Source organism: Candidatus Amarolinea dominans (assembly GCA_016719785.1).
Classification (GTDB): Bacteria; Chloroflexota; Anaerolineae; order SSC4; family Amarolineaceae; genus Amarolinea; species Amarolinea dominans.
In genome coordinates this window covers 115343-173013 of the sequence record JADJYJ010000008.1, presented here as the reverse complement: position 1 = coordinate 173013, position 57671 = coordinate 115343, and the positions used below count along the sequence as shown (strand labels likewise).

Genomic DNA, 57671 nt, shown 5'->3' with positions numbered 1-57671 from the left:
CCGGCGCCTTGCTCGGCGCCTTGCGCAGCACCACCTCCCGCACGACTCGCTCCACATCCTTGTCTTCCAGGGTCACCCGAACCGTAAACCGGTCTTGCAGCTTGGAAAGTTGGGGTGTTGCTTCCAGCGCGGCCTGACCTGTGCCCACGAAGAGGATGCGGCTGCCGAAGCGGGTCGAACACGCCTCTACGATCTCCTGCACCGCCAGCGCACGCTCGGGCTGCTCACCGATGGATTGCTGCAGCTCGTCCAATACCAGCAAAGTCAGGGGCAGCTTGCCGGGCGTCTTCGATTGCAGGCGCAGCACATCCGCCATGGCTTGCAGCATCTCGTCGTCATCAATCTCAGTCTTGCCGGGAAACTCCTCTTGCAGCTTGTCAGACACGCCCAACGGTTCGGCGGCCAGGCCGGGATAGGCGTCATGGATGCTCTCGGCCAACTCCAACGAGACATGCATGTTCGTCAGTTCGAACCCCAGGTCAGCGCCGCGCTGACTGACGCCGGTCGCGACCGCTTCGTAGATTCCTTTCAGCTTGAGCCACATGACCAGGCGCGCCGGCGCGTATTCGACCGGCAGGCCCGCGCTCCGAAAGAGGATTTTCAACATGTCGAGGTGGATATTGGGGCTTGCGCCCAGTTTGCCCGCAGCCGCCCAAAGCCCGCCGTGGCGCACTCCCGCCGTAGTGAGCTCCACCAACAGGTCGTTCACTTCGGTGGGCAGTGTGAGCAGCCCGCGCGCCTGCGCGCCATCTGGCAAGGTCACGTTGTTCCAGAGATACTGCAGTACGCGCACGAAGTGCGACTTGCCGCTGCCATAGAAGCCGCTCACCCAAACGGCCGGCTGCTTGGGTTTTGCCAGGTGTCCGAGGTAAGTGGACAGCACGCGCGTCAGGCCGCGTTGATACTCACCCTCGCACACGAACGAGGTCAACTCATAGCGCAGGACGTCCCACTCTTCAGGCCGCTGCGGGTCGCCAACCACGGTGACGCCATCATTGGGAATGATGAAGGTTGTCGGATCCTTGCTGAAGACTTCTCGATTGAGCATGGCCTCATCCTTGAGTTTCTGCGGTAATCGGCACGGCCAGATAATCCTGGCCATCCCTGGCATCCAATAAACGATAGACCTTGTTCTCGTAACGTCCGGGGAAGAAGATCAATAGGCGGCCGATCACTGTCCCGGTCACCTGACCGAGCACATCGGACGCACGCACGACGCCGAACAACGATCCCAGCCCGCTCACCGCCACGACCGTGCGGTTGTCCACGTCGGATGCGGCCAACGCGGCTTTGATTTGCTCCGCGGCAGCCGTGGCAAATCCGCTCAGCGCGGCCTCGTTCAGCAGATGCGGGCGTTGGAAGTAGGATTCACGGTAACGGTGTGCGGTCATCCAGCGGGCAAATGCATCCGTGAGATCAACGTGCCGCCAGCCGTGGCCGGCTCTTTCGGTAACAATCTGAAACTCCTGCACGCGCAAGCGCAAGCGGCGTTCCTGGGCCGGTTCATAGACGACGAACCAGACCTTCTCGGCGCCCGACAAGCGCTCGGCCCAGGGCATCCCAACCAGGTGTTCGTATTGCTGCAAGAGGAGCTCGATCTCACTCACCGGCCGCCCCCTCCTCGTCCCTGAGCAGATAGGAGAAACGCACCTCGGTCACGTCGCCGACGCGCCGATACTCCAACCACCCCAGGCGCGCCGCGACAAAGGCCTGCTCATGCAACTCGGCTGTGGCAGCGTCCGTGATGCGCGCCCAGAACGTCTCGAACAAGGCAGCCCCACGCGCGCCGCACAGATACCCCAAAAAGAGGGCATAGGTCACGGCCGCCGGGCCGCGGGCAAGGGCAGCCCGCACCTTGTGAGATCGTCCTTGCAGATGACCCGCCTGGGTCCAGGTTGAGGCCGCATGCCGGCTGATGCTGGCGCGGCTCATGGGGTTCAACCGATCGGAGAATTGTTCTGTAACCGCTTCAGCCAACATCCCTGCGCTAACAGGGTCGCCAGGGCGCGCGTCTATCACGGGTTTGGCCGTTGCTCGCAGCAGTGGGTCACGCGCCAGCGCCGCCAGCAGGGCCAGGGATGGCTGCTCGGCTGGCGCTTCGTCCCAAAGATCGCGCAAAGCGCGGAAGATAACCATCGAGCGACTCAGGCCATACAACTCGCGCAAGCGGCGCAACGACTCACGACGCGTGGTTTCAGTGCGTTTGAGGAGTACGTTTTGCGCCACGACTGCGGCGCTGTACTGCTTATAGGCGGCGGAAGGCGGACATGCGTCCAACAGGGCGCGCAACTCGGACAGCATCATGGTGCGGCTGGCGTGCGGCCCGCCGGGGCCGTTGTCGAAGCCGAAGTGTAGAGCGGAGTCTGGGATGGTGATCATTGTTCAACCCACAAGATTGCATCCTTGCCGACGCCCTCCGGCCAGGAGGCGGGGCCTGCAAGATCAACACCGTTCAGCGCAGGCCCTGCCGGAGGCGTGACGTGTCCATGCGACAATCACGCCTCCAGGGCGCGCTTTATTCCCTACACCCATCCCTACACTCGTTGTTTCAAAGAGCGGCGTTGGGGATGATGGTCACCTTGCGGTTTTCGCCTTCGCCGACGCTTTCGGTATGCACTTCCGGGTGATTGCGCAGGGCGATGTGGATGATGCGGCGCTCGCGGGCGGGCATTGGCTCCAGGGCCAGGGTGCGGCCGGTGGCGGCGACACGTTCCGCGGTGCGCGTAGCCAGTTGCTGCAGGGCGCGCTCGCGGCGGTTCTTGTACTCTTCCACATCCACGACGACGTTGCTCCAATGATGCAGGCGATGATTGAGCATCAGCCGGGTCAGGTATTGCAGGGCGCTGAGGGTTTCGCCGCGGCGGCCAATGAGGATGCCGAGGTCGTTGCCGACGATGTCCAGGATCAAGGTTGACTCGTCGTCGCGGCCAGGCATGTCGGGCGCAGCCGCATGGCCGCGCACCGTGGCATTGATGCCCATCATGTTGAGCAGATTGCCCAGAATTTCCGCGGCTGTGTCCACCAGGACGGCATCGCTGACGGGAATCTTGTCGGCTTTGGGTTTGGCCGCGGGCGCCGGCTCTGCGCTGGCGGTCGCTTGCTCAGGCGCGGCGACCGGCGCGGTTTGCACCAGTTCCAGGGACGCGGCCACGGGCAACTCTGGTTTCGCCGGCCGCGACGGCAGACTGACTGGTTTCGGTTCGGGGGGCAGCTCCAGCCGGGTTGGCCGCGGCGGCAGGCTGACCGGTTTCGGTTCCGGGGGCAGTTCCAGCCGGGTTGGCCGCGGGGGTGGGCTGACTGGTTTCGGTTCCGGGGGCAGCTCCAGCCGGGTTGGCCGCGGGGGTGGGTTGACTGGTTTCGGTTCCGGGGGCGGTTCCAACCGGGTTGGTCGCGGGGGTGCGGCCGCGGGCGCGACCGATGGCCGCGGGGTCAGGCGTACACGCGCATCTTCGGCCCCAAAACCGAGGATGCCACGGCTGCCCTCGGACAACACCTCGATGTCCACCTGTTCGCGCAATAGGTTGAGACGGCGCAGGCCCTCACGAGTGGCCGCGTCAACCGTCTTGGCGCGAATTTCAATGCTTTCTTCTGGGGTAGCCATAGCCAACTTACTTCCTCTTCTTTGTGCGACGTCGTGCTTTGACAGCACCGGTTTCAGGTTCGCGCGACTCGGTGATTTTGGCCTCACTGGGAATGGACGATTGTCCTGGCGTACCCATGGCCGGCGCGATGCTGCTCAGAGTGATGCCGGGAATCTTGAGAGAGCCCCAGCCGGTCACAAAATACTGTTGAATCATGCTGAGGATGTTGCTTACCACGTAATAGAGGGAGAGACCGGCGGGCAGGGAGATGAAGACGAAACCAAAGACCAGCGGCATAAAGGTCATGGTTTGCTGCATGGTCGCCTGCTGCGGGTCCTGGTCCTGCTTGGAGGCGGTGGCCGGCTGCGACATTTTTTGCAGCATGATCTGCGTCAGCACCAGCAAGACGGGCAGGATGAGGTAGCCAACCAGGGTGCCGTACTGACCGGCGGCGAACTTGGCCGTGATCCACCCCATCCCCTCTGACTGAACAGGGTAGGCCAGGTCTGGAATCCAGAAAAAGGCCTGGTTCACCAATTCGCCGATATTGGTCAGGCGGTAGAGCGCCTGGTAGAGACCGAACAGAATGGGCATTTGAACGAGCAAGGGCAGACAGCCGCCGGCAGGGTTGTAGCCTGCCTCTTTGTACATCTCCATCTGGGCCTTGGAGAGGGCCTCACGATCCTTGCCGTGCTTTTTCTGCAGTTCTTGCATGCGGGGCTGCAGGTGCTGCATGGTGCGCATGGAGCGCAGTTGCGCCATGGTCAACGGCAGCGTGACGACCTTGATCAGGATGGTGAACAGGATGATCGCAAAGCCATAGCTGTACGGCATGCCGACGGCTTGCAGCATTTTGTTCATCCAGGAGAGGGCGGCTGCCAGCGGGAAGACGATCAGCGTCTCCCACCAGCCGTTGGGGGGGGCGTTGGGGTCGGTCGCGATTGGCGCGCCGCAACTGGTGAGCACAAGCATCAGCACCAGCAAGGCAACGATGAGACCAACCGAGCGTAATTTGCGCATCTTGATTCCTTTTAGCAACACAACACAGCATTATCCTCAGGGCACAGGGTCATGACCGCCGGGATTCAGGGGATGGCAGCGCGCGATGCGCTTGACGCCTAACCAGCCGCCCTTGAACACGCCGTATCGCTCAATGGCCTCGTAGGTGTAATGGGAGCAGGTCGGGGTGAAGCGACAACTAGGTGGCAACGCCGGTGAAATGAAGCGTTGATACAGCCGAATGAGTTGCAGCATGAAAGCCTTGGCCATGCGTAAACGATCACAACCTACGATAACAACGATGCGCGTCTCAACAGCGCGAGGCAGGCCGTTTCCAGGGTGATGAAATCGGCCTGGGACGCAGGCGGGCGGGCAATCATGACCACATCCCACCCTGGCCCCATGGCCGCCATGTGTAGGCGGATGATTTCACGCAAACGCCGGCGCACGCGGTTACGGCGCACAGCGTTACCAAGTCGCCGGCTGACAGAGAAACCGAACCGGCATTGATTCAATCCGTTTGGTAACACACACAGAACGAGTAGGGGATTGGTCCACGATTTACCTGCACGACGCGCCTCACGAAAACGCTCAGGTTCGCGCAGTCGGTAGCGACGGTTCACCAGCAGTCGGTCACGGGCCGCTTACTTAGGCGGCATCTTGCGCCACGTCAGGGCGACAGACAACAGCTTGCGACCCTTCAGGCGGCGGGCCTTGATCACGTTGCGACCATCCGTGGTCTGCATGCGCTTGCGAAAACCATGCACACGCAGGCGCCGTCTTACTTTGGGTTGCCATGTTCGCTTTGGCATCAGAGACTCCTATGAAAATAGATTTCCGTTCAACAGCCGTTACGTGAGCGTCAGCCTGAACTTGTTTCTGGTTTATGACAGCAGAAACGGGCGAGGTAGAAAGGCACTCCTCTCCCGTATCGTGTCGTGCATTATACCCGTCTTCTGGCGTGACTGTCAAATGATTAAGGGTGAATCGTCAAGAAACGCTTGCCAACGACGCACCCTTCCGCTATAATGCGCCTCATCCTTGAGATTGGAAACACTGATGATGGCAACCGACGATCTGCGCGGCCGCGTCCGCCTGACCAGCCTGTCCAGTTGCGCGGGCTGAGCGTCGAAATTGGCTCCTGAAGCCCTGGCGCAGGTTCTGCGTCAGCTCGAACCGCTCTTTCCCACCATGCAGCATCCCGCTGTCCTGGTTGGACTCAACGCGCCCGATGATGCCGGCGTCTATCAGCTCAGCGCGGAGCGGGCATTGATTGCGACGACCGACTTTTTCACCCCGATTGTGGATGACCCGTACACCTTTGGCGCCATCGCGGCCACCAATGCCATGAGCGATGTCTACGCGATGGGGGGCGAGGTTCTGTTTGCCTTGAATATCGCCGCTTTTCCCGAGAGCCTGCCGGCCGAGGTGATCGCGCAGATCTTGCTGGGCGGCGCGGAGCAGGTGCGCCGCGCCGGTTCGATCATCCTGGGCGGGCATACGATCAAGAATCCCGAACCGCTCTATGGCCTGGCGGTGGTGGGCGAGGTTCACCCGGCGCGCCTCTTTCGCAAGACCGGCGTGCAGGTGGGCGATACCCTGATCTTGACCAAAGCGCTGGGCACTGGCTTGATCAGCACCGCGGCGAAGCGCGATCAGGCGGACGCGGATGACCTGGAGACCGCCATCGTCAGTATGTTGACCCTGGGGCGCAGCGCGATGCTCGCCGGCCAGGCCGCCAGCGTGCGCTGCGCCACCGATATTACCGGATTCGGCCTGCTGGGCCATGCCTGTGAGATGGCTGAGCGCGGCGCCGGCGCTCTGCAGTTGTCATTGGACGCGCTGCCCCTGCTGCCAGGTACCCGCCGTTATGCAGAGGCTGACATGGCGCCGGGCGGCACGCACAGTAACCGGAGCTTCTTCAGCCCGCGCGTGCAGTTGCAGCCCGGCATCAGCACGGCAGACGAGTTGATCTTGTACGACCCGCAAACTTCCGGCGGTCTGCTCCTGGCCGTACCGGCCGCACAGTTATCCACATTCTACACAACCTGCGCTGAACTCGGTCAGTTGGCCTGGGAAATCGGCCGCGTGGTCGAGGGTCACGGCGTGCAGGTGAGGAAATAAGCCATGCTACCATCGCTTGGAGTCTCTGCCTGGTGCTTTCATGATGCGCTCTACGCCGGTCGTTTGACCCTGCACGACATACCGGCGCGCACGGCTGCACTTGGCTTCGACCTGGTTGAACTCAACGATCTCTTCTACCCGCCGCCGCGCCTCAGCCGCGTGCGCTACCTGCCCTGGCGCGTGTGGGGCAAGCTGCGTGGCCGCGACGCCTGGCCGGCCTTTCAACGCTCCTGGGTGGGCAGCGCGTCGACGCGCCAGCATCTGCGCGCGGCCTGTGATCAGGCCGGGGTGCGCTGTGCGGCGTTCACCCTGAATAGCGACTTTACCGGCAACCCGCGGCAGCAGGAGGCCGCGCTGGCCTATGTGGCCGCGGGTCTGGCCGTCACGCGCAGCCTGGGCGCACCGATCATGCGCGTGACCAGCGACTATCGCGAGAAATCTGATGATATGACGACACCGGGCGTGAGCGAGCGGGTGATTGCCGGGCTACGCGGGGCGATCAAGCTGGCGCAGGCGGCGGACGTGCGCCTGGCGCTGGAGAATCATTGGGGCCTGACCACGGAGCCGGCCGCGATGCTGCGCATGGTGCAGGAGGTCCATTCGCCCTGGCTGGGCGTCTGCCTTGATCTGGGGAATTTCCCGCCGGAGCAGCGTCTGGCAGGCATCGAACTGCTGGCGCCCTACGCCATCCACGCACACGCCAAGGCCGGGCAGTTCACGGAGAGCGGCGAGGAGGTACACATTGATTATGCCGCGGAGTTCGCCATCCTGCAGCGGGCCGGCTATCGTGGCCCCCTGGTGATCGAATATGAGGGCGCTGGCGATCCGGCTGTCGGCATCCAGCGCACGCGTGAGCTGATCGAGCGGCACTGGTCGCCGGCGTAGGCACGCGGACGGGGCCGCGTGACTGACAAAGTCACGCGGCCCCGTTTTTTCTTGGGGGATCATGGCGGTCGCACCAGGCGCCGTTGGTTCTCGAATCTTCAGCCCTAACCTGCCAGCTCCTGATCGGCGGCTGGCGGTGTGCGCAGCAGCCAACGATCGGTGTGTGACATGTGATTGAGGGCCGTCTCCATGTGGGGGACACCGGCGGCCTCGCTGGCGGTCAAGAGGCCGAAACAGCGCCCCAGGACTGCCTCACCGGCTAACAGCAACACCATACCGAGCAGTAACAATCCGCCCATGAGGTTGATGTCGGCCCAGAACGTCAGGGTGACGATGTGACGCAGGGTTTGCGCCAGTGTCCACAGCAGCGTCAGCACCGATGCCTCGATCACATAGATGCTCAGCAGATAGCGCGAGGCGCTACGCAGGCCCACCCGGTGAGCGAAGTAGTACCAGCGCACAACCACATAGCTCAGCCCGGCCAAACCGGCAAAGGCCAGCGCAGGCACGTTGTTGAGCGGGCCAAGTCCGGCCGCGAGGATGATGAGAAACAGGACGAACAAGTCACGAATCTCACGGCGGAGATAGAGTGGATGGAAGGAAACATTGAACAACGAGCGGGGTAGGTCGCGCCGGTTGCTTTTGTTCACGCGGTCGCGTTCTGTCTGCCACATCGAAATTGAGTAAATGCTCGGTGCTACCATGACAACTGCCTCCTGCGGTCAACCGGACGATACAAATTCGACAGGGGGGCGCTGGGCCGTGATGCAGCGCCTTTTGACGATTGTTGCCACACCATGAGTGGGGCCGGCGCAGTGGCGTCCTTGCCACTGCCTTCCAGGATAGCGCCAGACGGTGAGTAGCAGAATAGCCCGTTGGCACTACGAGCACAGGCAGACTCGCTAACGGACGATGGCGTCGGTCATGCGGGCCACGCGCACCATCGCCAGGACATCATGCACGCGCACAATGTCCGCGCCGCGCACAATGCTGACGGCGACAGCGGCCGCGGTGCCTTCGACGCGTTGGTCGGGCGGTAGGTTGAGGGTGTAGCCGATGAACGACTTGCGTGACGGCCCCACCAGCACCGGAAAGCCCAGGGCCTTGATGGCGTCGGTGCGGTTGAGCAGGGTGAGATTTTGTTCGCGGGTCTTGCCAAAGCCAATGCCAGGGTCCAGGATGATTTGGTGAGCGCTAATTCCTGCCTGACGGGCCAGGGCTACAGAAAACTGCAATTCCTGCTGAATGTTGCCCAACAGGTCGTTGTACTGCACCCCGACGTAGCGCCCGCCCAGTCGGGCCTGTTGGGCCTCTTGTTGGGCCTCTTTCGGCCGGCTGCGATTGTGCATCAACACCACGGGGACATGCGCCTGCGCAATGACCTCAGCCAGGCCAGGATCGAGCCGCAAACCCCAAACGTCGTTGACCACACGGGCGCCGGCCCGCAGCGCGGCCGCGGCCACCACAGCTTTGCTGGTATCCACAGACACCGGCAGCGGTACGCGTGCCACCAGGCCCTCGATGACCGGGAGGATGCGGCGCAGCTCGGTCTCCGCGTCCACCGGGCTGGAGCCGGGGCGTGTGCTTTCACCGCCCACGTCGAGGCAATCGGCGCCCTCGGCCCAGAAGCGCTCGCCCTGGGCCAGCGCGGCTGCGATCCAGGCCGCGTCGTCGGCATCCGCACGCGCCAGCCCGTCGCCCGAAAAGCTGTCGGGCGTGACATTGATGATGCCCATGACATAGGTGCGTGTACCCCAGGCGAAAGGCGCAGCCTGCGCAGGGCGCCAGGCAAAGGGATTGAGGGGTGCGGCCTGTGTGGCGAGGTCAATGGGGCCGATCGGCACGATGTGGTCACGGTTCACCTGGCCGAGCAGGCGCTGCATCGTGGTCCCGATGACGGGATGTACGACGTGCGGGGCGATCTCGGCCAGCGGACCTAAAACGAAGGCCCGTTCGTGCAGCCGCGGGTGCGGTAACACGAGGGCCTCGCTGGCATACACCAGGTTGTCGTACAGCAAGAGGTCAATGTCAATCAGGCGCGGCCCGTTGCGCACAGCCGGTTGGCGCCCCATGTCCTGTTCGATCTGCTTGGCGAAGGTGAGCAGGGCGCTGGGGGTCAGATTGGTCACGCCGGCCAGCGCCAGGTTGAGGAAGGGCGGCTGCTCGGTGACGCCCCAGGGCGGCGTTTCGTAGACGTTCGAGAGCGCCCCGATCTGCACGGCCTGGCCCAGACGCTGAATCGCCTGCACCAGGTTGGCGCGGCGCTCGCCCAGGTTGCTGCCCAGGGCCAGGAAGATGGTTGACGCCATCGGCCTAGTCCAGTTGGCGGATGATGGCAATCACCTTGCCCTGAATCTCCACCTCTTCCGCGGGGAAGATCAGCGGCGCGTAGGCTGGATTGGCCGGCTGCAGACGCACGTTACGGCCTTCGCGATAGAAATACTTCAGCGTCGTCTCGCTGCGCTCCGGCAGCCAGGCCGCGACCATTTCGCCGCTTTCCGCGACGCGTTGGCTGCGCAGCACGATCAGGTCGCCGTCGCGCACGAGTGCGTCAATCATCGAGTCGCCGCGCACGCGCAGGGCGTAGACATTTTCTGGCTCGCGCACGATGTCGCGGGTCAGCTCGATGGTGTCGGTGACGATGGGCGCCTCCGCCAGGTCAGGCCGCATGATGGGCGCACCCGCGGTGATGGTGCCGTAGAGCGGGACGCGCACGCCCGTGGCGCTGAGCAGCACGCCCACCGACTCGTGGCGCAGGCGAATGCCCCGTGAACTCCTGGCGTCGCGTTCGAGAATACCGAAATCAGCCAGTTTGGACAGGTTATACTTCACCACGGAGGTGGAGCTGATGTCGGCGGCCTCGCCAATCTCCCGAATGGTGGGTGGGTAGCTGTATTCGCTGATGTAACGGTGGATGAAATCAACGATACGCTGCTGACGTTCTGACAGATTGATGGACAGACTCATCGTGCCTCCTTGTGACCCACATGTCACCCGCATGGTATCAATGGATGGGTGCTTCAACAATGGTTAGCAATAGAAAATGTGTTCGTATGTATTGTAGCACGATTGTTCTATCTGTCAAATTACCCAAAGTATCCCAAATAGCGGAGCCGATATCCCAAAGCGGTAAGGGCGCGACCCCTCGCAGGGCTGCGACGAGACGACGATCTCAGAGGCGCACGGCATCCGCGCCAGGCTGCTGCCACGAATTACACGAATTGAGTCGTCGCACCCAACACCAACCTGCTTGAGCAGGTTTCGGTGTATCAGACCGTGAATTCATTCACGGGGCTGCGATGTTCATTGGCCCCTGCGAGGGTTGGCGGCCGAAGAATCGCCCAACCTTGCGCAGGCCCGCCGGGTAAGGAGCCTTCGCCGTCGAGAACGCCATCGGCTTGCCCGACGATTCGTGCAGCAGCCAGCCTGCGCAAGGGGATTCCTCTCTTGCCCAAAGCCGCGCTCTTGTGCTACAATTTGACACGTTCGCCGCATCAGACAGTATGTGATGTGACCGACAAGGAGGATTTTTGCAAAACTCGACGACATTTGCTCGCCATTTGGTGGAGCTGGTTGCGGACAAGCAGGCTGAGGATATTGTGCTGCTGGAGCTGGCGAAGGTGTCAGTGCTGGCCGATTACTTTATTATGGCAACGGCAAACTCCGAACGACAGATCAAAGCGATTACTGACTATGCCCAGGCGGAGAGCGCCAAGGACGACCGCAAAGCCCTGCACGTGGAGGGCGACACCAATTCGGGCTGGGTTCTGCTCGATTATGGGGATGTGGTCTTGCACGTGATGTCACCCACGCAGCGCGCCTACTACCGGCTGGAAGACCTGTGGCGACAGGCGCCGATGCTGCTGAAGATTCAGTAGGCACGCGTCGCCACCAAAAAAAAACAAACAACCACGAGCGCCGCATGGGCGCTCGTGGTTGTTTTGCGTTTTCTGGTTAATCGCTCTGCAAGGCGCGCAGCAGTTGGGTGACGCTGGTGTTGCCGCCGGAACAGATCAGCCCGACCTTGCGCCCGGCCAGACTGTCACGCAGGCGGTAGGCGGCGGCCAGGGGCGCCGCGCCGGCCGCTTCGGCCAGGGTGTGCGCCCGTTCGACCAGCCAACGCATGGCGCGCAAGATCTCATCATCGCCCAGCAAGAGAAATTCATCCAGGTATTGCCACAGGATGCGCTGCGGCAGCTCGAACGCCGCGCCCGTGGCCAGCCCTTCGGCTACGGTGCGATTGGGCGCCTCGATCATGGCGTGCTGCTGCCATGACAGATACGCGGCAGGCGACGCTTCCGATTGCGCGCCGATGACCCGCAGGGACGGGTTGATCGCTTTGGCGGCCAGGCAGACCCCGGCCGCGCCGCTGCCGCCGCCAATCGGCACGATGATCACCTCCAGGCCCGGCTCATCCTCCAGCATCTCCAGCGCCTCAGTGGCGACGCCGGCGATGAGCGCCGGCTCGTTGCCTGAGTGGATGTAACGGTAACCGTGCGCCTGCGCCAGCTCCTCGCAGTGACGCCGCGCATCATCGAAGCGCGCACCGTGGAGGATCACCTCCGCGTCCATCCCCTGCATCGCAGCCACCTTGCCCGGATTGGCGCCCTCTGGCACCACGATGCGCGCGGTCACGCCAAACAGTCGCGCCGCATACGCCACCGATTGGCCGTGGTTGCCCGTGGACGCAGCGATGACCCCGGCCGCGCGTTCGGCCGCGCTCATCTGCGCCAGCAGGTTGATGCCCCCGCGCACCTTGAACGCGCCGATCGGCTGGTAGTTCTCGTGCTTGACGTAAACCGCCGTGCCGATCAGCGCATCGAGCGCCGGGTAGTTGTGCAGCGGTGTGCGCGCCAGGTAAGGCCGCAGGCGCCGCTGCGCTGCCAGGATGTCCAGCAAGGTGGGAATTTGCATGGCAAAGGCCTTAACAAGTGCTGCCAAAGGCTACGACCACCAGCATGATGTCCACGATATCAATGTGATCGTCGCCGTTGCGGTCATAGCGGTTGTTCCAGCCTGGCGAGGCCGAGGTTTCACCCCAGTGTGCCGCAATCGCGCTGATGTCCTCCACGCCCACGGTGCCGTTGGCGTTGAAGTCCGGGCAGGTGCGGTACGGCGCAGCGGGCAGCGGCCAGACATACGCGCCGCGGCTGCGCGTCCACAGGGCCAGGGTGCTCGCCCCGCTGTCAATCGTCATGTCCCAGATCATGGCGTTGGGCAGCCCGGCCTGGAAGCGATACCAGACCGGCGTGACCTGGTTGATGTCATTGGTGTAGTACAGGCCCCAGTCCGTGCCCACGAACACCTGCTGCGGGAAGCGCGGGTTGGCGATGATCGAATCGGCCGGGATGTTGGGCAGATTGGCCGATTTATTGGCCCAGGTGAAGCTGGCGCAGTCGGCCGTGCAGACGACCTGGAAGACGTGCCCCGGCGTCGTGGGCGTGTTCTGATCGAAACCGCCGACGGCCGCATAACCGATCAGCGGGTTGGCCGGGTCGAGCGCCACGTCCAGGATTGGACGGTTGGGCAGCACGGCGTTGCCGGCCGTCAGGTTCACCCAGATGGCCGAATTCGCCACGCCGGCGCCCAGGTTGCGGCCCCATTGCACGTTGCCGTCATTGGTGCCGACGATGGCCTTCGTGGCGTCGCTCCAGGCGTAGTTCAACTGATTGATGAACGAACGATCGGCCAACGTGTTCTTGGTCAGGTCGCCGCTGTTGATGACCCAAGAGCTGGTCGGAATGCCGCCCAGGATTGTCTCCCAGACGCGGTATGAGCCGGCGATCATGTGCGTGCAGCCGGTGCCCGGGCAGCCATTTTTTTGGATCTCGTAGGGGAAGATGAAGCTGCGCCGGCTGTCGGCCGACCAGCCGCCGGTGGCCGATGACTGGCTGCCATACGCGCCCGTGGTGCTGACGGCCAGGGCGCCGTTCTGGCTTTCCTGGTACCAGCGCTGCCCCAGCATCGGTTCGATGCGGGCAAACATGCCGTCGCCGCCCTTGCGCAGTTGCCAGACCGCCGGCCCCGGGTTGCCCGCGGCCCAAACATAGACCGCGGAGCCGTTGTCCTGCATACCGCCGTTGATACCCGGCGTCGCGGCCGTGGCAAAGTCCTTGGTAATGTCGCCGGAATAGAACTCCAGCGTGCTCAGGCTGTTGTTGATCTGGGTGTACGATTCGCCGCCGTTCGTGCTGACATACGCGCCGCCATCGCTGCCGGCCAGCAAGGTGGTCGAAGAGCCGGGCACGTAGGCCAGCGCATGGTGGTCCACATGCACAACCGTGCCGCCCGCGTAGCCGCAGGTCTTATCGGTGAAGGTGGTGCCGCCGTTAGTGGACTTGAAGATGTCCACGGTGCTCATCAGCAGGATGTCCGAATTGTTCGGGTCAACTGCCACGCCCTGGTCGTACCAGTTCTGGCCGTAGTCGCCATAGCAGCCGGTCAGGCCGGTTTGGCTCGAGCGCTGTGACCAGGTGGTGCCGCCGTCGGTGGTGCGCCAGACGCCCAATTGACCGCCGCGCTGAGCGCCGCCGGTGACGAGAATGGCCTGCACCTGCACGTAGATCACATTGGAGTTACTGGGGGCGATGGCGACATCGAGGCGGCCCAACCGATTGCCGGTCAGCGTGCCCGTGTTGACGGGAATGCCTGTGGCCGTGTCGGCCGGCCAGCCGTTGTCGGCCCGGCTGAGCGTTTCCCAACTCGATGGGCAGCCGCTGGCCGGCAGCAGGGCGCGATAAACGCCGTTGGCGCCGTTGAGATGCAGGTTGGTCTGGACGGTGGTCGCAAAACCACGCGCGCCGATGAAGGCATAGATCTGGGTGTCGGTCCCGATGTCGCGCAGAATGAGGCCGGTGGTGTCCTGGCGCTGCGTGCTGAAGCCGTTCGTCGTACATGGCCCGGTCCAGTTAGCGCCGGCATCGTATGACAGGTAGAGGCCGGTCTTGGTGCCCACCACCACGTTGTTGCTGTTGTTGGGATCCACCCGTACTTTGCCGATGGCCTGATACTGCGGGAAGTTGCCGGCCGCCTGGGGGTAGTAGGGTGCAAAGACGTCGGCGCCCTGATTGGCCCAGGTTGCGCCCTGGTCGGTGCTCTTGAGCAGCACTGCGCTGCCGAAGGAGAAGGAGCCAAAGCGCAGGTCGCCGGTGCCCGCGTAAACGGTGTTGTGGTTGTTGGGGTCAATCACGATGTCGCCAATGGCAATCGTCGCCAGCAGCGGGTCGTCGGTGACGGGCGCCCAGGTGGTGGCCGCTGAACAGCAGTTGGTGGTTTTCCAAACGCCGCCGCCATCCGCGCCCAGATACGCCACGTTCGTACTCACCGGGTCAATCGCCATGACGTTGGTGCGGCCGGCCACCAGGCCATAGCTGTAGCAGCTCAAACAGCCATTGCTCTGCAGCGGTTGTGGTCCCAACGACGTGAAACGATTGGCGTTCAGGGTCAGCGGCGACTCGGTTTGCGCTTTACCGTAGATCACCTCGCCGGCCGGCACCGCGCGCTCGACCTGGCTGTCCTGCGCTGCCGCCTCGCGCACCCAGGCCGGGTTGAACTGGCCCGTGGGGTATGACACCCGGTGGTACCAGTAATCGCCGATTGCCATGAGCGACTCAGATTCGCCGTTTTGCGCGCTGCCGCGCTCGGCCAGATACAGTTCCAGATTGCGATCAGGTTCCGCATCGCCAGACCGGCGCAGGGTCGGGACCGGCGCGGCGGCTGGCGCAAAAATAGCGAGCATGACCAGGAGCAACAAGGCTCCACCCAACAGAACACGAACCACGGATGACTTTGGCATAGCTTTCTCTCCCAGATTCGACGAGATTTGCGGACGGCAGGTGCATCTGATCTACTGCTGACGACAGGGGAGGTAGGGGAAGCCGACATTCGGCACACAGGTTCCGCGGAGACGAACAGTAATCGAGGGGCCATAGATTACCCTGAAATCGCCCAAAAGGCAAAAAGACGTTTGCGCCGGGCGCGAACGGGTTGACCGCGGCCTATCTTGCTTCGTTATATTGAGTGCCCTGAGTGCCCTGCCCCGCAATGGTTTGCGCCCAAGTGAGGCGCAACCGCTTCGCCTGCTTGCGATCAATGGAGATCTTAGCCATGCCCGTTCATCTTGTATATCGTATTGTCTTTCGTCATCTGCAGCCCGCGTCCGCCGTGATGTTGGCCCTTGTCGTCATTCCCTTGCTCCTCTCTATCCGCGCAATCCCCCTGGCGGCTGCGCCGGCGCGCCAACCACACCTCGGCCTGGTGGCTGCCTATGCCTTCGATGAAGGCGCCGGCGCAACCACGGCCGACGCCAGCGGCCAGGGCCACATCGGCGCGCTGCTTGGCGCCACCTGGACGCCCAACGGGCACGCCGGCGCCGCGCTCAGCTTCGACGGCAACAACGACTGGGTGACCGTCGCGGACAGCCCGCTGCTCGATCTGACGACGGCCTTGACCCTGGAGGCGTGGACCTTTCCCACGCAGATTGACAACAGCGCCTGGCGCACGGTCATCTTCAAGGCCCAGCCAGGCGATCTGGTCTACGCTCTCTACGCCCATTCTGAACAGTATGGCACGGTCGCCGAAGGGCCGCGCGGCTACATCTATACCACCGGCGAGCGCAGCACGCCCCCCACCGCTTCACTGACGCCCAACGTCTGGGCTTTCCTGGCCATGACCTATGATGGCGCCACCCTGCGCCTGTTCGTCAACGGCGTGGAGACAAGCAGCGCGCCGGTCACAGGCAACCTGGTCACCTCCGACGGCCAACTGACCATCGGCGGCAATGCCATCTGGTCGGAGTGGTTCGCGGGTCGCCTGGACGACGTGCGCATCTACAACCGGGCGCTGAGCGCAGCCGAGATTGCGGCGGACATGCAGTTGCCTGTCGGTGATCTGCCAACGCCAACCCCCACGCCGACGCTGGCGCCCGCGTGCCGGGCCGATGTCAGTCATGATGGCATCGTCAATGTGCTCGACATTCAACTGGTCGCGGCCTGGTGGCTGCGCAGCGGCTTCCCGGCCACGGTGGACATCAATGGCGATGGCGTTGTGGATCTCATGGATGTCAGCCTGGCGGCTGACTTCTGGCGCCAGCTATGCAACGCGCCCTGGCCCACCCCCACGCCCACCGCGACCGTCACCCCGACTCAAACGCCGACGCCAACCGTGACCCCGACCCGAACGCCAACGCCGCCGCCGGCCACCTTCACGGCGCCGCTGCGCGTGTCGAACCCATCCACGGTTGCCCTTCAGGCGGCGCCGGTTACTTCCGGTGTACCGCTGCCAGTCGCGCTGTGGATAACCGACGCGGCCAGTCTGCGCGTGCTGGCCCCTTCCGGCCAGCCGATACCGGCCCAGTTCACGGTGCTGGCGCGTTGGGGCGGCGCGCCGGAGGACAGCGGCCAAGGTATCCGCTGGGTGTTGGTGGATTTCCAGGCTGACATGGCGCCGCAGAGCACCATGACCTACACCCTGACCACCGGCGGCGGCGGACTGATTGGCGCGCTCAGCCCGGCGCCGCTCGTACCGCCTGGCATCGTCCTGCCCGGCCAGGCCGCGCCCGCGCGGCGCGCGCCGGTCAGCGCCCCGGCCCGCGCACGCCACCCCGACCCGACCGCGCCGCTTTCCGCGCCGGCGATCATCATCACCCAAACCACGTCCGCCATCCTGGTGGACACCCAGGTAGCCCGTTTCCAACTGAATACCCAGGCGTTCAATCTCTTCGACCAAGTCTGGGTGGATCGCGACGGCGACGGCGCGGTGGACGATGCCCTGCTCAGCAGCAGCGAGGGGCCGGTCATCACCCAGGGCAGCGAGACATTTCGCGCTGCCCTGGGGCCGGTGGATGAGGCGGTCGTCGAACTGGCAGGGCCGTTGCACAGCGTGGTGCGGATTCGCGGCCGTCACGCCAACCTCAGCGGCGAACTCCTGCTGGCCTACACCGCGCGCCTGCACTTCTACGCCGGCGCGGGCGCCGTGCGCGTTTTCTACGGCGTCTGGAACGACCGCCCCCTGGCCAATAGCGGTCTTGGGCAGCCGGACATCATCGCGTTCGGGTCGCCCAACAGCATCGTCTTCGACGACCTTGCGCTCGAACTGACCCTGGCAGCCAGCGCGCCGCTGACCTACACCCTGGATCAGTGGCAAGGCGCGTTGACCACGACGGCCACCCTCTACCAGGATTCGTCCGGCGGGCCGCAGTGGCACCACCCCACGCTGGCCGGCGAAACGACGTTCCGCGGCTACTCGGCCACCGCCAACGGCAGCAGCTTGCACGGCCCCTGCAGTGAAGGCGCAGCCTCCGCCGATTGCCGCAGCCAGGGTTGGGCCGGCCTGGCCGCCGCCGACGGCGGTCTGGCGGTGGGCGTGCATCAGTTCTGGCAGAACTACCCCAAAGCGCTGCAGGTTGCGCAGGACGGACAGGTGCAGGTGGCGCTTTTCCCCAGCCAGGCCGCCATGCCCTTCGAGCTGCGCGTGGGCGAGCGCAAGACACACGAGATGCTCTTTCAGTTTTGGGGTGACGCGCCGGCCGCCCATCCACCGTTCGCTGTGGGCGACACGTCCGCGCTGCTGGCTTGGGCGCCGGCCCGTTGGTATGCCGATTCCGGTGCGTTGCTGCACCTGGAGCCGTTCGACCCGGCGCGTTTTGGCGCGTATGAAGGCTACAACGACGCCGCCATTCTCTACCCGGCCGCCAACTTCGACGTGCTGCACGAGGGGGTCAGCCCAACCGGCTGGACCTATCTGCCGCGGGCCGAGCAGTGGGGTTGGCGCAACGTGGGCGACACCGTGGCCGAAGATGAAACGAGCAGCGACTGGCCGCCGATCTTTCACAATCAACAGTACGACCATCCCTACTTCTTCCTCGCCCAGGCCTTGCGCACGCTCGACGCGCCCGACGCCGGGCTGCGTTGGCAACACTGGTGGGCATTGGCCACGGCCGGCGCGCGTCATCAGGCCGATATTGACATGGTGCATGGCTACTGCACCGGCCTGGACGCCGTCTGGATGTCACACCCGCTGTGCCTGGACAGCACAGGCCCGCCCTACGGCGTGGGCTGGGCGTGGGGCGCCCGCTTCACCAACCAGTGGCACGCCGACCCCTCACCCTATCTGCATCGCTACGCCTTGTTGGACTACTGGTCGGGCGGCATACGGGGCCTGCTCTGGTATTACTACCTGACCGGTGAAGGCGAAGCGCGCGATGCCTGGTTGGAGCTGGCCGAGAACGCGCGCTGGCGCCTGCAGAACAGCCCCTGCAACCCCGACTGCGGCCCCGGCTATGCCAACAACGATGTGTTGGATAACGTGCGCGGCCCCGCCTATGCGCTGGAGATCATGAGCGATGCCTATGCCGCCACCGCCAACCCGGCCTACCTGGACATGGCGCGCAAGGTCATCAGCGACACGACCCCCGCGCGCTATTTCTTTGGGCAGCCGGGTTTTACCATCAATTTCGGCCAGGCGCCCAGCGGCGATACGTTCAACCTGGCGTTTGGCACTATGCTGGTCAAGAGTGGTGGACATTACCTGGCCGTGCTCGAAGACGTTTGGCCTGCAGGATGCGGCCGCGGAGGCCTGGCTGCGTGATTACGCCGACCTGTTCGCCTCCGCCTGGAACCTGGGCGCGGCCGCGCCCTTCTGCGCGCGGTTGGGCGCCAACGGCGGCTGCGACATGGATGCTGCCGAGCTGGCGGCGCTGCCGGTGGCCGATGCGCTGGCCGGCGCGCTCTGGCAGACCAACCCGACGCCGGCTGAACGTGCCCGCTGGCAGGCTGTGGCCCTGGCCGCGTGGCAGGGCGGCGCTTCTTCGCCCTGGGGCGGTTATGCCGCGGCCACCTTCATGACCTCCAAGAGCCAGGCCCTGTACGGCATCCAGGGTCACGAGTTCATGCGCTATGCCATCACTCACGGCCTGCTGCCCTGAGTCGCAACGGCCCGCCTGGTTTTTAGCTCTGTTGCCGGGGTTTGTGCTATCATGCCAGCTATTCAAGTGGGTTGAGTATATGTGATGAAATTTGGCGAGAGTCATCTCCCATGAGCTGGCAAGAAGCTGTCTTCGGCGCGTTGGGTGATGTAGACAATGTCCTTGACCGCCTCAAATTCCGGCTGGATGAACGCCTGGGCCGGGCGCGCAGCCAGATTGTCGCGTTCAACGGCTATGGCTCGCGCGATCTGGTCACCCTCAAGGGCCTTGTCATTCAGGACAAGGGAGTGCAGCCGGGGAACGATCATGACACCCTCTGGCGCAACCTGGACAACATGTACCGCCGTTTTGCCAGCGTGGAGGTGCCAGGCGCCATCGTGCAGGCCATCATCGGCGGCGTGACGCAACAGGTGCGCGCCGACAGCAATGGCTACTTCGAGGTCAACATCATGCCGCAGGCGCCTCTGCCTGACCAGGCTTGGCATCCGGTGGCCCTGTCACTGCTGGAGCCAGCCAGCGCCCGGCCGCTGCAGGCCACCGGCCAGATTCTGATCCCGCCTGCATCTGCGGCCTTCGGCGTCATCAGCGACATTGATGACACCGTCGTCATCAGCGACACCTCCCACCTGCTACGCATGGCGCGGCTGGTCTTTTTGAGCAATGCGCGCTCGCGCCTGCCGTTTCCGGGGGTGGCCGCACTTTACCGGGCGCTGCACCGCGGCGTGGGCAGCCAGACCGGCAACCCGATCTTCTACGTTTCCAGCAGCCCCTGGAACCTGTACGACCTGCTCAGCGATTTCTTTGCCTTGCAGGACATCCCGGCCGGCCCCTTGTTCTTGCGCGAGTGGAGCGGGGCCGCGCAGGCAGGATTGCCCACGGAGCATCGGCGGCACAAACTGAGCGTGATCGCGCGCCTGCTGGCGCGCTACCCCACCCTGCCTTTTGTTCTATTGGGCGACAGCGGCCAGTCCGACCCCGAAATCTACACCGAGGCGGTGCTCCATTACCCTGGGCGACTGCGCGCGGTTTATATCCGCGATGTCAGCCATCGCGCCGAACGCACCGCCGCGATTGCCCTGTTGGCGCGCACGGTGGCCGCGGCCGGCAGCACGCTGCACCTGGCCGCGGACACCCTGTCCATCGCGCAGCACCTGGCGGCGCAAGGCTTGATTGCGGCCGAGGCCCTGGCGCCGGTGGCCGCGGACAAGGCGCAGGACGAAGCCCCGCCCGGCGACACGGAGCGCCTGCTCGACCTGGGAGAGGATTGACTTGAAGGATTGGCTTAAAAAGATTGGCTTGGAAGATTGGCTTGGAAGATTGGCTTGGAAGATTGGCTTGGAAGATTGGCTTGGAAGATTGGCTTGGAAGATTGGCTTGAATGAGGTTCAACGTGATGCAGATTGATTTGCTCGATCAGGCCCCCGTTCAACTGGCGCAGCCCGACCTCGCGGCGCTGCCCCTCGTGGAGAAGCAGGCGCGCCTGCTGGCGCAGTTGCGCGAACTTGGCTCAGCGTTGGTGGCCTATTCCGGCGGCGTTGACAGCGCACTCGTGCTGGCCGTGGCCGTGCAGACGCTCGGACGCGAACGTGTCCTGGCCGTCACCGCCGTCTCTCCCTCGTACCCATCCTGGGAATTGGAAGCGTGCGAGCGCTTTGCCGCGACCCTCGGCGCGCGCCATGAGATCATCGCCACGCACGAGATGGAAGACCCGAACTACGTGCGCAACAGCGCAGACCGCTGCTATTTCTGCAAGACCGAGCTGTACGACCTGCTCCTGCCTGTGGCGCAGGCGCACGGCCTGGCCGCGGTGCTCAACGGTCTCAACTGGGACGATTTGGGCGACCACCGTCCGGGCGCGCGCGCCGGCGTTGAGCATGGGATCATCAGCCCGTTGAAAGATGCCGGTTTGACCAAAGCCGACATCCGGGCCTGGGCGCAAACGCTGGGCCTGGTCGTGTGGGACAAACCGGCCCTGGCCTGCCTCTCCTCGCGCATCCCCTACGGCACGCCGGTCACCCTGGACACCCTGCGTCAGATTGACGCCGCCGAACGCCACGTGCGCGACCTGGGCTTGCGCCAGGTGCGCGTGCGCCATCATGGTACGCTGGCGCGCATCGAAGTCGCGCCGGAAGAACTGGACGCCGCTTTTGCCCTGCGCCAGCAGGTGGACGCGGGCGTGCGCGCGGCCGGCTACCTCTACGTGGCCCTCGATCTGCGCGGCTATCGCAGCGGCAGCCTCAACGAGGGCATAGCACATGCAGGTTGAACGCTTGACGGAACTGTTGCGGGCCGTGCAGGCCGGACAAACCTCGGTAGACGCTGCGCTGGACGTGCTGCGCGATCTGCCGTATGAAACGGTGGCCGATTACGCGCGACTCGATCATCACCGCAGCCTGCGCATCGGCCTGCCGGAGGTCATCTACGGCGCGGGTAAGACCCCGGAGCAGATTGCGCGCCTGCTGGAACGCCTGACGGCCGCGAACGGGTTGGCGGTGGCGACGCGCGTCAGCGCGGAGCAGGCGCAGGCTGTGCAGGCGCTCTTGCCGGCGGCGCTTTATCACGCCATGCCGCGCATCCTCACCCTGGGCATGGCGCCCGCGCTGCCGGCGGACGGGCCGTTCGTCGCGGTTGCCACCGCGGGCACCTCAGATTTGCCGGTTGCCACGGAAGCGGCGCTCCTACTCGAGCTGTGGGGCCGACGGGTGATCGCGATCAATGACATCGGCGTGGCCGGCATGCACCGGCTGCTGGCCCAGCGGGAGCTGTTGACGCAGGCCGCCGTGGTGATCGTGGTGGCCGGCATGGAAGGCGCGCTGGCCAGCGTGGTGGGCGGGCTGGTGGCGGCCCCGGTGATTGCCGTGCCGACCAGTGTGGGTTACGGCGCCAGTTTCGGCGGCCTGGCCGCGCTGCTGGCCATGCTCAACAGTTGTGCGCCAGGGGTAGCCGTGGTCAACATTGATAATGGTTTTGGCGCGGCCGCGCTGGCCATGCGCTTCCTGCGCTGAAATGCCCCCCTGATGCGATAGGTCATACTCTCCGGCGCGCTCGTGTGCGACAATGCGTTGTCTCTTGGTAAGCGTTCAGACCCTCACCCCCCGGCCCCCTCTCCCGACGACAGCAGTTCCGTCGTCGGGAGAGGGGGTAGGGTGAGGGCAAGTACGTTTTGTTTCCCAGGGGTAACCGACAAAGGAGCGCCATGAAAATACCCATCTTGATTTGCCTGGTTGCGATTTTGGCCGTGGTTGGCGTAGGGCTGCGCGCAACCAACTTCACGGCCTACCTCGGCAATGACCCGACGGCGTGCAACAATTGTCACGTCATGGGGACGGTGTACGAGGGCTGGTATCATTCGCGCCATCAGTCGGCCGCCACCTGCAACGACTGCCACACGCCCCATGCGTTGATTCCCAAATACGTTGTGAAAGCGCGTTCTGGCTTCAACCATGTGTCAGCCTTTGCCACCGGGCATATCCCAGATGCCATCCGGGCCGCGGAGGCGACGCGCGCGGTGGTGCAGGAGAACTGTATTCGCTGCCACAGCGAAACCGTTTCGCAGGTCGCCGATGGTCAGCCGGACGCGGGCCGCTACTGCTTCGATTGTCACCGCACCGTGCCGCATGGCGTGCGGGGCAATTCGCTTTATCAGTAGAGCCCGTGCGCGGCCAGGATCAACGAACTTGACTCCAGAAGGAGGATCACTTCATGCAAGGAAAACGAACCGTATGGCTGCTGACCGCCTTGGTGGTGGCGCTGGCCTCGACCCTGATCGGCGTTTTCGTGTTTCTGAACAATCAGCCCCTGCAGACGCGTGGCCCCCAGGCGCTCGTTGCCATTGCCCCGATGGAGCCGGACCCGCAGAAGTGGGAAGTGAACTTCCCGCATCAGTTCGATAGCTGGCTGCGGACGCAAGAGATGGCAAGAACTCCGTATGGCGGATCTGAGCCTGTCCAGAAGCTCGATGCTGACCCGCGCCTCAGGACGCTGTTCGCCGGCAACGCCTTCGCCACCGATTACAAGGAGGATCGCGGTCACTACTGGGCCTTGACCGATGTCATGCAGACGGGGCGCAATCCGACAGCCGGCGCCTGCATGTCGTGCAAGAGCGCCGACAACCCGCGTCTGTGGGCGGAATTGACGCCGGCCAGGTTCTATGCCGCGCCCTTTAGCGAGCTCAAGGCGTTGGTCGAGCAGCCCGTTGCCTGCGCCAACTGTCATGAGCCGAGCACCATGAAGCTGATCGTGACCAACCCGGCGCTGCGCGAGGCGCTGGCGGCCCAGGGCAAGGACCCGGATAAGCTCAGCCGCCAGGAGATGCGCAGCGTGGTGTGTGCCAACTGCCATGTCGAATACTACTTCGAGGGCGACGGCAAGTATCTGACCTTTCCGTGGACCAACGGCACGCGCATCGAGGAGATCGAGCAGTATTATGAGGATTTCAAGGTCAACGGCCAGCCGTTCAAGGACTGGACGCACGCGATCTCGGGCGCGCCCATGCTCAAGATGCAGCATCCTGAGTATGAGCTGTTCAGCGCGGAAAGCACGCATTACAAGGCCGGCGTGGCCTGCGCGGACTGTCACATGCCTTACCAGCGCGAGGGCGCAGTCAAGTATAGCTCACACTTCGTCGCCAGCCCGTTGAAATACGCGGAGCAGGCCTGCGGCGCGTGCCATACCGATGTCAGCTATGTGGTGGAGCGCGTGGCGAAAATTCAGAAGCAGGTCAACGACACGATGAGCCGCTCTGAAGACGCGCTGGTCGCCGCCATCCAGGCGATCACCGATACCGCCAAGCTGCCCGCGTTCGATGCTGGCGCGCTGGATGAAGCGCGCCTGCTGCACCGCAAGGCCCAGTTGCGCTGGGATTTCATTGCCGCGGAGAACAGCATGGGTTTCCATAATCCTGAAGAGGCGCTGCGCATCCTGGCCGATGCCATTGACTACGCACGCCAGGCCGAACTCAAAGCCCGCCTGGCCGAACAGGGCAACAGAGCCGCCGCGCTCAAGTGACGCCGCCTGTTGCCCGACCTTTTTCGGGCCGGACACGATGCAATTTGTCGTGAAGAGCACAAACACAGAACGCCAGCCTGATGCGCTGGCGTTCTGTGTGATTACTCTGGCTTTTGGGGCGCAGTCAGCAAATGCACGCGATCATGCCAGTTCGCCGAGCAGCCGCGCCAGTTCCGCACGCAGCCTGGCGTTCTCAGCCTCGAACTGTTGGCTGATCTCGAAATCGCTCAACAGCCGCTGGCCGCTGGCTACCGAGTAGAACTGCAAACGGTTCTGCTCATCCAGCGCCAGGCGCAGTCCGAGTCGCGGGCTGACGTACTCCGGCGACTCGCCTTCGGCGGGCAGAAAGGTCAGATCGCCCAGGCGCATCTCGCCGTTGTCTGGCTGCATTGGCACGAAGCCGTCGCCTGCGCGTTGGAATGCAGCCAGCGATGGTTTCAGGTAATCGCCCGTTGGATCGTAGAGATAATACTCCTCCACTCCCAACTGCGCGTACAGGCGCATCTTGTCCTTCATGTCCTCGCGCCGCGTGGACCTGGACGTCACCTCGAAAACCACCAGCGGCGCCTGACCTTCTTCCCACAGTTTGTAGGTGAGCCGCAGCCGCGGCTCCACATCCCACACCACGAAACAGTCAGGCGCCACCGATTTGCGCGGGTTGCCCTTTTCGTAGTAGATGAGCAAGTTGCCGCTGACGTAAACCTGCTGCCCTGCGAAAAAACGCTGCAGCAGTTGAATAATCCAGACCATAATTTCGCGGTGCAGATCAGATTCGGCCATCGGTTTGCCATCACTTTCCGGGTAAACTATCGTGTCCCTGGTCGCGGTCAGCGGCCACCGTTGCAAGATCGCCATGGTCATCTCATCTCATCTCATCTCATCACGCATGCCAGGGGGTGATCCATGCATCCATTGTAGCACAAGTTGCGGCGGGCGCAACAAAAAGCCGGATTCCACCTGGAAACCCGGCTTTCCTTGAGAATCCCGGCCTCTGGCAGAAGCCAATGCCAGCCTACTTCACACTGCCGATCGTCAGACCGCTGACGATGTACTTCTGCAGCATCAGGTAGACGACGGAAACCGGTGTCGCCACCAGCAACGCCATCGCGGCGAAGTTGGACCACGGCACCTGGCCTGAGTATTGGCCGGTCATGTTCCACAAGGCCATTGACAAGGTGAAGTTCGGGGCCTTGGTCAGGAACTGCCAGGACAGAGCGAACTCGGTCCATCCGCTCAGAAAACCCAGGAACGCAGTCACAGCCAGGGCCGGAGTTGCCAGCGGCAGGATGATCTTGAGGAAGGTCTGGTTGATGGTGGCGCCGTCTATGCGTGCAGCTTCTTCCAGGTCGCGCGGAATGGTGTCCAGGTAACCCTTCAGGTTCCAGATCGCAAACGGCAGCCCACCCGATATGCAAGCCAGGCCGACGCCATACAGCGAATCGCGCAGCGTGTCGCCGGGGCCAGTCCCAAGCTGGATCTTGTTGAGCAATACAAAGAGGGGCGCGATCGAGCCGATCGAAGGCATCATCAGCACCGTGAGCACGGCCAACATCAGGAACTTCTGGCCGCGAATCTTGAAGCGCGAGAAGACATAGGCCGCGCTCACACCGATCCCCACAGAAAAGAGCGAGACGCCCATCGCCAGCTTGAAGGAATTGAAGGCAAGTTGCGCGAAGGTGATGGGGTTGTTGGTCGGCTGGGCCATCACTCTGCGGTAGGCGTCCAACGACGCACCGGGCGGGATCAGGCGCAGCTCTGTGGGGCGGGCGAGGCCGCTGGGGTCAATCGAGAGGCTCACGATCCAGAGGATCGGAAAGAGCGTGATGAAGGTGATGAATAACAGAATCAACTGGCGGATCAATTGACTCCGATACGGCAAGTCCGGCTTGGGGAATCTCCTGCGAACGGGCTGACTCGGAAGCGGGTTTGCTGAAGTGGACATTAGATATCATACCTTTCTGTTGCTTTGGTCACGTAGTTCGTGGCCAGCGTCAGGATCAGCAACACGAAGAAGATGATCACACTAAAGGCTGCAGCGACACCATACAGGCGATTCTCGTTGACCAGGCGATAGGCCGTGGTGACGAGGATTTCGGTTCTGCGCAGGGGACCACCGCCGGATAGCAGGTAGATCAGGTTGAACAGGTTGAAAGTCGTGATCATGCCCAACACCGCGGCCGGGATGATCGCGGGGCGCAAGAGCGGCATGGTGATCTTGAAGAACTGCTGGCGCCCGGTCGCGCCATCAATCGAAGCCGCCTCGTACAGGTCACCGGGGATGCTCTGCAGCGCGCCGGTGGCCACGATCGTCATGAACGGCCAGCCCAGCCAGATATTGGCGATCAGGAGGGCAAAATAGGAGAGGGTCAGGGGAATACCGGCGATTGGATAGTTGACCTGATCGAGCCAGCGCGCGGCTACCGTGCTGCCGCCGAATAGATGGCTGACGCTGGTAAGCAACTGATTGATCGAGCCGTAGTCGGGGTCGAACATGTTGCGCCAGACCACGGCGACCACGAGCGAAGGGATGACGATGGGCAAGACGAAGATTGCGCGATAAAAGCGCTTGAACCAGAGGCCTTTGGTGTTCAACAACACGGCAATCAACACGCCTATGATGACGTGGAAGGGGACGTTAGTGAATGTCCAAACCAGATCAAAAGCGAGCACATTCCAGAAGCTGAAGTTGGCGATTGCAACCGGCAATTCGCCCGTGAAGATTTGGCGGTAGTTATCAAATCTTCCCCACGTACACTCGCCCTTCATGTTGGTGGTGCAGGCTTCGCTCAGGTTGGCTGGATTGGGCGCCACGGCATCTATGCGTAGATTCTTGATATTATAGTCTGTGGTGGACATCCAGACTTGGTAGAACAGGGGGTAGAAGGTGATCATACCCATCACCAGGAACGCGGGGAGCAGATACAACCAGGCGATGCGGGTCGTGGATGTGCGTATCCACCAGTTGGCGAAACCGCTGCGGGGCGTGGGCTGCTCTGTCATAGTAGCCATGAGGTGTTCCCTTTCAGATGAGAGAAGGCGCTACTAGGGCACGATGTAATTCCCTGAAATCCCCGGGGAGCGTCATCGAGGCGACGCTCCCCGGGGTTCATACCATATGGTTACTTACCGTTAGCCTTGTTCATGGTCGCGCAGGCTTCTGCCACCGCTTCCGCGGGCTTGAGCTGGCCTTCCATGACCTTGGTGACGGCATCACCGAACGGACCCCACCAGTTGCCGAATTCCTTGCTCTGCGGCCGCGGGAAGCCGGCGGCTGCTGCATCGGCGAAGGCCTTGACCAGCGGATCAGCCGCGGCCACGCCCTTGGCGACCATCGGGCTGCCGGCCACGTCCGCGTAAATCTGGGCGCCCTTGGGGCCAAAGATGTACAGCGCCGCGCCGACGGCCAACGCCTGCTGCTCAGGGGCGGAGTTCGGGTTGACGTGCCAGTAGTCCACACCAGCCAGCGGGGATGCCGGGCCACCGGGGCCAGCGGGCATCGGGGCAACGCCCAGCTTATCGCCGAGGTCCTTCTTGTAGTCGCCCAGCGTCCACGGGCCGTTGATGATCATGTCGGCCTGACCCTGGCGGAACAGCGTGTCGGCCTTGCCGCCGTCGGTCTGGAAGTCAGCGCCTGCGGCCTTCAGGTCGGCCATGAACTGCAGTGCGTCCGCGAAGCCGCCCGCGTCGGCCGTGCATTTGCCAGTGTCATCCATCAGCTTGCCGCCGAACGCACCGGTCAGCCAGCCGAAGTTGTGGTAGTTGTTCTGGTTGATCTCGATCTTCTTGCCAGCCTTGACCATCGCCAACAGCTCGGCGGTCGTGGCGGGCGGGGTGGGGATGGTGCTCTTGTTGTAGTAGAGCGCCACGGCCTTGATGATGCCGGGCACGCCGTAGACCTTGCCATCCACCTTGGCGCCGTCGAAGCTCGAGAGCGGGAAGGCGTCGGTCTTGCCCTTCAGCAGGTCGTCCAGCGGGGCAATGAGGCCGCCGCGGGCCTGGTTGCCGGTGTTGTCGTTGGGCACCGTGAACATGTCGGGGCCGCCGCCGGCTGCCACTTCCGTCTCCCACTTGTTGAAGACCTGGTCGAACGGAATCTGCAGCACATTGACCGTCAGGTCAGGTTGATCCTTCTTCAGCGACTCGAGCACCTGCGCCAGCGCCTTCTCTTCGGTGCTGCCGGTGCCGTAGGCATGCCACAAGGTGATCGTGCCGGCCAGCTTCTCAGCGGGCGCCGCGCCGGTTTCCTTACCGTTGGCCTTGTTCATGGTCGCGCAGGCTTCTGCCACCGCTTCCGCGGGCTTGAGCTGGCCTTCCATGACCTTGGTGACGGCATCACCGAACGGACCCCACCAGTTGCCGAATTCCTTGCTCTGCGGCCGCGGGAAACCGGCGGCTGCTGCATCGGCAAAGGCCTTGACCAGCGGATCAGCCGCGGCCACGCCCTTGGCGACCATCGGGCTGCCGGCCACGTCCGCGTAAATCTGGGCGCCCTTGGGGCCAAACAGATAGAGTGCGACATCCACGGCCAGCGCCTGCTGCGCAGGAGCGGAATTCGGGTTGATGTGCCAGTAGTCCACGCCAGCCAGCGGGGATGCCGGGCCACCGGGGCCAGCGGGCATCGGAGCAACGCCCAGCTTATCGCCGAGGTCCTTCTTGTAGTCGCCCAGCGTCCACGGGCCGTTGATGATCATGTCGGCCTGGCCCTGACGGAACAACGTGTCGGCCTTGCCGCCGTCGGTCTGGAAGTCAGCGCCTGCGGCCTTCAGGTCGGCCATGAACTGCAAGGCATCGGCGAAGCCGCCCTTGTCGGCCGTGCAGACGCCATCGGCGTCCATCAGCTTGCCGCCGAACGCGCCGGTCAGCCAGCCGAAGTTGTGGTAGTTGTTCTGATTGATTTCGATCTTCTTGCCGGCCTTGACCATCGCCAACAGCTCGGCGGTCGTGGCGGGCGGGGTGGGGATGGTGCTCTTGTTGTAGTAGAGCGCCACGGCCTTGATGATGCCGGGCACGCCGTACACCTTGCCATCAACGGCCGCGCCCTCGAAGCTGGCGGCCGGGAACGCGTCGGTCTTGCCCTTCAGCAGGTCGTCCAGCGGGGCAATGAGGCCGCCGCGCGCCTGGTTGCCGGTGTTGTCATTGGGCACGGTGAACATGTCGGGGCCGCCGCCGGCTGCCACTTCCGTCTCCCACTTGTTGAAGACCTGGTCGAACGGAATCTGCAGGACGTTGACTGTGACGCCGGGCATATCGGCCTTCATGGCTGCCAGGGCCTGGGTCAGCGCCTTCTCTTCGGCGCTACCGGTCCCGTAGGCGTGCCAGAGGGTCACAGTACCCGTGGGGCCTTCCGGGGCCTTGGTGGCTTCCGGGGCCTTAGTGGCTTCCGGAGCCTTAGTGGCTTCCGGGGCCTTAGTGGCTTCCGGGGCCTTGGTGGCTGCGGGCGCCGCGGTGGGCGTTGCAACACCGCCGCAGGCGCTCAGGATCATGCCTACTACCAGGAGCAGGGTGAACAATGCACTGAACTTACGTAACATACTTCTCCTCCGATTCAAAATGGGTTACAGGCAGAAAAACAGAACAAGCACAGATTGCGCAGAAAGCGTGATTGAAACGAGGACTTTTCAACTGCCTGGTTCAACGGCCTACGGGGAGGCCCTGTTCGGACACCGATCTGATTCTCGTTTCTTGCTGGCGGCATTCTTTCGTTCGAACCATCACCTCCTCAAAAAACGACGGAGACCGATGACATAAACGGCATCATGTGTGGCAGCGCGACAAGAATGTGGTTATGCGGGGAGCATTCTTGGGCTGCGCCTAAAGCAATTTTAGTATACCTTCAATCCAGCAACTTGTCAAGCGAAAATGTTTGACTTGTCAAAGACCTTACCAGGTCCGGCGGTTATTTCTTGTGGCGATAAACGATACGGCCACGCGTCAGATCATAGGGTGAAAGCTCAATACGCACTCGGTCGCCTAGCAGAACCCGGATATAGTATTTGCGCATCTTGCCCGACAGATAGGCGAGCACCCCGTGTCCGTTATCCATGACCACGCGAAACATGGTATTGGGCAAGGTTTCGGTGATCGTACCTTCGACGGTAATCTTATCTTCTTCGTCTTTTGACATTCGACTAATAACTCCTTCGATAACATACAGCAAAAAACCGGGTCGCAATCAGCACTATTGGTGTTAATTGACACAGCGCACCCTTGCGGTCGCCCACGCGGGCAGGCGCAAGGCCGTGCCCGCTCCCGGAGTGATAGATTGGCGGGTGGGTCGGGCGCCCAGCACATTCTATCACTCCGCGGGCGGTGCGTGATCTTCAGACCTGAACTCTCAGCTCGCGTTTGCGTACGGTACGTCGTGCCTTGCGAATGGCTTTTTGCTTCTTGATGCGCCTAAGCTCACTCTTTGGCGTGAACCAGCGTTTCTGGCGCACTGTGGGCAGGATACGTGCTTCAGCTACTGCCTTGCGGAAGCGTTTCAGCAGGTTATCCTGCGACTCACCGGGACGAAGTTGTACTGTCATGGTCTCACCTCCCTTCTCGAAGAGAACCGGTCATTCCCTGAGATGGACGCTGTCATTTATGTCTAATCAACAAGCGAATCGTTGTACTCTACTGCAAGCGGGGATAGACTTCACTTTTCCGCCTAAGGGGTCAGGCGCAATTCGTGCTCGCTTGCAGTATCATTCTCGATAAAAATGTTTTCGCCCGCCTGCTGCGCGTGGTTGTCATCCGCTGCTATCCAGTCGGTCACGGCGCGCCGCACACTCAACGCAATGCGTTGGCGGTCCGGCTCGATGCGCAGAATTTGCGCCGGCAGTTCCTGTCCCACCTGGACGGCTTCACGCGGGTGCCGGATGGGGCGATGTGATAGTTCCGACAGGTGAATCATACCCTCGACGCCGTTCTCGATTTCGGCAAAGGCGCCAAACTCCATCAGCTTGGTGATGCGCACGCTGACCACCTGCCCAGCGTGATAACGCTGTATGATCAGTTCCCAGGGGTTGGGCAACGCCCGGCGTCGGCTGAGGGCAATGCGTTGGCGATTCTCGTCCAGGCGCAGCACCATGACCTGCACCTTATCACCCACAGTGACCACATCGTGCGGGTTCTTGACCAGCTGCCAATCAAGCTCACTCAAATGGATCAGGCCATCCACACCGCCAATGTCAACAAAAACGCCAAAGGGGCGAATGGCCGTTACGCGGCCTTCGACAGTCTGTCCTGGCTGCAACAGATCCAACCGTGAGGCCCGGCGCTGTTCGCGCAGCTCTTGTTCGGCCAGGCGATGCGACAACACCAGGCGGTGCTGCTTGCGGTCAACCTCGATGATCTTGACAGGCAGCGTGTGCCCAACGTGACTGCTTAGGCGTTCCGCGCGTTCGGCTTCCGACGCGCGTCCGTAGTCGGCCAGATGCGATGCCGGCACAAAACCGCGAATGCTCTTGAAGGTCACGGTCAGACCACCCCGGTTATGGCCAACGACTTCCTGCTCAGTAATGGCGCCAGATTCCAGGAGTTCCTGCGCTTGCAACCAATCCTGTTCCTGCTGGGACAGGTAAACGGAGAGGATCAACTCCCCCGCCAGGTTGTGGGGATTGACCACAATCGCGGGCATCGTCGCACCCATCGTCAGCTTGGCGCGCGCCGCGGTGTCCAATTTGACCAGGTCACTGGCCGGGACGATGCCATCTTGTTTGGCGCCGACATCCAGGACCAGTTCCTTATCAGAGATGGCCACCACGATACCCTGCACCAAGTCGCCGTGCTGCGGCCGTAGATGGTTCTGCTTTTCACTGAGATAGGCCGCGAACAGGGTAGCGAAATCTTCTTCCTCGTGGATTGGTTTGTCGCTATCTCGCTTTTGCATTAGCTGGCTTCTCCAAAAAAAATCTCGACCAATCCTGTGTACCCTGGTCGAGATTCAACGTCATCAGCATTTCTGATGAATGTATTCTAAGTGTCATGCGACCTCACGGTTGAGCATTAGACAAAGATGTCGTTGACGGAATTCCTCCGCTGTCTGAGCAGCGAACCGACCAGGGGGCCAGGTTACTCTATGGCCACTCAGGGTGCGAGACAATCACGACGGCGTGTGATATACATCATTATCACCGTCATGCTGGCTTACCAGCACCCTGACCATTGATTGGCCGAAGCATATCATCGCGACCAGTCAACCCATCGCTCATTATACCAATGCGCGTCATGACTGTCAAACAGACAATCAAGCACAATTTCGTGCTTGTTATCGCTCTATGCTATAATCGCTTCGTGTTATGTTAATGTTTCACGTGAAACATTTGGACTCTCTTACAAAAAACTAATGCGGAGTTGCCACTTTGTCCATTCGCGCACATGAATCATCTCCTCAGCCCACACCGCCGGTGTCACCTGACCCAGCGCCGACCCTGTGCGACTATGAAGGCTCTGCTTATCGGGTTGAATTCTGGACCGGCGAGCGCGCGTTCGAAGATCAGGCCGAGCGCTTGGCCCTGCGCACGCTGCTTCCGCCGTCTGGCGCCCGCCTCGTGGAAATTGGGGCCGGCTTTGGGCGCCTGGCCGATCTCTACGCCGGTTACACCCAAGTGATCCTGGTGGAACCGGCGCTTTCGATGCTGCGCCAGGCCCAGGAGCGCCTGGGGCACGATGCGCGCTTCACCTTCGTGCGCAGCAGTGTCTATGACCTGCCGCTGCAGGATCAAACCCTCGATACGGTGGTGATGGTACGCGTGCTGCATCACCTGGTGGATGTGCCCCGCGCCTTGACCGAACTGCGACGTATCGTCAGGCCTGACGGCGCCTTTGTGCTGGAGTTCGCCAACAAGCGCAACCTCAAGTCTATGCTGCGCTTTGCCCTGCGCCGCCAGACCTGGAGCCCCTTTGCGCGTGAGCCGTATGAGTTTGTGCCGCTCAACTTCGATTTTCATCCGACGTGGGTCTCGCAACAGATGCAGCGGGCAGGCTTTGCGGTGCAGCGCGCAGTGGCCGTTTCGCACTTCCGCGCCGGCTTCTTCAAGCGCCATTGGTCGGCCGCACGCCTGGCCGCGCTCGATGGCCTGCTGCAACGCTACGCCAGCGCACTGAAGTTGGCTCCCAGCATCTTTGTGCAGGCGCAGGTTCCGCCAACCACGACGCCTGTCGCTGCCTCTGGCCTGTTTCGCTGCCCGGCCTGTCATGGCATTGACCTGGCGCCCGCCGTTGACTCGTTGACCTGCCCCGCGTGTGGTCAGGCCTGGCCACAGCGCGACGGCATCTACGACTTTATTCAATGAAGCAAAGAGCCGCCGCTGACGCTTGCTGCGCCAGCGGCGGCTGCATAACCTTTCCTACAGGGCTGGCGCACGACTGGCGATACGTGCTTTGACCAGGGCCATGAATTCGCTCGTCGGCATCCCGTCCTGGCGCGAACCATCGCGCCGGCGCAGAGAGACCGCGTCGTTCGCCATCTCTTGATCGCCCACCACCAGCATGTAGGGCACCTTCATGCCCTGCGCCTTGCGAATCTTGGCGTTCATGCGCTCGGAGCCGAGATCGGCCTCGGCACGCACCCCTTCGTCGCGCAGGCGCCGCACCAGGCTGAGCGTATAGTCGTTGTGATTATCCGTGATCGGGATCACGCGCACCTGTTCAGGCGCCAGCCAGACCGGGAAGTTGCCCGCGTAGTGCTCGATCAGGAAGCCGATCATGCGCTCGTGCGTACTGAGCGGCGCCCGGTGAATGACCAACGGTATCTCATCTTCGCCGTTCTGGTTGATGAACTTCAGATCGAAGCGTTCGGGCTGCGCAAAGTCCACCTGGTTCGTCGGCAGCGTGAATTCACGGCCAATCGCGCTCCAGACCTGCACGTCAATTTTCGGGCCGTAGAACGCGGCTTCGTCCGGCACCTCGTCGAAGGGCACGCCGCCGTTGCGCATGGCGTTGCGCACCATCTCCTCCGTCTTCAGCCACAGGCGTTCGTTGTCAATGTACTTCTTGCCCAGCCCCTTCGCGTGGTGCGTGCTCAGGCGCATGACATACTTATCGATCCCAAAGATGTCGAAGTATTGCCGGTACATCGCAATCACGCCCATGAATTCCTGCTCGAACTGCGCCTCTGGTACGTAGATGTGCGCGTCGTTCATCTGCATCGAGCGCACCCGCATCAACCCGAAAAGCTCGCCGCTCTTTTCATAGCGATAGCAGGTGCCATATTCAGCCAGTCGCAGGGGCAGGTCGCGGTAGCTGCGCGGCTTGGCCGCAAAGATCTTGTGGTGCATCGGGCAGTTCATCGGCTTGACGTAATAGCGGACGCCTTCCAACTCCATCGGCGGATACATGCTCTCCGCGTAGTAGGGCAGGTGTCCGCTGCGCACATAGAGCGATTCCTTGGCCAGATGGGGCGTGCGCACCCGCTCATAGCCGGCCTTCATCTCCATCTCTTTGGCCAGCCGCTCCAGTTCTTCGATCAGCACCCCGCCGCGCGGCAGCCACAGGGGCAGCCCTGGCCCCACCTCGTCGTCGAAGGTGAAGATTTCCAGTTCCTTGCCCAACTTGCGATGATCGCGCTTCTTGGCCTCTTCCAGCATCTGCAGATGCTGGTTCAGTTCGTTCTTGTTGCGCCAGGCCGTGCCGTAGATGCGCTGCAGCATCGCGTTGTGTTCGTCCCCGCGCCAATACGCGCCGGCCACGCTCATCAGCTTGAAGGCATCGGCCGGAATTTGCCCCGTATGCTCGACATGCGGCCCGCGGCACAGGTCCTCGAACACATCGTGCCTGTAGGTGCTGATGACCTGCGCTTCGTCCGTCTCGTTGCCGTACTCATCCACGCCGCCCTGCGCCAGGCCCGCGATCAGCTCCAACTTGTAGGGCTGCTGGTTGAACAGCGCGGCCGCCTCGTCTGCGCTGACCTCGCGCCGCATGAAGGTGTGGCGCCCGCCGATGATCTGGCGCATGCGCTTTTCGATCACCTCCAGGTCTTCGGGCGTCAGGCCACGCGGCAGCTCGAAGTCATAGTAAAAGCCATCCTCGATGGGCGGGCCGATGGCAATGCGGGCCTGCCCGGGGAACATCTCCATCACCGCCTGCGCCATCACGTGCGCGGCCGAATGGCGAATCTTGTACAGATCGTTCTTTTCAAGTTGACTTGAGGCCTTCTTCTCCTTCTTCTCCTTCTTTTCCTTCTTCTCCTTCTTCTCCTTCTTCCTCTACCTCTTCGATGCCATTTCTTGCTACCGAATGTTCGCTGCCCAGGGGGCCGCAGTCGTTATGGCACAACAAAAAGCCTCTCGTCGTTGGGACGAGAGGCTCGCGGTTCCACCCAGGTTGAAATGCAACGCCAAGCGGCGTGGACATTTCCACTCTTTGGCCGCTAACGGAGCCAACCGGAATCCCTTACTGCCGGCAAAGCCAGGTTCAGGTATTCACTCCCAGGTGGTTTTCAACGCGGCGCTCACGACAGGGGCTTGCAGCCCATGACCCCTGCTCTCTGGCGTGACATCACGCGTCTACTCGTCCTGATCATCACTTTCTGTTATTCACGTGCGGCGATTCTAGCACACCCCGTGCGCCGCGTCAATTCGCTGCCGCGGACAAACCGCCCACAAAATAGCGAGCGCTATGACCGGCGCTGCACCTGGCTGGACACCAGATGCAGCGCCGGTCTGACGCCCAGATTGATAGCGGCAACCTTGCTAGGCTGCCGGCCGTGAACTGAGCATGACGGTCAGCTTGAATTGGCTGTCCCCGCGCGCCACGGTTAACTCCAACGACTGCCCGGCGCGGTATTGCAGGAGCACCTGTGGCAAGGGATGCTGGTCATCAATCGTCTGCCCGCCCAGCGCCACGATGGCATCGCCCACCTTCAGCCCAGCCTGCGCACTGGGGCCATTGGCCACCACCTGCTGAACGTACGCCCCCTGCACCACCGACAAGCCCGATTCGCTCGCCAGTTGTGGATTGAGCGGCTCGAAGGTGATGCCCAGGTAGGGCCGCACCACGCGGCCGTTGCTGATCAACTGCTCGGCCACCACGCGCACCGTGTTGCTGGGAATCGAAAAGCCCAGGCCCTCGGCCGCGTCAGTGCCGCTGCCACGGACCACGGCCACGTTGATGCCGATGATTTCACCGGCCAGGTTGATGAGCGGCCCGCCCGAATTGCCATGATTGATGGCCGCGTCGGTCTGCAGCAAACCGTCCAGATCACCCAGGCGCCGGTTGTGCGCACTGAGGACGCCCGCGGTCACCGTGTTGCGAAATCCGCCCAACGCGCTGCCGATGGCCGCAACCCGGCTGCCCGGCGCCACCGCGCCCGAATCACCGAGCACCGCAACCGCCGGCGCCTTATCGGCAACCTTGAGGATCGCCAGATCGAATTCGGCCGCGGCGCCCACCAGTTCGGCGGTCACCCGGCTGCCATCGGCGTAAATGATCTCGAAGCGGCTACCGCCCTCCACCACGTGATTGTTGGTGACCAGATAGCCGTCCGCACGGATGAAGACACCCGAACCGGAGGAACCATCATTGACGATGACCGTTACGGTGGCCGGCGTGACTCGGCTTACAGCCAACACAAGCGGATCGGCGCCAGTGGCGGGCGTCGCCGGCGCCAGCGTTGGCAAACCCGCGCTGGGCTGCGCCGGCAACGCGTCAGCCGCCGGCGCGTTGATGAACGAAGCCTGCACGGGCGTCGTTGGCGCGGGCGTCAGCCAAGCATAGGTCAAGGCGCCAACGGCCGCGCCGGAGGCAAAAATGACCATAATCACGAGAAAAAGGCCGATCACGACCAGCGCGCGCCGCTGCAAACGCGGACCTGGGGTTGTCTCATTCATGTGCTTTGACTCTCCATTTTCAAGATGGCGACAGTCTAGCATGGCACTGTTAGCACCTCATGAGTTTTCTGTTAAAATTTCGTTATGAAAGCCTCTTTGCACGCAAACGCTGTGGCCTCTTTTTGGCTAATCGTCGCGACATAGGTAGAATCGGCGCCATGGACTCAACCTCATTGTCCGTTCTCACGCATGCGCAGCTTGACCCCGCTGCCTGGGACGCCTTCGTGGCAAGCCATGCGCACGGCCATGTGCTGCAGACCCAGCGCTGGGGCGATCTCAAGGCGCGCGTCGGCTGGCAGGCCGAACGCGTGGCGCTGACGTTGGGTGGCGCCATGGTGGCCGGTGCGCAGATTCTTTATCGCCGCACGCCGTGGGGACAGCCCTTTGCCTATGTGCCCAAAGGCCCGGTGATGGATTGGGAGCAGCCGGCCCTGGGCGCCGCCTTGTTCAAGGCCATCGAGCAGTGCGCTCGCCGGCGTCACAGCTACCTGCTCAAGGTGGAGCCGGACCTGCCCGATAGCCAGGTGATGGCGCGACGCCTGGCCGACTACGGTTTTGCCGCGTCCGCGCAGACAGTGCAGCCGCGCAGCACCGTGCATCTTGATCTGACCGCCGGCTTGGACGAAATCCTGGCGCGCATGAAGCAGAAGTGGCGCTACAACATCCGCCTGGCCGGCCGCAAAGGGGTGACGGTGCGCGCCGGCACGCGGGCCGATCTGCCGGCCTTTCAGCGCCTCATGCAAACCACCGGGGCGCGGGACCATTTCGGCGTCCATAGCCAGGCTTATTACGCGGAGGCCTTCGATCTTTTCACACCGCCGGGCCTGGCGAGCTGGCTTTTGGCTGAATATCATGGCGAATTGCTGGCCGGCATCGTCGTTTTTACCCTGGAGCGCACGGCCTGGTATCTGTGGGGCGCGTCTGGCGATAGTCAGCGCAACCTGATGCCCAATCATGCCCTGCAATGGGCAGCCATCGAATGGGCTAAGGCGCGCGGCTGCACGGTGTACGACCTGTGGGGAATTCCCGACGAAGTGGGCGCCGGTCAGATCAGCGCAGAGGACGAGGCCGACGGCGCCACCGATGCAGGGGCGCAAGGCGGTCTGTGGGGCGTCTGGCGCTTCAAGCAGGGGTTTGGCGGCCAGGTGGTGCGCTATGTCGGTGCATGGGACAAGGTGCTCTCGCGTCCCGGCCTCTGGCTGTACCGGCTGGCCGCGGAGATCAAGCGCCGCGCAGTGCCTTTGCCCGGCGGCGCGTGAAGATGAGATGCTTGAGTTGAACGCCTATGATGATGCGATAGAAGTGGGCGGTATCTTGCTGTTGCGCAACCGCGGTTCTCAACCGGACCCCGGCTCCCGCAAATAGCGCCAGCGCAGCCGCCATTGCTCCCACCACGGCGGGCTGGGCAGGATGCGCACTGTGACCGTATGCACCCCCGGCAGGCCGGTCAGCGCAACGTAGCGATCGGCGCCCACGCGCTCCACGGTGAAGACCGCGTCGGCCGCATCGAGCGTGACCGCCGCGGCGTCACGATCCGGCGGCAGGCGCAGCCAGAGCGGAAAGGCGCCAACGCCCCAGGTGCGATAGGACAGCGCCAGGGCGTCGGCCGCGGGCGTGTAGGTGTAGCTGAGCGCGCGGCCGGCGCCGGCCAAGGTGCTGGTAATGGCGCCGCTGGCCTCACCCAGGCGCACCGTCACGCGTAGCGCGCCGCCCGCCTGCCACTCCACGCCATACAACCCCGCGTTGATCGCCTGCACCAGGGTCGCGGCGCCAGCCGCGTAATCACGCGCCATGCTGGCGTGGGCCAGATCCGGCTGGTGCGTCTCCGGGCGCAGCCCCGGCGCCTGCCATTCGTAAACCTGACCGGGATGATTGGCCCACGCCCGCGCTACCTGGCGCAGGTGCAGCAGGGCGCGGCGGCTGTAGCCAGCCTTGAATTCGGCCTCGATCTGCACCCCCGCCCACCAATCCCAGACGCCGCCGTTTTGATAGCGCCCGGCCTGCATGTCAACCTGCGGAAAAGTCCAACTGGCATAGGGCGGCCACAGGCTGAGGCCCGGCTGCGTCGCGCCGGCGGCCAACTGCGCCTGCGCCAGCGCCGCCAGGATCGCCTGCGTTTGCGCCGGACTGCTGAAGCCGACCTGCGCCGCCACCGCATTGCTGATCGCCAGCAGGCGCCCCTCGTCGAAAGGATGTTGCCACGTCGCGCATGGCGGCCCTTCTGCACACGCCGGCCCGGCCAGGTGGAGATGCAGGCGGTAAAAGCCGCGCTGCGGCTGCCAGAGGTCACGATTGGCGGCCGCCTGCAGATCGGCCGCACGCTGGCGCCAGGCCGCGGCCCGGCTCGCCTCGCCCAACGCTTCCCACATCGCTGCCAGTTGCTGCGCCGCGCGCCAGGCCAGGACCTGGTCGAACAACGAAGCGGTGCGTAGGGCGCGGGCCGGATCGAGATCGGTCGGGTTGGGCGCTGTCTGGTCCAGCGTTACATCGCCCCAGTCGGTGGTGTGCCCGCGCCAGATCAGGCCGTTGGCCGCGTCGCGGCGGTTGTCCCACAGCCAGCTCAGCGCCGCGTCCAGGCGATCAATGGCACGCGGCGCGGCCAGGTCACGCGGGCGAGCCGCGCAATGGTCGCAGCGACTTTCTGTCAAGTCCGCCGTGCCGGTGATGATCGTGGTGAGCCAGGCCGCGCCCTGCACCTCGAACAGGCTGTAGCCTGCACTGATCAGCGAGGTTTCCTCGTCTGAAACCGCGCTGGCTTTGTCCAGGCGACCATCGCTGTGCAGCACACCGGGCAGTGCGCCCGCGCCCGCCTGCCAGCCATCCTCATCGCTGGTCGTGGTTGCGCCGTATTGGCGGCGCAAGAAGGCCTCCACGCCAGGTTGCCAGGCGCTGGGTGGGTAGAAGAGACGCGCGGCGGTCACAATCCAGCTCAGGTCGCGACCGAACAGCGGCGGATAGATCGCCGCCGGGCGAAAACCGGTCACCGGGGCGCCGGTCGCGTCGGCCCACGTCACCTGCGTGGCGGAGAAGACCGCCTCTGCCGTCACGCGCATCGCCTCGACAGCCGGCTCGCGCGGAAACACCCAGGTTGTCGGCGGCAATTCTCCGGCGCCAGGGGCGAAGGTGGCAATCAAGCATGAAAAAAGCAAAGCCAGAAGCGTCAAGAGCAAAAACTCCTGCGCGCAGTGCGGCGTTCAGAACGAACTACTGAGGCCGTCCTTTGAACTGGTCGCTGAAGGTGGCAATCTGGCCGCAGTGCTCGCGCTTGTGACCGTAGTAGGTGTAGACGATGAAATCCTCCAGGTCGTATGCCGCGCCATACCAGGCCAGCGCGCCGCTCTGCTGCCACAGATCAGCCGGAATCTGCGCCGCCAGGTCGCGCACCTGTGCGTGGGCGGCCTGATACTCGGCGTAGACCTCCGCAAAGGTCATGCCCTGGCGCTGGTTCACCTGCTCGTCGTTGAAGTTGTAGTCGGGCCGGATGAACGCTTCCAGATGCGGCGTCGGGCTGCCGGGGTTGATGAACCCGTCGAGAATATCCACCAACACCAGCTCATACGAGCCAAGATGGGCCACCAGGTCCTTGACCGACCAATAGCCACACGCGCCGGCCGTGCCAACTTCCGCGGCCGGGAATGTCTCCACGGTGCGCTGCACCGTCAGGTGTCCGTACATCAGAATATCGCTTATATGCATGGTTTCCTCCCTCTCCTCCTGCGGCAGCCAACCTGGCCGCTACGCGAGGCGATTATCTACCAGACCGCCGCGGCCTGACAGTAGGGGCGATTCCTTGCGGTCGCCCAGTCGCCCAGGGCAGGCGCAAGGCCTGCCCCCACCCCGGTGACGAGAATGGCCACGGGGACGTCTGATAAAATGAATGATGCACCTTGCCGGCGCATCAAAACGAGATTGGACAACGAACGAGGTTGACATGAAAGATAAAATCTGCCTGGTGACAGGCGCTACCGATGGGATCGGCAAGGTCACGGCGATCACGCTGGCGCGTATGGGAGCGACGGTGGTCGGCGTGGGGCGCAATGCGCAAAAGACCGCGGCCGTGACTCAAGAAATAAAGCAGGCCACCGGGAATCAAAACGTTGATTTCCTCGTCGCCGACCTATCTCAGGTGCGGCAGGTGCGGCAGGTGGCGGCCGAGTTCAAGCGCCGCTATCCTCGGCTGGATGTGCTGATCAACAACGCGGGCGGCTATTTTGCCAGACGTCAGCAAACCGCCGAAGGTCGTGAGATGACGTGGGCGCTCAACCATCTCAATTACTTCGTACTCACCAACGAGCTGCTCGACATGCTCAAGGCCAGCGCGCCCAGCCGCATCGTCAACGTCTCCTCCGATGCGCACCAGGGCAGCAGCCTCAACCTGCAGGATGTCGAGTTCGAACAGGGCTATGGTCAGGGTTGGAGGCCGTATGCCCATTCGAAGCTGGCAAACGTTATGTTCACTTACGAACTGGCGCGGCGGCTCAAGGATACCGGCGTCACCGCCAATGCGCTTCATCCTGGCTTTGTCGCAACCAGGTTCGGCCTCAACAACGGCACCCTGATGAACCTTGTGATGAAGAGCATCCAGAGGTTGGCCGCGATCAGCCCAGAAAAAGGCGCACAGACCAGCGTTTTCCTGGCTTCGGCGCCGGCCGTCGAGGGCGTGACCGGCAAGTATTTCTCGCATAGCAAGATCACCCCCTCGACCCAAGCATCCTACGACACCGACATCGCCGGCCGCCTATGGGATTTGAGTCTTGACATGATATAATCAGGCGAGAGGAGTTTCGCCTGTGAATCTATCACGCCGCGCCAGGCTGTTGTTGGGACTGCTGCTTTCCCTCCTGATCATCTTCATCTTCGCCGCCCGCGCTTTCCGTCACGCCCCGCGACCGTTGGTGGATGAGACCATCCAACCCTGGATGAGCGTTGGCTACATCGCCCGCTCCTACCGCGTGCCACCCACGGTCCTCCTGGAGACGCTCGGCCTGCCGGCGCGCTCCGACCATCGCCCGCTCAGCGCCGTGGCCGCGGAGCAGAAGCGGCCGGTGAACGATCTCATCGCAATCCTCAACCAGGCCATCACCGCCTATCGCGCGGCCAACCCCACATCAGCGCTGCAGACCGCAGAGCCGCAGCACCCTCCGTCGCTTCTGCAGCGCCTGTTCGGGCTTGAGCCGAGGCGCGCACCATGAGCCTGTCGGAAACGCTCCTGCTGGCTTTCTCCACCTACGGCCTGCCCGCGCTGTTCATCTTCGCAGCCCTGGCGGCCGTCGGCCTGCCCCTGCCGGTGACGCTGCTGCTGATTGTGGTTGGTTCGTTCGTGGATCAGGGCGACCTGGACCTGCTGACCGTGGTGCCGGTGATCAGCCTGGCCGCGGTGCTCGGAGATCAACTGGGCTACGCCATCGGGCGCTGGAGTGGACCACGCGTGGTGGCCCTCGTCACGAACCGATTGGGCGGCGACAAACGGATGGCGCAAGCCGCCGCCACCGTCGCCCGCTGGGGCGGCCTCAGCGTGTTTCTGACCCGCTGGCTGTTGACGCCGCTCGGCCCGGCGCTCAACCTGACCTGCGGCATCACCCGCTTTTCCTACCTCACCTTCCTGGCTTGGGATATCGTCGGCGAGACGTTGTGGGTCACCCTTTACATCATGCTCGGTAAGTTCTTCAGCGACCGGGTAGAGGCTATCAGCGCCACCATGGGCGACATCACCTGGGTCGTCATTGGCGTCGCGGGCGCGATCTTCTTTGGCTGGCGGCTCTGGCAATCGGCCCATCAGCCCGCCGTTCCTTCAACCACCACACCCACTGGCTAAGCCTGACAACGCCCTCCCGCCAGGTCACGACTCCGGCGTGACAACGCCCTCCTCCGTAGGTCACGACTCCGGCGTGACAACGCCCTCCTCCGTAGGTCACGACTCCGGCGTGACAACATCCTCCCGCCAGGAGGCCGAACCTGGCGAAATCAGAAAATTACCCTACGGTCAACACCGTCGTCAGCGTGTGCGGAACGAGAGCCACGCGTAGAGGCCGGCCGAGATGCGTCTGCGCCCACACCAGCGCTGTTTCGATGGTGGCAAAAGCCGTGAGGTGACACGCCGCAATCTCCTCAGGGCAGAGAGCGCCGACAACCACCACCGGATGCCGCTCAAGCACCTGCGCCAGTATGTAGGCGCGCTGTGCGCCCGGCGGAAAGCCCCGTGCGCGTAGCTCATTCAGCAGATGCGCCGGCCGATCCGCGCCAGCCCGCATGATCTCGGCAAAGCGCTGCTCGCCCGTGCCCTGACCGATGCCCTCCGGGCACGGCGCCGGCAGGATGATGACCCCGCCCGGAGCCAGCGCAGGACGTGCGGTGAGGGCCACGTAGGTCGCGGCCCGGCTGGCCTGGTAAAAATTCTGATCCTTGGGAAAGCCCACGCCGGCAATGATCACGTCGTAGGGCGTCGTCACCGTGACTCCGCTGGCGCGCTGCGCCTGCGCGCCCAGGTGATCGTGAACGGCATCGGGGGCGCCGGCGGCCACCGCCCAGGGCTGGCCGTCGTCCGTGAGGGCCACGTTGAGCACAAAGCGCAATCCGGCTCGACGACCGGCCTCACGCACCGCCGCCTGAAACGGGTTGTCGTGCAGATTGCCCAAGCGCACACCGGCCTGATCGAGCATGGCCGGGCCGTGCGTGTAGGCAATCGTTGGTTCGCCGGCCACCCCCACCGCCACTGTTTTGCTGCCGCCGCTGAACCCCGCGTATTGATGCGGTTCAACGACGCCGGTGGCAAGCAGCAGATCGGCCGCCGCGGCCAGGCGGTTGACCGTCAAAGGGATGCCGTGCTCGCTTTGACCCAGGCTCACCACGTCCTGTTGCGCATCATGATCCACGATGCGATAGCGGGCCACGATGTCCGCGCCCAGTTTGGCCGTTTTTTCAGCCAGCGTGCTGGCGCGATGCAGGCCCGTGGCGCAGAGCAGGGTGATGTGGGCATCCGGCGCCCCCGCGGCGTGCAGCTCGGCCAGCAGCGCCAGCGCCAGCACATCATCCGGGCAGGTGCGCGTGGCATCGGTGAAGACCAGGCAAACCTGCGCGCCAGGCCACGCCAGGTCACGCAGCGGCGGCGCGCCCAGGGGATGGCGCAAGGCAGATGCCAGTGCGGCGGGAAAGTCAGGCAAGGGCGCGGGCGTGGGCGCAGCGATGACATCGAGGGTCATGCCCGCAGGCGGCGCAAAGCTCAAGCTGCCGCGGCCAAACGGGACCTGGTAGTTCATGCAGCCGGCGCCAATTGGCCGCGGAAATGCGCCACGGTGAGGCGAATCACCTCCTGCTCCCACCAGGTCCGGGAAAAGGTGTGATCGGCGCCTTCGATCCACACCAGGGTGCAGCGCTCGCCCAGCGCCTCCCGGTACATCTCGCCATTGTACGGCGGCACGGTCTGATCGGCCGTGCCCTGGATGACCAAAACGGCGCCGGGATGACCGACCACCTCTGCGGTCGGTCGCAGGCGTAGCACATCGGCAATCATGCCCTGCCCCACAATCAGCCCGCCGATGTCCATGCCTCCCTCCACGGGTACCGGCGCAAAGCCGCTGCCGCTGCCGCTGCCGGCCTGGCTGAAAACCCGCGCGGGATCGCCCACCGGCGCCCATAACACCAACGACGGCACGTCTTGCGTGCGGCCGGCCAGGCACGCGGCCACCGCGCCGCCCACGCTGATGCCGCAGACACCGACGAGATCTGGATCAACCGCGGGATGACCGCGCAGCCAGGCGCGGGCGGCCAAGCCGTCGCTGATCTCCCCTTCGATGGTCACCTGGCTGAAATCGCCCTCGCTCTCGCCGGAGCCGCGGAAATCGAAGCGCAAAACCACAAAGCCCGCCGCCATCAACGCCCGCGCCGCCTTGACCAGGAGAAAATGATGCTCGTTGCGATCGGCCGTGAAGCCATGAAAGATCAGCACGGCCGGAAAGGGACCGGCGCCGGGCGGAATGTGAATCATCCCAAACAGCGTCTGTCCCTGATTTTGGAAAGAAATGAGTTGTTCTGACATCTACCTTGGCCTTTCTATCGGGTGAGGCTATTTTACCCCAAGCCCGCGCGATGCGCCAACGCCTGTCCCTAAAGATAACCGTATTTCCAGGGCCGCATCACACGTTTTTTTCACACATCGTACACACTCCGTCAACTCATGTCCCAGGTGCGACGCCAGGAATTCCGAATGTGAACGGAATGGCTGCCCGTAAATGGGCCTGCGTTCCTCGTTCGGGCGGTTTTGGCCCAAAATCCCCGAGATAGGTGGGCAGCAAGAGGGATTGTGGGCGTTGGAAAGCTACATTTGGAAATGCGGCGCCCCTACGGGGCGCCTTGACTTGAGCGAGCGATGCCCCCCACACCCGTCGTCCCGTAGGGACGCCCTGACCTTAGCGATGCCCCCCACACCCGTCGTCCCGTAGGGACGCGGCCCGGCGCTGGCCAGTCACATGGATGGCTACATTTGGAACTGCAGGTGCGACGCACCTTCGTTCGCAAATGTGCCAGATATGCATTATAATGGCATTCGTCGGTGTGACGTGAACACCGGTGATCAAAATTTGCAGTCTCGGCGGATGGCATGGCGGGTATGGATGGTATAGATAGCATGGATGGTATAGATAGTATGGATGGTATAGATAGCATGGATGGTATAGATAGTATGATGGATGGTATAGATAGCATAGATGGTGGTATAGATAGTATGGATGGCATAGATAGTATGGATGGCATGGGTAGTATGAATGATATGAAAACGAATCTTAGTATTGATGAACAAGTCGCGATTCTGATGCGTGGGGCCGATTTTGGCGACGCGCAAACGTTTGCCAACATGGAAAAGGAACTGCGCGTGCGCCTGCTGGAATCGCAGCAGACGAAGCGACCGCTCAAGGTCTACCTGGGTGTGGACCCGTCCGCGCCCGATATTCACCTGGGGCACACGGTCCCCATGCGCAAGCTGCGCCAGTTCCAGGAGCTGGGCCATGAGTGTACCTTTCTCATCGGTAACTTCACCAGCCTGATCGGGGATCCGTCCGACAAAGAAGGAGCGCGCAAACAACTCACGCCTGAACAGGTAGCCGCCAACGCCGCCACCTACACCGCCCAGGCCTTCAAGGTTCTGGATTCGGAGAAAACCAGCATCCGCTTCAACGCCGAATGGCTGGCGCCGCTGAGTTTTGCCGATGTCATTCGCCTGGCCGCAAACTTCACCGTGCAGCAGTTCCTGGCGCGTGACAATTTCGCCAAACGCTTTGCCAACGGCGACGCCATCTGGCTGCACGAGTTCTTCTACGCGCTGATGCAGGGCTATGACGCGCTGGCGCTGCAGACCGATGTGCAGGTCGGCGGTACGGACCAGCTCTTCAACCTGATGGCCGGCCGCAAACTGGCCGAAGGGGCCAACCAGCGCCCCCAGGTTGCCATCACCCTGCCGATCTTAGTGGGCACCGATGGGCATCTGCGCATGAGCAAGTCCACCGGCAACGCCATTGGCATCAGCGAGCCGCCGGCGCAGATGTACGGCAAGGTGATGTCCATTCCTGACCACGCCATGAGCAACTTCATGAACCTGGTCACGCGCTGGACGCCGGCGCAGATCAAGCGGCTCGAAGATGACCTGGCGACCGGCGCGGCCCATCCGCGCGACGTCAAGATGAAGCTGGCCTTCGAGATTGTCGAAATTTTTCACGGCGCGGACGCCGCTCAGGAAGCCGAAGCCCATTTCCGCACCGTCTTCCAGGAACGCGAGCTGCCGGCCGACATGCCGGAGTTTGTCATGAGCGGGCCGCTGGCCCTGCTCGACCTCCTGCAGGCCGCCGGGCTGACGGCCAGCCGCGGCGAAGGGCGCCGCCTCCTGGCGCAGGGCGGCATCAAACTGGACGGACAGCGCCTGGAGCAGATCGAAACCGTGATTGACCTGGGCGCCGCTGGCAGCCGCATCCTACAGGTCGGCCGCCGTCATTTTGTCAGGCTGGTCGGCTAAGCCGATTCTGGCTTTCTCGCCGCCGTTCTTGACACCCCCCTGTTTTGTCGCTAAAATAGACGCACCGGTTATGGTCGGTACGCCTGTTGTTGCTCTCGTGTCCCAGTTCGTTTCATGTCCGCTTATCCGGTAGCACCCGCCTGACGCCTTCTTTGTTGACTCCACGGGCTTGTCAACAAACACAATATCCTGTTCGTGTGACCATGTTCTGCCAGAACTGAAGCGGCAACCTATTCTCTGACAAGCCCTGTAAAATTGCCGACCAGAGCGCTGTACCCGAAAGGAGGTTGGTCATCCCCGCTGCAACCCGTCATCTCAAAGCGGCACCCTCTGCTAATCCATTTTCGCGTTCACATCTGATTCGATTCAGGAGGATTGCAATGGCTCACAAGTCCATGTATCGCGCCATCACGCTGATCGCGGCCATCTCTTTGCTCTTAGGCCTGGTCAGCAGCGCCCTGGCTATTCCGTTGCCAGAAGCTCGTCCCGTGTCCAACAACAGCTTGAATGCCCTGCTGAATGCCACAACCCTCGCGACGCCAGCCTCAACCGCAGCGCCCGTGCTCGACCCCGCCGGCGTGGCGCGGCTCACTGCCGATGCCGGCGGCAATGTTGAAATCAGCTATGCCCGTCCCACGGGCGCCGTCCGCTTCATGCGCCTGGCCGACGGCCAAACTCTCCCCGGCGTCGAAGGCGCGGGCAGCGCGACGGCCAAGGCCGACGCTTACTTCGCGCTTTACGGCAGCGTCTTTGGCATCACCAACGCCGGCGCCGAACTCAGCCTGACCCAACAACAAACCGATGTTTACGGCTTTGCGCACCTGACGTTCGACCAGGTGTACCAGGGCGTGCCGGTCTTCGCCGGCCGTTTGCACGTCCACTTCGACGGCAGCGGACGCCTGAGCACCGTCAACGGTTACTTCATTCCAGCCATCAACGTCAGCGCGACGCCAACGTTGACCGCTGACCGGGCCGGCAACATCGCTGTGACCACGGTGGGCGCGGCCGATGTCACCGCGGCCAACCAAACCCTGCGCATCTTCCGCACCGGCATGGCCGAGGGCGTGGTTGGCGTCAGCCACCTGGTCTACGAGGTGGAAGTCAGCAACGGCCGCGACGTGCGCGAGTTCGTCTATGTGGATGCCCACACCGGCAAGATCGTGGATCGCATCTCAGCCATCCATGAGTCGCTCAGTCGCAACGTCTATGACGGCGGCTACACGCCCGGTCAGCTTGTCTGGCAGGAAGGCGACCCGTATCCCTATGTCGGCCCCAACGCGGCGGACATCAACAACCTGATTGACGGCACCGGCGAGTCCTACAACCTTTTCTGGAACGCCTTTGGCCGCGATTCCTACGACGCGCTGGGCCATGTCATGGAAACGGTCAACGACGACCCTGGCATCAGCTGTCCCAACGCCAACTGGAACGGCACCACCACCAACTACTGCACTGGCGTGACCGGCGACGACACGGTGGCGCACGAGTGGGGCCATGCCTACACCGAATACACGCACAACCTGATCTACATGTGGCAGCCCGGCGCGCTGAACGAGTCCTACTCCGATATTTGGGGCGAAGTGGTTGACCTGATCAACGGCCGCGGCACCGATACGCCTGGCGGCCCGCGCTCGGCCGACGCCTGTTCCCTCTACTCCACACCGCCGCCCATGTTGACGGTCAACTCTCCGGCGGGCATTGCTGGCGACTATCCGGCCGGTTCGGCCGCGTTTGGCCCACCGCTGACCATCGCCGGCCTCACCGGCAACGTGGTTCTGGTGGATGACGGCGTGGGCGGCGGCATTCCGCCGGCGTCCGCCTCCACCGACGGCTGCGAACCGCTCATCAACGGCGCGGCCGTGGCCGGCAACATCGCGTTGATTGATCGCGGCTTCTGCGCCTTCACCATCAAGGTCAAGAACGCACAGGACGCCGGCGCCATCGGCGCGATCATTGCCAACCACATCACGGGCGGCGATGCGCCCTTTGGCATGGCCGGCTCCGATCCCACCATCGTCATCCCCTCGCTTTCCATCGGCTACAGCAACGGTAACCTGATCAAGGCGCAGTTGGGCACAGGCGTCAATGTCACCCTGCACCTGGGCAGCGGCGCCGCGCCGGATGACTCCTATCGTTGGCTCTCCGGCGAGGATGATCCTGCCTTCGGCGAATCCATCCGCGACATGTGGAGCCCGAACTGCTACTCGGACCCCGGCCGCGTAACCGACGCCTACTACCAGTGCGGCAGCACCGACGGCGGCGGCGTGCATACCAACTCTGGCGTGCCCAACCACACCTTCGCGTTGATCGTGGACGGCGGCACTTACAACGGCCAGACCGTGATGGGCATCGGCCTGACCAAGGCTGCGCACATCTACTGGCGCGCCCAGGCCTTCTATCAAGGCCCCGCCAGTGACTTCGCCGACCATGCCGACTCGATCCTGGCGGCCTGCAACGACCTGCGCGGCATTGACCTGCCCGATCTGACCACTGGTCTGCCTTCGGGTCAGATTCTCACCGCAGGCAACTGCCACCAGGTAGACTTCGCCAGCCTGGCGACCGAGCTGAGCACCCCGCCAACGCAGTGCAACTTCCAGCCTCTGCTCAACCCCAACGCGCCGGCCCTGTGCAGCGCCGGTCAGGTGGTGAGCGACATCTTCATGGAGGACTTCGAGGCGGGCCTGGGCAGTTGGACCCTGACCAACCAGGGCGTCTTCAGCGGTTGGCAGCCGCACGACTGGGAGGCCGACAACACGCTGCCCGGCGGGCGAGCCGGCGCCGGCGCCTTCGGTGTTGATCCGCTGAACGGCAACTGCGACGGCGGCAACGGCGACGTTTCCGGCGTGATCCGCATGGAAAGCCCGGCGTTCATCATTCCGCCTGGCGCCCTGCCCGAGATCGCGTTCGATCACTACATCGCGTCTGAGCTCAGTTGGGATGGCGGCAACGCGGAGGCCAGCGTCAACGGCGGCGCCTATGCGCTGATCCCCGCGTCGGCCTTCACCTTCAATGCGTACAACATGACGCTGACCGCTGCTTCGGGTGGCAACACCAACCCGTTGGCCGGACAGGAAGCCTTCTCCGGCACGGACGGCGGCGCGGTGAGCGGCAGTTGGGGTCAGTCGCAGATTGACCTGGGCTACCTGAACCTGGCGCCCGGCGATTCGGTGCGCCTGCGCTTCGACTTCGGCAACGACGGCTGCGCGGGTGTGGACGGCTGGTACGTGGACGACTTGCGCGTCTTCACCTGCACCAACCCCACCGCGGTCTCCCTGAGTGAACTGAACACGCCCACGCGACCGGCGACCTGGCCGTGGGTGCTGGTCGTTGGCGTCATGGCCGCCGCGGCCGGCGCCTTCGCCCTGCGCCGCCGCGCGTCGCGTTCTCAAATGTAACATCACCCGCCGGATGGCAGCGTCGCCATCTGGCATCATGAATGGGGATGCCGGGCCTCGGATGAGGCCCGGCATTTTTGTTTCTCGGATGCAATTGGTTTGATTTTCATGACATTCGATAGTATCATTCTTGACGCGCCCGCTGCTGCAGCTCGAACAGCACGTTGAGCGCGGCCAGCGGCGACAGGCCGTTGACATCCAGCTTCTTGAGGTCCTCCACCACCGGGTGACCGGTGACAAAAAGCCCCAACTGCCGCGGGCCGGTTGCCATGCCCAGCTTGCGCGGGCCAGCCGCGCCCTTAGCTTCCAAATCGGCCAGGATCTCATCCGCGCGCGCAATGACCGTGCGCGGCAGCCCGGCCAGTTCGGCCACATGCACGCCGTAGGAGCGATCGGCTTTGCCCGGCACAATCTTGTGCAAAAAGACGACGCGACCGCCCTCTTCGGCCACCGCCAGGCTGAAATTGACCACGTGCGGCAGGCGCACGGCCAGGTCGGTGAGTTCGTGGTAGTGGGTGGCAAACAGCGTCTTGGCGCGTAGCCGCGGGTGATTGTGAATGTGCTCCACGATGGCCCAGGCAATCGCCATACCATCGTAGGTGCTGGTGCCGCGACCGATCTCATCCAGAATGAGCAGCGAGCGGCTGCTGGCGTGGTTCAGGATGTTGGCGGCTTCGACCATTTCCACCATGAAGGTGGATTGTCCGCGCGCGATGTCATCCGCGGCGCCCACGCGCGTGAACACACGATCCACCAGCCCGATGTGCGCGGCGTCGGCCGGCACAAAAGAGCCGATATGCGCCATCAGGGTGATGAGCGCAATCTGGCGCAGGAAGACGCTCTTGCCGGCCATGTTGGGGCCGGTGAGGATGATGATGGCTTGCTCCGGGTGCAGGCTGACATCGTTGGGAACGAACGGCTCGTCGCGCTGCGTCAACTCCACGACCGGATGGCGCCCGGCTTTGATCTCGATGATCCCGTCATCCGCCAGCTCCGGGCGCACATAGCGGTTGCGCGCCGCGACCTCGGCCAGCGCCGCATAGACATCAAGCTCCGCCAGCGCCTGCGCCAGGGTCAGCAAACGCCCGGCCTGGGCTGCCACCTGGTCGAGAACGGCGCGATAGACCTGCTGCTCCAGTTCCAACTGGCGCTCGTCCGCGTGCAGGATGATGGATTCCATCTCTTTCAGCTTGGGCGTGATGTAACGCTCCGCGTTCACCAGGGTCTGCTTGCGTATGTAATCGGCCGGCACCAGGTGTGCGTTGGCGGTGGACACTTCCAGGTAGTAGCCGAACACCTTGTTGTAACCAACCTTGAGCGATTTGATGCCGGTGCGTGCGCGTTCTGTCCCCTCCAGGTTGGCAACCCAGGTTTTGGCATCTTTGGAGGCTGAGACCACAGCATCAATCTCCGTACTGAAGCCAGGGCGGATGATGCCCACGTGTTGCAAGGTGGCCGGCGGCTCCTCCACGAGCGCCTGGCCGAGCAGCGCGGCCACATCCGCGCAGGGATCAAGCCGGGCGTCGAGTGTCGCCAGCAGCGCGGCGGCATCGGCGCCGGGGCGCAATTGGCCGGTGATGCGACGCGCCTCGTTGACTTTTGTCAGCGCCTGGCGGATGCCCAGCAGGTCACGCGGCAGGGCGATGCGCTGCACCACCCGGTTGACCCAGCGTTCCAGGTCGCCAAAGCCCTTGAGCAGCGCCAACAGCTCGGCGCGGGCCAGGCCCTGCTGCTGCAAGGCGGCAACCGCGCCCAGGCGGGCGTCGAGCTGCGTCAGATCAAGCAAGGGCTGCCCCAGGCGCCGTCGCAGCAGGCGCGCGCCCATCGGCGTGCGGGTGTCATCGAGTACGGCCAGCAAGGTGTGGCGATTATCGCTGCCCCGGATTGACTCGGTCAATTCCAGGTTGCGCCGTGTGGCCTCATCCAGCACCATGAACTCGGTCAGGCTGTAGGTGTACAGGGAGGTCAACTGCGCCAGCGCCGAGGGCTGCATCTCACGCAGGTATTGCAGCAGCGCGCCGGCCGCGCTGATCGCCAATGGCTTGGAGTCGCAGCCAAAGCCGGCCAGGGTCTGCACATGAAAATGGTCGAGCAGGGCACGCCGCGCTGTCTCCAGTTCGAAGCGCCAGGGCGGCAGGCGCGTCGACGCGCCGGGGGCCAGGCCCAGTTCAGCCGAGGGGGCAAAACCATCCTCGACTGTCAGTAGCTCGGCCGGCTGCAAGCGCGCCAGTTCCTCGCGCAGCCGCAGCGCCGCGTCTGCACCGCTGAACTCTGTGGTGGCAAATTCGCCGGTGGTAATATCAGCGTAAGCCACGCCGACCCGGTCATCCTGACGCACGCCGGCCACCAGGTAGTTGTTACGCTTCTCCGGCAGCAGCCCCGGCTCCACCACGGTGCCCGCGCTGACGATGCGATTCACCAGGCGCGGCACCAGGCCGTCCACCGGCGCCTCGCCCTGCTGTTCGGCAATGGCCACCTTGTAACCGGCCTGAATCAGGCGCGCCACGTAGCCATCCACACTGTGCCAGGGCACGCCGGCCAGGGGCACGCGCATGTCCGCGCCCACCGGCCGCGAGGTGAGGACCACATCGCAGACCGAGGCCACGATCTTGGCGTCATCATCGAAGGTTTCATAGAAGTCACCCAGGCGAAAGAAGAGGATGGTATCCTTATACTGGCGCTTCAGATCCAGGTATTGGCGGCGCATGGGTGTGGTCATAGTCAGCTCCGTGGTTGGTGATTGATGGCCCTTAGCCTGTTTTCGACATAGAATAGATGTTTCTATACAACAGCTTGTGGTCATTGGCAAATCGCACACAACTTGTAGGAACAGTCCTGTTTTCGCTCAAACGTTCTACGCGACGGCTTGTGGCAAGTGCCTGATGACCTACTACCCATTGGGGTGTCGAAAACAGGCTTAGTATACCACAGCCAGCCGCCGCGGGTGCAACCCGATCTGCCGCGCGAAACCGGCCATTCTTCTATCGTTATGCCTGCCTGTGGAACCAACAATGACTCCTTCGAACGAGCCTTCTATCTCACTTATCTCACTGACGAACGAAGCAGCGACCAGGGTGCTGGATGAGGCCGAGACACGCTTTCAGGCCGGGGATTACGCGGGGGCAGGCGCGATCTTCCATCGCGCGTGGGATGCCGGGGATCAGCCCGCCGGTGTGCGCTATGCCACCTGTCTGCGCCTGGCCGGTTTTGCGCGCCCGGCGCTGCAGGTTTGCCAAAAAATTGCCCGGAGCGCGCCCTATGACCTGGCTATGCGCACGGAATTGGCCTGGAACCTGTTCGAGGTGACGCTGCAGCCGCTGCAGATCCGCCATGACCTGGCCGCGCTGCAGCAGGCTGCCTCTGCGATTCTGGCTCAAGGCGCCGGGCCGGCCACCGCGCAGGCCGTCTTCGTCGTGCTTGACGCCGCCGTGGCGCAGGGCGACTGGTCCCTGGTCGCGGCCTGGTGTGATCGCCTGCGCCCCGCGGACCTCGACGACCGGCCGCCGCCCACGGTGCAGCCGGGAGCGTTCAGCGAGTCGCCGCGCCTGCGCTGGTATCGGCACAAGACCCGTGCGCTGCTCATGCTCAACCATTGGGCCGAGGCGCGCAGCCTGGCTTTACAGGCGCAGGGGCTGTATCCGCACCGTTCCATCTTTCCACGCCTGGCCGCGCAAGCCCTGGCCGGTCAGGGAAAGCTGCTGGACGCGTATGAGGAGTTGCAGGCGCTGTGCGCACGCTGGCCGTTGGCGTGGCCGCCGCCCATGGACCTGGCGCGGCTGGCGCAGCAGTTGGGGCGCGGCGATGAAGCGCTGCGCCTGGCCTGTCGTGCGGCCCTGTTGCCCGGTGAAGATGCCCAGAAGACCGCACTGTTTGCCCTCCTGGCCGACATCATCGCGGGGCAGGGCGAGTTCTTCCTGGCCGCGTGCCATGTCGTGCTGGCGCGCAGTTGGCACACGCGGCAGCATCTGGCATATCCGGCCGGCCTCAAACGGCTGGAAGGGCGGCTGCGGGCTGCCCTGGCCAGCGCCGGGCAATCGTTCCCCGATGTCACCCTGGGCGGCATTGCCGCTATCCGCCAGCGCTGCTTTACCTACTGGCAAGCTATCGCCAAAATAGACAACTAGCATACTTTGCGCTATACTTGGCTGTCCATCTGCGCCAGATTCACCTGCTCAGCTCCAATTCAGAGGGAAACCCCCGGTGTGTGCCCAAAGGCGGCATCTGCGCCCGCCGGTTGCTATGGTTGTTTGCCCGATGCGAGCAGGTTTTTTTGAGAAGGACATTGGAATGCAGAACATTCGAACGAAGGAGGAGTAGACATGACCGAATCGCTACTGTCCAAGCTGACCCATGAACGACGCGGCCTATGGGTTGCGAGCGTCCTTGAGGTCATCGGCTTGCTGGTCTTTGTGGGCATCATGGCGCTCGTCGCGCGCCTGATGCCGGCGAGCGGACTCCAGGGCAGCACCCTCATCACTATCGGCCTCATCATGGCGGCCGTGCCGGCTGTCATCTGGATGATTTTCTTCTACCAGCAGGACCAAGTCGAGCCAGAACCGAAACGCTATATCATCGCTGTCTTTCTGCTCGGGGTCCTGGTGGCTAATGCCGTGGCGACCCCGTTGCTGGAACGGCTGTTCCGTGTACAGGACTGGCTCTACACCAACACGACGGTGCAGATCGTGGGTTCTATCCTGGTCATCGGCATCATCCAGGAATTCTGTAAATACCTGGCCGTACGCTACTCCGTCTACCGCGCCGCCGAGTTCGATGAGCGCACCGACGGCATCATCTACGCCACTGCGGCCGGGCTTGGTTTCGCCACGATGCTCAACTTCAACTACATTCTGAGCAACGGCGGTGTTGATCTGGGTGTCGGCGCCATTCGCATCGTCGAGACCACCCTCGCCCATGCCAGCTTTGCCGGTATCATGGGCTACTTCCTGGGCCAGGCACGCTTCGAACGCACGCCGGTTTACTACCTGCCGCTGGGTCTCCTGCTGGCGGCCACGTTCAACGGGCTTTTCTTTTTTGCGCTCGATCGCGTCACCACCAACGGCCTGGTCTACACACCGGTCAACGGACTAATTTTGGCGGCTGCGGTTGCCGTTGTCACCCTGGGCATCGTCTTCTTCCTGATTCGCCGCGCCAACCGCGAGACGCAAACGCTGCTCGGCGCCAGTTCAGCGGCAGCCTGAAGGAGGTCATTCATGTCTACCGATGTCAAGATGATGGCTGGGCCAACGCCAGCCGAATTCGCTCGCAACGATTGGGCGCTGGCCATCACCGCGCTTATCGCGCTGCTGGTCGGACTTGTCCTGCGCGTGGTCATCACCACGCAAACCAGCACGTACACCATTCCCGGCGCGGCCAATATCGTCTATCCGACCAACTGGGTTGCCGATACAACGACCGGTGAAAACCTGTTCAGCGTGTCCAATCCACGCTCTGGCTCCACCTTCCCCTCACACATGGCGCTTGTCAGCGCGCCCCTGGCCGCCGACAACACCCTGTCCGACGCGGCCATCCAGTGGACGTTGGATCTGAGCAGCAGCCGCGAGCATTTCCGCAACCTTTCATCGCAAACGATGAGCGCGGCGGGAACGGACGGCGTCAAGATCAGCTACGCGTATGTGGCCGATGTGGGGGGCAGCAGCCGCTCGCAACTGCCGGTTGTTGTACAAGCAATAGACACCTTGATGCTGGTGAACGGCCAGCTCTATGTGTTGCGCTACGAGGCGGACGCCACGGTCTATAACGATGACCTGGCCACGTACGAACGGGCGCTGGCGGCGCTGAAGTTCTAGCGCGAGACACGGAGGACTCAGACGATGACGAAGCAGAAGATGAAGCAGATGATGAAGCAGAAGATGAAGATCATTTTACGCCTTGCGCTCGCCCTGGTCGTCCTGCTGACCGGCACCCTGGTTACGGCTACGCAGCCACGGACGGCCCAGGCGGTTGGACGCAACGAGCTGCAGCGCGCCCTACTGGGAACGGTGCGCGTCGCGGTGGCCCTGGATGGCAAGAATGGCTACTCAACCGGCTCTGGCACTGTCGTGTCGGACAAAGGCTATGTGGTCACCAATTTCCATGTCGTGGGCGACACCAAGACGGGCCGCTTCTACAATTCCCAACGCGTGGCCGCGCTGGCTATCAATCAAACCAATCTGCGCGGCATGCCCACCTGGATCTACACCGCACGCGTGGTGCAGTCCGACCCCAAGCTCGACGTGGCCATTCTCAAAATAGTTGGCCTGGTGGATAACGAAAAAGCCGCCCTGCCCGCCAACCTGGGCCTGACCGTGGTGCCGATCGGCAACTCGGACGATGTCCAGATCGGCGACGAGGTCAGCGTGTTAGGCTTTCCCGGTATCGGCGGCGACACCGTCACCTTCACCCAGGGGCGCATTTCCGGCTTCCTGGACGAAGATCAGGACGGCGAAAGCGAATGGTTCAAGACCGATGCCGAAGTCAACCACGGCAACTCCGGTGGCCTGGCCGTCAACGACGCCGGTGAAATGATCGGCATCCCGACGGCCGGCTATTCCGACCGCGAAGACATTGGCAAAATCAGCTTGATTCGACCGGTCAAGCTGGCGCTGCCGCTGATTCAGGCAGCGCTGAAGGATGTGGGCGGCTCCGGCAACGGCACCACTGCCCCGCCTGCGTCCGGCGCCCGCGTCAGCAACGTCAGATTTGCCACAGCCATTGATCGCAACGGTACCCCGGTCAGCCCTGGCAGCCGCTTTAGTTCCGGCGCCACCGCGGTCTACGCCACGTTCAGCTTTGCCGACTTCCGCAAGGGCACGCAGTTGGTCTATGCCTGGTCCCTGGATGGCAAGAAGGTTGTCGAAGACACGATCGTGGCGAAGAGCGCCGGTTCTGGCGACGACTGGTTGAGCGTGGCGAACAACTCCAAGCCGCTGCCCGATGGCAAATATG

The 57671-nt window shown here is 63.2% G+C and carries 48 protein-coding genes, 1 pseudogene and 1 other annotated feature (2 of these 50 running past the window's edge); of the genes and pseudogenes, 21 read left to right on the top strand and 28 right to left on the bottom strand.

All coding sequences use genetic code 11. The annotated features are described in order from the left end of the window. The 8 genes from brxC to rpmH form a co-directional block, all read right to left on the bottom strand. A protein-coding gene (gene brxC / locus IPM84_12015; GenBank protein ID MBK9093475.1) for a BREX system P-loop protein BrxC crosses the window boundary here: on the bottom strand, nt 1–1048 show its 5' end (the start). The gene continues 2408 nt to the left of window position 1, outside the view; the window shows 1048 of its 3456 coding nt (coding positions 1–1048); the start codon lies at nt 1046–1048; the stop codon falls past the left edge of the window. 4 nt (nt 1049–1052) lie between these two features. Beyond that, nucleotides 1053–1559 carry a DUF1788 domain-containing protein gene (locus IPM84_12010; protein ID MBK9093474.1) on the bottom strand — a complete coding sequence of 169 codons (507 nt, stop codon included), beginning with the start codon at nt 1557–1559 and terminating at the stop codon, nt 1053–1055. A 40-nt stretch (nt 1560–1599) separates the two neighbouring features. Continuing rightward, a complete protein-coding gene (locus IPM84_12005; protein MBK9093473.1) occupies nt 1600–2379 on the bottom strand; it encodes a hypothetical protein in 780 nt (259 codons plus the stop codon). 169 nt (nt 2380–2548) lie between these two features. Beyond that, complete coding sequence (locus IPM84_12000; GenBank protein ID MBK9093472.1) at nt 2549–3601, bottom strand: Jag N-terminal domain-containing protein; 1053 nt, start codon at nt 3599–3601, stop codon at nt 2549–2551. A gap of 7 nt (nt 3602–3608) precedes the next feature. After that, complete coding sequence (locus IPM84_11995) at nt 3609–4601, bottom strand: membrane protein insertase YidC (GenBank protein ID MBK9093471.1); 993 nt, start codon at nt 4599–4601, stop codon at nt 3609–3611. A 36-nt stretch (nt 4602–4637) separates the two neighbouring features. Continuing rightward, nucleotides 4638–4850 (bottom strand): membrane protein insertion efficiency factor YidD, encoded by a 213-nt coding sequence (gene yidD / locus IPM84_11990; protein MBK9093470.1) that lies wholly within the window; start codon nt 4848–4850, stop codon nt 4638–4640. A gap of 17 nt (nt 4851–4867) precedes the next feature. Beyond that, on the bottom strand, nt 4868–5203 hold the full coding sequence (rnpA, locus tag IPM84_11985; protein ID MBK9093469.1) for a ribonuclease P protein component: 336 nt from the start codon (nt 5201–5203) through the stop codon (nt 4868–4870). Nucleotides 5204–5224: 21 nt separating this feature from the next. After that, nucleotides 5225–5392 (bottom strand): 50S ribosomal protein L34, encoded by a 168-nt coding sequence (rpmH, locus tag IPM84_11980; GenBank protein ID MBK9093468.1) that lies wholly within the window; start codon nt 5390–5392, stop codon nt 5225–5227. Between the two features lie 250 nt (nt 5393–5642). Here rpmH and selD point away from each other — a divergent pair, with 250 nt between their 5' ends. Both selD and IPM84_11970 read left to right on the top strand, forming a co-directional pair. After that, nucleotides 5643–6704, top strand: a complete 1062-nt coding sequence (selD, locus tag IPM84_11975; protein MBK9093467.1) for a selenide, water dikinase SelD — start codon at nt 5643–5645, stop codon at nt 6702–6704. A 3-nt stretch (nt 6705–6707) separates the two neighbouring features. After that, complete coding sequence (locus IPM84_11970) at nt 6708–7589, top strand: sugar phosphate isomerase/epimerase (protein MBK9093466.1); 882 nt, start codon at nt 6708–6710, stop codon at nt 7587–7589. 104 nt (nt 7590–7693) lie between these two features. Here IPM84_11970 and IPM84_11965 read toward each other — a convergent pair whose 3' ends face one another. The 3 genes from IPM84_11965 to lexA all read right to left on the bottom strand — a co-directional run bounded on the left by IPM84_11965 (nt 7694) and on the right by lexA (nt 10550). Then, nucleotides 7694–8293 carry a hypothetical protein gene (locus IPM84_11965; GenBank protein ID MBK9093465.1) on the bottom strand — a complete coding sequence of 200 codons (600 nt, stop codon included), beginning with the start codon at nt 8291–8293 and terminating at the stop codon, nt 7694–7696. A 198-nt stretch (nt 8294–8491) separates the two neighbouring features. After that, nucleotides 8492–9898: a dihydropteroate synthase gene (gene folP / locus IPM84_11960; protein ID MBK9093464.1), complete on the bottom strand. Its 1407-nt coding sequence runs from the start codon at nt 9896–9898 to the stop codon at nt 8492–8494. Nucleotides 9899–9902: 4 nt separating this feature from the next. Continuing rightward, entirely contained in the window at nt 9903–10550 is a 648-nt protein-coding gene (gene lexA, locus IPM84_11955) for a transcriptional repressor LexA (protein MBK9093463.1), read from the bottom strand. Nucleotides 10551–11119: 569 nt separating this feature from the next. On the opposite strand from lexA, the gene rsfS reads away from it, so the two are divergent. Then, the gene (rsfS, locus tag IPM84_11950; GenBank protein MBK9093462.1) at nt 11120–11467 is read left to right on the top strand and encodes a ribosome silencing factor; all 348 of its coding nucleotides are present in this window, start codon (nt 11120–11122) and stop codon (nt 11465–11467) included. A gap of 76 nt (nt 11468–11543) precedes the next feature. Here the strand turns inward: rsfS and IPM84_11945 are convergent, their stop codons facing one another. Both IPM84_11945 and IPM84_11940 read right to left on the bottom strand, forming a co-directional pair. Then, nucleotides 11544–12503 carry a threonine/serine dehydratase gene (locus IPM84_11945; protein MBK9093461.1) on the bottom strand — a complete coding sequence of 320 codons (960 nt, stop codon included), beginning with the start codon at nt 12501–12503 and terminating at the stop codon, nt 11544–11546. Between the two features lie 10 nt (nt 12504–12513). Continuing rightward, nucleotides 12514–15384, bottom strand: coding sequence for a hypothetical protein (locus IPM84_11940; protein ID MBK9093460.1), 2871 nt, complete (start codon nt 15382–15384; stop codon nt 12514–12516). A 311-nt stretch (nt 15385–15695) separates the two neighbouring features. On the opposite strand from IPM84_11940, the gene IPM84_11935 reads away from it, so the two are divergent. The 7 genes from IPM84_11935 (at nt 15696) to IPM84_11905 (ending at nt 24519) form a co-directional block, all read left to right on the top strand. Then, complete coding sequence (locus IPM84_11935) at nt 15696–19175, top strand: hypothetical protein (protein MBK9093459.1); 3480 nt, start codon at nt 15696–15698, stop codon at nt 19173–19175. Continuing rightward, complete coding sequence (locus tag IPM84_11930; GenBank protein MBK9093458.1) at nt 19105–19512, top strand: hypothetical protein; 408 nt, start codon at nt 19105–19107, stop codon at nt 19510–19512. Before IPM84_11935 ends, IPM84_11930 begins: the two co-directional genes overlap by 71 nt. Before the next feature lie 110 nt (nt 19513–19622). Beyond that, nucleotides 19623–20780 (top strand): DUF2183 domain-containing protein, encoded by a 1158-nt coding sequence (locus IPM84_11925; protein ID MBK9093457.1) that lies wholly within the window; start codon nt 19623–19625, stop codon nt 20778–20780. Between the two features lie 125 nt (nt 20781–20905). Continuing rightward, the gene (gene larE, locus IPM84_11920) at nt 20906–21778 is read left to right on the top strand and encodes an ATP-dependent sacrificial sulfur transferase LarE (GenBank protein ID MBK9093456.1); all 873 of its coding nucleotides are present in this window, start codon (nt 20906–20908) and stop codon (nt 21776–21778) included. After that, nucleotides 21768–22517 carry a nickel pincer cofactor biosynthesis protein LarB gene (gene larB, locus IPM84_11915; protein MBK9093455.1) on the top strand — a complete coding sequence of 250 codons (750 nt, stop codon included), beginning with the start codon at nt 21768–21770 and terminating at the stop codon, nt 22515–22517. Before larE ends, larB begins: the two co-directional genes overlap by 11 nt. A gap of 191 nt (nt 22518–22708) precedes the next feature. Further along, nucleotides 22709–23161: a cytochrome c nitrite reductase small subunit gene (gene nrfH, locus IPM84_11910; protein MBK9093454.1), complete on the top strand. Its 453-nt coding sequence runs from the start codon at nt 22709–22711 to the stop codon at nt 23159–23161. A 53-nt stretch (nt 23162–23214) separates the two neighbouring features. Further along, nucleotides 23215–24519 carry an ammonia-forming cytochrome c nitrite reductase subunit c552 gene (locus IPM84_11905; GenBank protein MBK9093453.1) on the top strand — a complete coding sequence of 435 codons (1305 nt, stop codon included), beginning with the start codon at nt 23215–23217 and terminating at the stop codon, nt 24517–24519. A 141-nt stretch (nt 24520–24660) separates the two neighbouring features. Here the strand turns inward: IPM84_11905 and IPM84_11900 are convergent, their stop codons facing one another. From IPM84_11900 to IPM84_11870, 7 genes are all read right to left on the bottom strand, one after another. Then, nucleotides 24661–25374 (bottom strand): Uma2 family endonuclease, encoded by a 714-nt coding sequence (locus IPM84_11900; GenBank protein MBK9093452.1) that lies wholly within the window; start codon nt 25372–25374, stop codon nt 24661–24663. Between the two features lie 157 nt (nt 25375–25531). Further along, nucleotides 25532–26461 carry an ABC transporter permease subunit gene (locus tag IPM84_11895; GenBank protein ID MBK9093451.1) on the bottom strand — a complete coding sequence of 310 codons (930 nt, stop codon included), beginning with the start codon at nt 26459–26461 and terminating at the stop codon, nt 25532–25534. Further along, nucleotides 26461–27528, bottom strand: a complete 1068-nt coding sequence (locus IPM84_11890) for a sugar ABC transporter permease (GenBank protein ID MBK9093450.1) — start codon at nt 27526–27528, stop codon at nt 26461–26463. Before IPM84_11890 ends, IPM84_11895 begins: the two co-directional genes overlap by 1 nt. Nucleotides 27529–27638: 110 nt before the next feature. Further along, complete coding sequence (locus IPM84_11885) at nt 27639–30050, bottom strand: extracellular solute-binding protein (protein MBK9093449.1); 2412 nt, start codon at nt 30048–30050, stop codon at nt 27639–27641. 365 nt (nt 30051–30415) lie between these two features. Further along, nucleotides 30416–30643: a translation initiation factor IF-1 gene (infA, locus tag IPM84_11880; protein ID MBK9093448.1), complete on the bottom strand. Its 228-nt coding sequence runs from the start codon at nt 30641–30643 to the stop codon at nt 30416–30418. Nucleotides 30644–30839: 196 nt separating this feature from the next. Further along, nucleotides 30840–31046, bottom strand: a complete 207-nt coding sequence (gene rpsU / locus IPM84_11875) for a 30S ribosomal protein S21 (protein ID MBK9093447.1) — start codon at nt 31044–31046, stop codon at nt 30840–30842. 122 nt (nt 31047–31168) lie between these two features. After that, the gene (locus IPM84_11870) at nt 31169–32392 is read right to left on the bottom strand and encodes a 30S ribosomal protein S1 (GenBank protein MBK9093446.1); all 1224 of its coding nucleotides are present in this window, start codon (nt 32390–32392) and stop codon (nt 31169–31171) included. A gap of 472 nt (nt 32393–32864) precedes the next feature. Between IPM84_11870 and IPM84_11865 the strand changes: the two genes are divergently transcribed. After that, a complete protein-coding gene (locus IPM84_11865; GenBank protein ID MBK9093445.1) occupies nt 32865–33797 on the top strand; it encodes a methyltransferase domain-containing protein in 933 nt (310 codons plus the stop codon). A gap of 54 nt (nt 33798–33851) precedes the next feature. On the opposite strand, the pseudogene IPM84_11860 reads toward IPM84_11865, so the two are convergent. The 3 genes and pseudogenes from IPM84_11860 to IPM84_11850 form a co-directional block, all read right to left on the bottom strand. Continuing rightward, a pseudogene (locus tag IPM84_11860) lies at nt 33852–35639 on the bottom strand (threonine--tRNA ligase). Further along, complete coding sequence (locus tag IPM84_11855) at nt 35638–35781, bottom strand: hypothetical protein (GenBank protein MBK9093444.1); 144 nt, start codon at nt 35779–35781, stop codon at nt 35638–35640. The pseudogene IPM84_11860 and the gene IPM84_11855 overlap by 2 nt, the downstream one beginning before the upstream one ends. A 12-nt stretch (nt 35782–35793) precedes the next feature. Further along, nucleotides 35794–36034 (bottom strand) — a binding site (T-box leader). Nucleotides 36035–36194: 160 nt separating this feature from the next. Beyond that, the gene (locus tag IPM84_11850) at nt 36195–37331 is read right to left on the bottom strand and encodes a trypsin-like peptidase domain-containing protein (GenBank protein ID MBK9093443.1); all 1137 of its coding nucleotides are present in this window, start codon (nt 37329–37331) and stop codon (nt 36195–36197) included. Between the two features lie 158 nt (nt 37332–37489). Here IPM84_11850 and IPM84_11845 point away from each other — a divergent pair, with 158 nt between their 5' ends. After that, entirely contained in the window at nt 37490–38590 is a 1101-nt protein-coding gene (locus tag IPM84_11845) for a peptidoglycan bridge formation glycyltransferase FemA/FemB family protein (GenBank protein ID MBK9093442.1), read from the top strand. Nucleotides 38591–38668: 78 nt separating this feature from the next. Here the strand turns inward: IPM84_11845 and IPM84_11840 are convergent, their stop codons facing one another. Both IPM84_11840 and IPM84_11835 read right to left on the bottom strand, forming a co-directional pair. Further along, a complete protein-coding gene (locus IPM84_11840) occupies nt 38669–40495 on the bottom strand; it encodes a hypothetical protein (GenBank protein ID MBK9093441.1) in 1827 nt (608 codons plus the stop codon). A gap of 40 nt (nt 40496–40535) precedes the next feature. Next, the gene (locus IPM84_11835) at nt 40536–41027 is read right to left on the bottom strand and encodes a maleylpyruvate isomerase N-terminal domain-containing protein (protein MBK9093440.1); all 492 of its coding nucleotides are present in this window, start codon (nt 41025–41027) and stop codon (nt 40536–40538) included. Between the two features lie 235 nt (nt 41028–41262). Here IPM84_11835 and IPM84_11830 point away from each other — a divergent pair, with 235 nt between their 5' ends. The 3 genes from IPM84_11830 to IPM84_11820 are packed head-to-tail and all read left to right on the top strand — an operon-like array spanning nt 41263 to nt 43146. Then, nucleotides 41263–42099, top strand: a complete 837-nt coding sequence (locus IPM84_11830; protein ID MBK9093439.1) for an SDR family oxidoreductase — start codon at nt 41263–41265, stop codon at nt 42097–42099. A gap of 22 nt (nt 42100–42121) precedes the next feature. Further along, complete coding sequence (locus IPM84_11825; GenBank protein MBK9093438.1) at nt 42122–42523, top strand: hypothetical protein; 402 nt, start codon at nt 42122–42124, stop codon at nt 42521–42523. After that, the gene (locus IPM84_11820) at nt 42520–43146 is read left to right on the top strand and encodes a DedA family protein (protein MBK9093437.1); all 627 of its coding nucleotides are present in this window, start codon (nt 42520–42522) and stop codon (nt 43144–43146) included. Before IPM84_11825 ends, IPM84_11820 begins: the two co-directional genes overlap by 4 nt. Nucleotides 43147–43303: 157 nt before the next feature. Here IPM84_11820 and larA read toward each other — a convergent pair whose 3' ends face one another. After that, complete coding sequence (gene larA, locus IPM84_11815; protein ID MBK9093436.1) at nt 43304–44587, bottom strand: nickel-dependent lactate racemase; 1284 nt, start codon at nt 44585–44587, stop codon at nt 43304–43306. Beyond that, nucleotides 44584–45366, bottom strand: coding sequence for an alpha/beta fold hydrolase (locus IPM84_11810; protein ID MBK9093435.1), 783 nt, complete (start codon nt 45364–45366; stop codon nt 44584–44586). Before IPM84_11810 ends, larA begins: the two co-directional genes overlap by 4 nt. Nucleotides 45367–46095: 729 nt before the next feature. Between IPM84_11810 and IPM84_11805 the strand changes: the two genes are divergently transcribed. Continuing rightward, complete coding sequence (locus IPM84_11805; GenBank protein ID MBK9093434.1) at nt 46096–47331, top strand: tyrosine--tRNA ligase; 1236 nt, start codon at nt 46096–46098, stop codon at nt 47329–47331. A gap of 380 nt (nt 47332–47711) precedes the next feature. Continuing rightward, nucleotides 47712–50726: a M4 family metallopeptidase gene (locus IPM84_11800; GenBank protein MBK9093433.1), complete on the top strand. Its 3015-nt coding sequence runs from the start codon at nt 47712–47714 to the stop codon at nt 50724–50726. Between the two features lie 124 nt (nt 50727–50850). Here IPM84_11800 and mutS read toward each other — a convergent pair whose 3' ends face one another. Further along, nucleotides 50851–53451 (bottom strand): DNA mismatch repair protein MutS, encoded by a 2601-nt coding sequence (mutS, locus tag IPM84_11795; protein ID MBK9093432.1) that lies wholly within the window; start codon nt 53449–53451, stop codon nt 50851–50853. A 286-nt stretch (nt 53452–53737) separates the two neighbouring features. Between mutS and IPM84_11790 the strand changes: the two genes are divergently transcribed. From IPM84_11790 to IPM84_11775, 4 genes are all read left to right on the top strand, one after another. Then, nucleotides 53738–54850: a hypothetical protein gene (locus IPM84_11790; protein ID MBK9093431.1), complete on the top strand. Its 1113-nt coding sequence runs from the start codon at nt 53738–53740 to the stop codon at nt 54848–54850. A 195-nt stretch (nt 54851–55045) separates the two neighbouring features. Continuing rightward, nucleotides 55046–55924 (top strand): PrsW family intramembrane metalloprotease, encoded by an 879-nt coding sequence (locus IPM84_11785; GenBank protein ID MBK9093430.1) that lies wholly within the window; start codon nt 55046–55048, stop codon nt 55922–55924. Nucleotides 55925–55936: 12 nt separating this feature from the next. Then, nucleotides 55937–56533, top strand: a complete 597-nt coding sequence (locus IPM84_11780) for a hypothetical protein (GenBank protein MBK9093429.1) — start codon at nt 55937–55939, stop codon at nt 56531–56533. A 24-nt stretch (nt 56534–56557) separates the two neighbouring features. Beyond that, nucleotides 56558–57671: the 5' portion of a serine protease gene (locus IPM84_11775; GenBank protein MBK9093428.1), read on the top strand. The gene runs 755 nt beyond the window's last position; only the first 1114 of its 1869 coding nucleotides appear in the window; its start codon is at nt 56558–56560; the stop codon falls past the right edge of the window.

Excerpts from the sequence above, each read along its gene's own strand:
- larA (MBK9093436.1), bottom strand. The coding sequence starts at position 44,587 with ATGAACTACCAGGTCCCGTTTGGCCGCGGCAGCTTGAGCTTTGCGCCG.
- larE (MBK9093456.1), top strand. The coding sequence starts at position 20,906 with ATGCAGATTGATTTGCTCGATCAGGCCCCCGTTCAACTGGCGCAGCCC.
- IPM84_11830 (MBK9093439.1), top strand. The coding sequence starts at position 41,263 with ATGAAAGATAAAATCTGCCTGGTGACAGGCGCTACCGATGGGATCGGC.
- rpmH (MBK9093468.1), bottom strand. The coding sequence starts at position 5,392 with ATGCCAAAGCGAACATGGCAACCCAAAGTAAGACGGCGCCTGCGTGTG.
- IPM84_11835 (MBK9093440.1), bottom strand. The coding sequence starts at position 41,027 with ATGCATATAAGCGATATTCTGATGTACGGACACCTGACGGTGCAGCGC.
- IPM84_11900 (MBK9093452.1), bottom strand. The coding sequence starts at position 25,374 with ATGGCGATCTTGCAACGGTGGCCGCTGACCGCGACCAGGGACACGATA.
- larB (MBK9093455.1), top strand. The coding sequence starts at position 21,768 with ATGCAGGTTGAACGCTTGACGGAACTGTTGCGGGCCGTGCAGGCCGGA.
- IPM84_11810 (MBK9093435.1), bottom strand. The coding sequence starts at position 45,366 with ATGTCAGAACAACTCATTTCTTTCCAAAATCAGGGACAGACGCTGTTT.
- IPM84_11895 (MBK9093451.1), bottom strand. The coding sequence starts at position 26,461 with ATGTCCACTTCAGCAAACCCGCTTCCGAGTCAGCCCGTTCGCAGGAGA.
- yidD (MBK9093470.1), bottom strand. The coding sequence starts at position 4,850 with ATGGCCAAGGCTTTCATGCTGCAACTCATTCGGCTGTATCAACGCTTC.
- IPM84_12005 (MBK9093473.1), bottom strand. The coding sequence starts at position 2,379 with ATGATCACCATCCCAGACTCCGCTCTACACTTCGGCTTCGACAACGGC.
- IPM84_11845 (MBK9093442.1), top strand. The coding sequence starts at position 37,490 with ATGGACTCAACCTCATTGTCCGTTCTCACGCATGCGCAGCTTGACCCC.
- IPM84_11940 (MBK9093460.1), bottom strand. The coding sequence starts at position 15,384 with ATGCCAAAGTCATCCGTGGTTCGTGTTCTGTTGGGTGGAGCCTTGTTG.
- infA (MBK9093448.1), bottom strand. The coding sequence starts at position 30,643 with ATGTCAAAAGACGAAGAAGATAAGATTACCGTCGAAGGTACGATCACC.
- IPM84_11790 (MBK9093431.1), top strand. The coding sequence starts at position 53,738 with ATGACTCCTTCGAACGAGCCTTCTATCTCACTTATCTCACTGACGAAC.
- IPM84_11780 (MBK9093429.1), top strand. The coding sequence starts at position 55,937 with ATGTCTACCGATGTCAAGATGATGGCTGGGCCAACGCCAGCCGAATTC.
- IPM84_11805 (MBK9093434.1), top strand. The coding sequence starts at position 46,096 with ATGAAAACGAATCTTAGTATTGATGAACAAGTCGCGATTCTGATGCGT.
- IPM84_11905 (MBK9093453.1), top strand. The coding sequence starts at position 23,215 with ATGCAAGGAAAACGAACCGTATGGCTGCTGACCGCCTTGGTGGTGGCG.
- IPM84_12010 (MBK9093474.1), bottom strand. The coding sequence starts at position 1,559 with ATGCCCTGGGCCGAGCGCTTGTCGGGCGCCGAGAAGGTCTGGTTCGTC.
- rpsU (MBK9093447.1), bottom strand. The coding sequence starts at position 31,046 with ATGACAGTACAACTTCGTCCCGGTGAGTCGCAGGATAACCTGCTGAAA.
- IPM84_11785 (MBK9093430.1), top strand. The coding sequence starts at position 55,046 with ATGACCGAATCGCTACTGTCCAAGCTGACCCATGAACGACGCGGCCTA.
- IPM84_11885 (MBK9093449.1), bottom strand. The coding sequence starts at position 30,050 with ATGTTACGTAAGTTCAGTGCATTGTTCACCCTGCTCCTGGTAGTAGGC.
- IPM84_11965 (MBK9093465.1), bottom strand. The coding sequence starts at position 8,293 with ATGGTAGCACCGAGCATTTACTCAATTTCGATGTGGCAGACAGAACGC.
- IPM84_12000 (MBK9093472.1), bottom strand. The coding sequence starts at position 3,601 with ATGGCTACCCCAGAAGAAAGCATTGAAATTCGCGCCAAGACGGTTGAC.
- IPM84_11925 (MBK9093457.1), top strand. The coding sequence starts at position 19,623 with ATGAGCTGGCAAGAAGCTGTCTTCGGCGCGTTGGGTGATGTAGACAAT.
- IPM84_11935 (MBK9093459.1), top strand. The coding sequence starts at position 15,696 with ATGCCCGTTCATCTTGTATATCGTATTGTCTTTCGTCATCTGCAGCCC.
- IPM84_11870 (MBK9093446.1), bottom strand. The coding sequence starts at position 32,392 with ATGCAAAAGCGAGATAGCGACAAACCAATCCACGAGGAAGAAGATTTC.
- IPM84_11890 (MBK9093450.1), bottom strand. The coding sequence starts at position 27,528 with ATGGCTACTATGACAGAGCAGCCCACGCCCCGCAGCGGTTTCGCCAAC.
- IPM84_11800 (MBK9093433.1), top strand. The coding sequence starts at position 47,712 with ATGGCTCACAAGTCCATGTATCGCGCCATCACGCTGATCGCGGCCATC.
- nrfH (MBK9093454.1), top strand. The coding sequence starts at position 22,709 with ATGAAAATACCCATCTTGATTTGCCTGGTTGCGATTTTGGCCGTGGTT.
- IPM84_11970 (MBK9093466.1), top strand. The coding sequence starts at position 6,708 with ATGCTACCATCGCTTGGAGTCTCTGCCTGGTGCTTTCATGATGCGCTC.
- IPM84_11850 (MBK9093443.1), bottom strand. The coding sequence starts at position 37,331 with ATGAATGAGACAACCCCAGGTCCGCGTTTGCAGCGGCGCGCGCTGGTC.
- folP (MBK9093464.1), bottom strand. The coding sequence starts at position 9,898 with ATGGCGTCAACCATCTTCCTGGCCCTGGGCAGCAACCTGGGCGAGCGC.
- IPM84_11945 (MBK9093461.1), bottom strand. The coding sequence starts at position 12,503 with ATGCAAATTCCCACCTTGCTGGACATCCTGGCAGCGCAGCGGCGCCTG.
- IPM84_11995 (MBK9093471.1), bottom strand. The coding sequence starts at position 4,601 with ATGCGCAAATTACGCTCGGTTGGTCTCATCGTTGCCTTGCTGGTGCTG.
- IPM84_11820 (MBK9093437.1), top strand. The coding sequence starts at position 42,520 with ATGAGCCTGTCGGAAACGCTCCTGCTGGCTTTCTCCACCTACGGCCTG.